Source organism: Saliterribacillus persicus (assembly GCF_003337485.1).
Classification (GTDB): Bacteria; Bacillota; Bacilli; order Bacillales; family Amphibacillaceae; genus Saliterribacillus; species Saliterribacillus persicus.
Genome location: NZ_QPJJ01000004.1, coordinates 172,799 through 230,469, shown reverse-complemented (window position 1 = coordinate 230,469; position 57,671 = coordinate 172,799). Strand labels below are relative to the sequence as shown.

Below are 57,671 nucleotides of genomic sequence, written 5' to 3'. Positions count from 1 at the left end.
CTTTTATTATATACTAAATATGCATCCAAAGTAAATGGGTAAGCATAAAAAGGGCGTACTCACCTAGTAAGATCTACGAAGGTTTCTCTGATAGTTGGAAAAGCGAATGTAAAACCAACCTGTATTAACCTTTCTGGAACTACCCAGCGACTTTTTAATAAAAGCTCGGTTTCTGTTCGAAGTGCAATTGCTCCTGCCTCTAGCATCCATTTATTAGCCGGTAAGCCATAGTTCTTCTTCATCACATCTCTTAATTGGCGCATAAATTCTTGATTTGTAACAGGGTTAGGACTGGAACAATTAAACACACCCTCTAAATTTTTTCTATCATGTACAAAGTCTATACTTCTGCTTAAGTCTTCAATATGAATCCAACTAAACATCTGCTTGCCTGTTCCATGTTTCCCACCCAGTCCAAGTTTTACTAAATTTTTATAAGGCGTCATGACGCCACCGTTTGGTCCAAGTACTATCGCAAGCCTTAATGCAATTTGTCTCGTATTTGGCAAGTTAAAGCTAAAAAAGGCTTTCTCCCACTTTTTCCCTACGTCTACAGAAAATCCAGTTCCAATCTCCCCATCTTTTTCTGTCATTGGACGATCCTCTGCGTGACGATAGATCGTTGCTGTGCTGGAATTAATCCAAAGTTCAGGGGGATTCTGACAAGCCTTTATAGCATCGCCTAATATTTTGGTTGTGCCTGTGCGTGACGTTAATATTTCATGTTTATTTTTTTCATTGTATCTACAATTAACTGATTTACCTGCAAGGTTAATGAGTAGATCTGCATTTTCTAAAGCAGCTATTATTTCTTCTTTATGGTTCCAAGTAATCGAAGGTTCATTGCGAGATATGGTGAGTACATCATATCCCAAGCTTTCATATTTATTGACTAAATAACGTCCAATAAAACCAGAACTACCTGCAATGACAACTTTTCTCAATGGTATACACCTCTTCCTTTTTGTTGTAGTATGACATAATTTGGGGGATTATACGAATATTGTGAAAATATAAGTAAATACTTGCATCTTGTTTGTGAATCATTTATCATGTGGTTAATAGTAATTATTAAATTACAAATTACTTGGTTGAATCAGAATTATGAGGAAAGGGCGAGCAATCATGTCTCAAAAACAAGCAGAACAAGAAGCCTTAAAAAATTACGACTCAACTAAATATAAGACACCAGACGGATATACAGCAGATATTGCTATTTTTACGATAATATCTGAAAAAATAGCTGCGAAAGCACCGCCTAATATGACGCTGAAAATAATGCTCATTAAACGTGCTTTAAAAAGCAGTGAGGGAGAAGCTAATATTGAAGGTGGTAAATGGGCTTTGCCTGGTGGGTTTGTAGATGCAATGCAACATGAAACGGCATATATAGCAGCAGAACGAGAATTAAAAGAAGAAACCAATGTCGAAGGGTTATTTCTTAAACACTTTAGTACGTATGATGCGATTAACCGAGATCCACGGGGTTGGATGATTTCCAATGCTTTTTACGCCATAGTGCCAGAGGATAAATTAAAACAAAGACGAGCAGAAGATGATGCGATGGAAGTGGCATTGTTCGATATTGATGAAGTGTTTAAACTTAAACTTGCTTTTGATCATGAAAAAATTATAAAGGACGCATTAGCAGTTATGAAAAGAGAAATGTTACAAACCACTATAGTTCGGAACTTTTTACCGAAGGAATTTACGTTATCTGAACTACAGGGTGTGCTTTTAACATTAGGAGAAGATTCGAGGATAGCGAATGATTCGTTATTTTTTACGAAAATTCCGAAGTTAGCCTTTGTAGAGAAAGTTGTAGATGAAAATGGTGTATATCAAAAAACGAATCGACATTCTTATCGACCTTCACAACTCTATTATTTTAATGATATCAATGTTGATGCTTCTATTTATTTTTAAAAAATGGGGGATGAATATGAATAAACGTGCATTAATTAATATTGATTATACGATGGATTTCGTTTCGCCAAATGGTGCTTTGACATGTGGTGAACCAGGCCAAAAAATTGAAGACGAGATTGTTGCGATAACAAGAGAATTTATTAATAATAAAGATTTTGTAGTATTTGCAGTAGATATTCACGAGAGAAATGATGTATATCATCCTGAAACCAATCTTTTTCCTCCGCATAACATAAAAGGAACAGAAGGTAGAAAATTATATGGAAGCTTAGAAAAGCTACAACAATCATCTATCTCCCTAGAGCATGTTTATTATATGGATAAAACGCGCTACTCAGCTTTTGCTGGAACAGATTTAGAACTAAAACTTCGTGAAAGAGAAATTAATGAAGTACATCTAGTGGGTGTGTGTACAGATATTTGTGTGTTACATACAGCGATAGATGCCTACAATAAAGGCTTTCAAATTAAAATCTATAAGGATGCTGTCGCTTCCTTCAACGCATTAGGACATGAGTGGGCACTTGGACATTTTGAACACACACTTGGAGCGACGATTGTATAAATTAAAATCAGCTTGGGGGATTTAAACTATGAGTTATGCAGATGATAGCTTGATGTTACATACAGATTTATATCAAATTAATATGGGTGAAACCTATTGGAGAGACGGGATTGATAAGCGAAAGGCTGTCTTTGAAGTCTATTTCCGTCGAATGCCCTTTAATAATGGATATGCAGTTTTTGCTGGATTAGAGCGAGTATTAGAATTTATTAGTAATTTTGGTTTTACTGAAAGTGATCTAGCTTATTTACGCGAAGAAGGCCAATTTGGTGAGGATTATTTGGCATATTTGAAGGAATTACGCTTTACAGGAACTATTAGATCAATGGAAGAAGGCGAATTAGCCTTTGCAAATGAGCCAATGCTTCGCGTGGAAGCTCCTTTGATAGAAGCACAGTTAATTGAAACTCCCTTACTTAATATTGTAAATTACCAAACACTAATCGCAACAAAAGCAGCAAGAATTAAGCAAGTATTAGGTGAAGAGGCTGTAATGGAGTTTGGTACTAGAAGAGCGCATGAACTAGATGCAGCAATTTGGGGTACGAGAGCGGCTTATATTTCTGGTTTTGTGGCGACAAGTAACGTTAGAGCTGGTAAAAAGTTTGGCATTCCTGTTGCAGGAACTCATGCACATGCTATGGTTCAAGCTTATATTGATGAGTACACGGCTTTTAAAAAATATGCGGAAACACACAGGGACTGTGTATTTCTCGTAGATACCTACGATACCCTTCGTTCTGGGGTTCCAAATGCGATCAAAGTTGCCAAGGAATTTGGAGACAAAATTAATTTTAGAGGCATAAGGTTAGATAGTGGAGACTTAGCCTTTTTATCTAAAAAAGCACGAAAAATGTTAGATGATGCTGGGTTTCCTCAAGCAAAAATTATTGCTTCAAATGATTTAGATGAATATACCATTATGAACTTAAAAGCTCAGGGAGCTCAAATTGATATATGGGGAATCGGCACTAAGCTTATCACAGCATATGATCAAGCGGCATTAGGTGGGGTATATAAATTAGTATCTATTGAAAATGAGAACGGAGAAATGACAGATACGATTAAGATATCTGCTAATCCGGAGAAAGTAACGACTCCAGGGCTAAAACGAGTTTACCGTATTATTGATAAGGAAGATGGGCATGCAGAAGGGGATTATATTGCCTTAGCAAATGAAAATCCTGAAGAACAACAACGTTTAAAAATGTTCCATCCGGTGCATACATACATTAGTAAGTTTGTTTCCAATTTTACCGCAAAGGATCTACATGTAGATGTGGTAAAGAACGGAGAAATCGTTTATAAGACTCCGGCATTACAGGATATTCAGGCGTTTTTGCAGAAAAATTTGATCGTCTTATGGGAAGAATACAAACGTACAATGAACCCAGAAGAATACCCAGTAGACCTTAGTCAAGCTTGCTGGGACAACAAAATGAATTTAATTAAAGAAGTAAAGGCAAATGCAAAAAAGCAAATAAATTTAAAAGGAGAGAGGTAAAACATGCGTCCCTTACAACAAGAAATCATTGATACCTTAAAGGTTAGCCCTACTATTGATGTGGAAGAAGAATTTAGACGAAGTGTAGACTTTCTAAAAGCATATTTGAAAAAACATCCTTTTCTAAAAAGCTTAGTATTAGGTATTTCAGGCGGCCAAGATTCTACGCTCAGTGGCTATATATGCCAGACTGCAATTAATGAATTAAATGAAGAAACAGCTTCAAATGATTATGCGTTTATTGGTGTACGCCTTCCATATGGAGAACAAGCAGATGAAGATGATTGTCAAGAGGCGCTAAGCTTTATTCAGCCATCAAAGGTTGTTCGCGTAAATATAAAGTCAGCTGTTGATGCGAGCATCCAAGCGGTAGAGTCTGAGTTAGGTAAAATAAGTGATTTTATAAAAGGTAATACAAAAGCCAGAGAAAGAATGAAAGTGCAGTTTGATCTTGCTGCCTCTACCTCCGGATTAGTTGTTGGAACAGATCATGCAGCTGAAGCTGTGACGGGTTTTTATACAAAGTATGGAGACGGGGCTGCTGATATATTACCGTTATATCGACTAAATAAGCGCCAGGGTAGAGCTATCCTAAAATCTTTAGGGTGTCCTAAGCGTTTATATACAAAATTACCAACTGCGGATTTGGAAGATGATAAACCTCTAATTCCTGATGAAGTAGCACTAGGTGTATCTTATGCAGCAATTGACGATTACTTAGAAGGAAAAGAAATTGCAGAAAAAGATGCAGAAACGATAGAAAGCTGGTATGTCAAAACAAGACATAAGCGAAAAGATCCAGTAAGTGTATTTGATGACTGGTGGAAATAATAATGTAAAAGGAATGAGACTCCACGTTCATTCCTTTTGTAAGGTTTAAACGATTTTTGCTAAGTTTCTTAACTTGTAGCTATAAATTGAGCTTCTCAAAAAAACGATAACCTACCAAAGTCTAAGTGATGTCAAGCTCTCAAACAATGAAGGAAGCATTGATTATTTGACTATATATAGTAATTCATGATACATTTATCTCGAATTCAAAGTAATTAAATTCTTATCTAGGAGATGAGTAGATGAATGGTTTAAAAGGAATGCACCATGTAACTGCTATCACAAGCAGTGCTGAAAAAAACTATCAATTTTTCACATATACATTAGGCATGCGTCTAGTAAAAAAAACAGTTAATCAGGATGATATACAAACCTATCACTTGTTTTTTGCGGACGACAAAGGGAATCCCGGAACAGATATGACTTTTTTTGATTTTCCAGGTATCCCTAAAGGTACACACGGAACAAATGAAATTTATAAAACAGGCTTTCGTGTTCCAAGTGATGAAGCTATCTACTATTGGGAGAAGCGTTTTGATCGTTTAAATGTGAAACATTCTGGAGTAAAAGAGCAATTTGGCAAGAAGGTTATTTCATTTGTTGATTTTGATGAGCAAAACTATCAGCTTGTTTCAGATGAATTAAACGATGGTGTTGCATCGGGGAAAGCGTGGGAGGATGGTCCAATTCCTTTAGAATATGCAATTACTGGGCTTGGACCATTATTTATCCGGATTCAGGATTTTAATTATTTTAAGCAAGTGATGGAAAAAGTTCTGATGTTTATCGAAATTGATAAGCATAGCGGACAACATCTGTTTGAAGTCGGTGAAGGTGGAAATGGTGCGCAAGTAATTGTAGAAGAAAATGTTGTATTACCAGCTGCTCAACAAGGCTTTGGCACCGTACATCATGCTGCTTTTAGAGTTGATGATAAAAAAACATTAGATGCTTGGGACGAGCGATTTAAAGGATTTGGACTTCAAACGTCAGGGTTTGTAGATCGCTTTTTTTTCAAATCCCTTTATACACGCGTAGCTCCACAAATTTTATTTGAACTTGCTACGGATGGCCCTGGATTTATGGGAGATGAACCTTACGAAACATTAGGTGAAAAATTATCTCTGCCACCATTTCTAGAGAACAAACGTGAAGAAATAGAAAGCATGGTCCGCCCTATTGATACGGTGAGAAGTACAAAAAATATCGAAAAAGAATATGAATAAGTAGGAGAGGAGCCAGCAAATGAATTTGCTGGCTCCTTTTTAAAACAGTGAACAAGGTTCAATAAATACAAAAAACCATCAGAGCTATAAAAAAGCTCCGATGGTTTCACTTTATTATACATTATCCTTTTACAGAGCCCATCATACCAGCTACAAAGTAACGTTGCATTAAGAAAAACACTAATGCTGTAGGTAAGGTAGCAATTACGATGGCAGTCATAATGACACCATAATCCGGTGTATATCCGGCACCTAAATTAGAAATCAACAAAGGTATTGTTTGATTCTCAGGTGATTGTAAAACAACTAACGGCCATAAATAGTTATTCCAGCTATTCATAAAAGCAATAATTGCAGCCGCAGCATAAGTTGTCTTCATAGTTGGTACATAAATTCGGAAGAAGATTCCTAATTCACTTAACCCATCAATTCTTCCTGCTTCTACTAATTCTTTAGCAAACATCTTCGTGTTTTGTCTAAAGAAAAAGATGAAAAATGCTGTGATAATAGTTGGTAAAAATGCAGCTGCTAAAGTATCTAGCCCAATTAATGGAGCATCTGCAGATATTCTACCAAATAAACGATACAACGGGATCATAATTGCAGCGAATGGAATCATCATCGATAAGATTAAGATATTGAAGATCATATCCTTGCCTTTTGTTCGATAAATTTCAAATCCATAACCTGCTAATGAACCAATAAGTAGCGTTAGAACAGTTGTGATTATCGCAATAACAAAGGAATTCCACAAGGCAGTTCCAATCCTGGTGCTTTCCAGTAAATTATTTAAATTTTCCATTAAATGCAACCCAGGGATAAGTCTACCTCCTGTTACATCAACAGATTTGTTGGTCATACTTACTAACATCCATAAAAATGGGAAAATAGAGACCAAGGCTGCGGTGCTTAGAAACAAATATGTGAAAATTCTTTTTAATTTTTTCAATCTCGATCACCTGCCACTTTAAATTGGATGAAGGATAAAAGAATAACTAAGATCAAAATAACATAAGACACAGTAGCTGCATAACCAAAGTCTGGTGTATATTCAAACGATAAATTGTAAATGTACATTGATATCGTCATCGTTGCGTTACCAGGTCCTCCACTTGTAATGTTCATTACTTCATCGAATAGTTGAAGTGTACCAATGGTTGATACGATCGAAGTAAATAAGATAATTGGTTTTAACAAAGGAATAGTTATAAAGAAAAATTGTTGTATGGCTGTAGCACCATCAATTTTAGCTGCTTCATACAATGCCTTATCAACATTTTGTAAAGCTGATAGATAGAAAATCATGTTATATCCGGTCCATCTCCAAGTAATTGCAATTACTATCGTGATTTTCGCTAGAAGTGGATCTGACAGCCAATTTAATGGTTCGGCAATGATATTTAAATCTACTAAAAAATCATTAATTAGACCATTATTTCCGAATAGATATTTAAAAATAACCGCATAAGCTACGAGAGAAGTAACCGCTGGTAAAAAGATAGCTGTTCGGAAAAACCCCTTAAACTTCAATGTAGGATCATTTAATAAAACGGAAAATATTAATGCTAAAACAATCATTAATGGTACCTGAATTAACAGGTATATAACCGTATTCGTTAAAGCAGTAATGAATGTCGGATCATTAAATAATCTTACATAGTTATCCAATCCAACAAATTCCAAATTAGCACCCATACCAGATTGCAGGGATAATATTAATGCTTGCGCCATTGGATAGAAATAAAATAACGAAATACCTAACACGGATAAAATGATAAATAACCAGCCAATGTTTTTCTTTTTAAATCGTTGCATAAATGTACTTTGATGCTTTGGATTAGGCTTATCTGTAGTTTGAGTCATTGATCCCCCTCCTCACGGAACTGATTAATGGTAAAGAAAGCCCCAGTAAGGGCGGGCTAAACAATTTACAGTTTAGCCTGCTTCCCTAGGGCTCTTACCTTCTTATTTAAATTGGTTTTCAGCTTGAGCTTGTGCATCTGTCAACATTTCATCTAAATCTTTACCATCTAAATATTGTTGAATTTCAGCTGATAAAATATCTTCAATACCATATGTGTTCATGCCGTAATCTACTTGTGGAATGTCTTCCATCCATTGTGAGAAGTCATAAACTACTTGTTGACCATTGAAAAATTCATTTTCAAATTGATAAGCGTCACCTTCAGATGCAGGCTTGTATGTTCCAATTGCACCAACTTCTGTAACAAGGTCTTGATAGAATTCTACATTTGAACCAAACGTTTCGCCTAAGAATTCAGCTGCAGCTTCTTTTCCATCTATATTAAGCACATAGAATGAGCTACCACCTTGGTTTGATGCGTTTGCAGCACCTTCCATATCTAAGCGTGGTGTTGGAGCTACTCTCCAAAGCCCAGATTGAGACTCTTCTGCTTCAACACTTGGAGCAATCCAGTTACCTACAGGTACTGATGCTGTATCTCCACTGTTAAATGAAGCTAAGAATTGACTCCAGTCTGAGTGTAAGTTTGCTAAATCATTATTCAGTAAAGCTTTATAATTTTCTAAAGCCATCTTTAATGCTTCATTATCTTCTAATTGAATGCTACCATCTTCTGTAGTGTACCATGCACCTGTTGTTTGCATCATAACACGTAGAATACCTAAGTCATTAGGGTCAAGTGAAAGCATTGCTTTTCCTGTTTTTTCTTTTACGTCTGTTGCGATTTCGATATATTCAGTCCAAGTAATGTCAACTAAATCTTCATGTGAATAACCAGCTTCTTCAAGGTAATCTGTACGATAGAAAAGACCAGTTACACCAGTGTCAAATGGTAAACCATATTGTGCGCCATCAAGACTAGTAGGTGCTATTTTATAATCAGCAAAATCTTCTGTATTAAAGTAATCACCAATTGCATAAAATGCATCTGGATAAGATTGCAAGAAACTTTGAGCACGTTGATCCTCAATTAATACGATGTTTGGCATACCCTTCATTGTTCCTGAACTTAAACCAGTATTTAGACGTTGAACGATATCATCCTGAGCATTTTCAATAATTTCTAAATTAAATTCTTCATTATCATAATGTTCTAAAGCTAGGTTTAGGGCTGCAATGTTGAAGTTTACGTCCCAAGCCCATGCAGTAAGTTCTGCTCCTTCGCCTTCAGAAGCCTCACTGCCTTCTGCATCGTCATTACCTTCTGCATTGTCAGAACCTTCGTCGTCTCCTGAACATGCTGTTAGTACTAACGCTGTGAATAGTGCTAACATAAGTAACCATAATTTTTTTGATAGTGTTTTTTTCACTGATAAAACCCCCTATTATTTTTTTCTTAGTGATGAAATCGTTTTCAACACTGTAATGAAATTGTAACAAAAAAAACTACAGATCACTTGGATGATCTTTAGCAAAAAATAAAATTATTTTTAGACAAGAAAAAAGTCTGGTTTTAATGGTACTTTCTTTAGATTGAATCAATTCGCTATATAAAGAAAGTACCATTTAAGTTTGTTCATCGTTAACTGGAAGCTTAATTATAACTCGGGTTCCTTTAGATAATTCACTTGTTATTTCGACGCCATAATTTTTCCCGTATCGCAATTGAATTCTTTCGTGAACGTTTTTCACCCCTATTCCGCTAAATAATTGTCTTTTTTCTTTTGACTTAATGGTATTGTTAGCAATTCTTTCAGAAATCATACCATCGCCATTATCAATAATTTCACATACGAGTTTTTCTTCTTTCTGTGCAATTAATATTTGAATATAACCACTCTTTTTTTTCGTGAATGCGTGAAAAAATGCATTCTCAATAAACGGTTGGATCACTAACTTAGGTAAATAGAGATCTAGACAATCCGGTGAAACTAAATAGTTTACTTTAATTCTTTCGCCATAGCGGGCTTGATTTATTTGAACATAGCTTTTTAAATTTTCAAGTTCTTGTTCTACTGTTATTGTTTCATCCGCATTGCTTATCGAACTTTGAAGTAAAGAGATAAAGGAATCAATTGTGTCAGAAGCTGTTTCTTTCTTTTCTTGCTTAATCATAAATTTAATGGAGGCCAATGTATTGTAAATAAAATGCGGACTTATTTGATGCTGTAATGCTTCTAACTCCGCTTTACGCTGTTTTTCCTGTGTTTTCATTAAAATCTGCACGTAATCCTGTAGTTCATTTAACATATAATTAAAGGCGTTCGCTATTTTTCTAGTTTCATATCCCCCTGTCACTTTTAAGGGTTTATTAAATTGATATCTAGCCATATCTGAAATTTGGTGGACAAGATTACTAATAGAGTTCGTCATTCTTCGCAAAATTAAAAATGCTACAAGCACTGATAAACTAACAATAGCAATGCTTATAAGAATAATTTCATTTGTATCTGTAACATTTTCAGCTACTGTTTCTTGATCAATTAGATTAATCAGATAGATATCAAGACTGGGGATGTATTCAGAAAGAAAGATATAGTCTTGATCAAAAACATTCACCTGTTGATATTCCGCATCTAAATTTTCGAAATCTTCCGCATAGCTTAACAGTTGCGGTGAAGTCTCTCCAATTCGTTCATCTTGGTTGCTAGAAATAATTTTACCAGTAGGTGTTACGAGTAAGACATTGTTACCAACACCAGTATAACTTTCGTAAAATTCTTTAAGGTCAGGTTCAGTTAATGAAAAAAATAAATATCCATAAATATAACCTGTTTTTAATTTCAATGCTTTTGAAGCAATAATCATCGGTACCCCATTGGTTAACTCAGAATCCTCATATTGGTAAACAATTTCATTCGGACTATTTTCGACCCTTTCGATCATAGGATCATTCATCAGTGTATGCCCATTGATTTGCCATTTAATATAATTCATATTAAAAATATCATTACTATTACTCATAATAACCATGTTCGTATCATCAGGGTCTACTTCTGAATAAATTCTATCCATTTCGTCCGTCATATAAAAATAAAACGTAGACTTATCAACAGCATTGTCGTGATCTTCTAAAAGTAATTGTTTGATTGTCCCATTTGTATCAACCTCTAAAGAAGCAGAGACAATGGAATCGGTAAAGGAATTAAACCTCTGCGTGATTTGATCCATGACTTTTGAATTGGTGATACTAAAGGTATCGATAAATAAATTACTCGACATCCGAATACTGCTATAGGTGATGAATAAAGAAACAGCTATTATACTAATAACCATTACTAAGAAGAATTTAATAAATAAATTATTTGCTTGTACAAAACGAATTAGTTTTTTCATAGGTTGTCCTCAATTCATTTTCTGGTTTTCTTTACGATAAGTACGAGGTGACTTTGCAGTAACTTTTCTAAATACTTTAGTAAAATAACTTGCATCGGAATACCCTACTGCTTCGCTAATAGCAGAAATAGACATATCTGATGACTCCAACATTTGCATGGCATTTTTTATGCGAACACGATTCACATACTCACTGAAGCCTTCCTGGTGATGCTTGCTAAAGTAACTGGATAAATATGATGGGTTAAAGTGAAAATGGTCCGCCAATGTTTGTAAGGATAGATGGTTATCATAATGCTCTTCTATATAATCTAAAAGAAGCTGGATTTTTGTTGTTGTTTCTTTGTTAAAGGGTAGTAGCATGGTTTCTACCTTTTCTAAAAAGGCATCAATAATGGCTATTGCTTCTCCCACATCAAAGGCGTCATTGATATCAGAAAACAATGTATATTTCTCTGATTCAAGCTCTTCCATTTCATAGCCCATGTTTCCTAATAGAACGATAATATTAAACATAATATTTTCTAACCAGGATTTAAATTCGAATACCTCTGTATCGTGTTGATTAGATAAAATTCCAATATTCTTATTTACATAAATAAAAGCATCTTGAAATTGCTTCCGTTTAAATAAATAAATCATATGATTTAAATCAAAATCAAAGGTACTTGTTTCTGGTTGTGGCAATTCATCGTATAAGAGATAAGGTTTATTTGGCAAATAGTAATGGTATTGCTGTAATTTTAGATGATCTTCTTCGAATGTTTGCTTTAACTCTTCTATCGATGAAAAAGCCTTGCTTAAAATCCATTTAACCTTGGAGGGAGTTTGTTGTGTTTTATTACTTAACTCTTTCACTATATTTTTCAAAGTGCTTAAATCGCTCTCGGGAAGATTTACTAACAGGACTATACTTGTATCGTGAAGTGGAATCTCTGCATGTGTATTTTCTATGTCCATATTCATTGAATCGGTAATTGTTTGAATGGATGGCGTTGCTGGCGTATTTTCCTTCCAAAAAACTTCAAGCAAAACAAAAGTATTATACGAAAAATGCTGTCTAAGTAAATCCATTTCCCTGATAGACTGATAGCCTTGGACAGCTTTTACTAAAGCATTTTTAATGGTAGCTGTGTTGTCTACTGTGTTGGTCGACTTCTGTTGTTTTTGCGTTATACGCTTTAGAGTCTGTAATAATTCCTCTGGATTTAACTTAGGCTTGAGAATATAATCGGCCACTCCATTTTGGAAGGTTTGTCTCACATAATCAAAATTTTCAAAGCTGCTTAAAACAATAATTTCGGTATCGGGATTTACTTCTTTTACTTGTTTTACTAGTTCTATACCATCCATACCTGGCATAACGATATCGGTAATCAAAATATGAGGATGGTGTTCATGGATTAATTCCATAGCTTCTTCTCCGTTAGAAGCTTCGCCAATTATTTTGTACCCTTCATTTTCCCATTCTATATAATTAATAATTCCTTGCCGAATTAACATTTCGTCATCTACAATTAGAATTTTATAAAAATCTTTCATTGCTATATTAGTCCTCCTCATGCTAGGATTCAGATAAGTTTTCTGCTTTCATAAGCTTTTTAATTTCTATCATAACAAACCATTGAAGCATGTTCGATAAAAAGATTAAAAAAAGATAGTGGGATAGCTTAAGATGAAGGACTATAATAATTTTTTTTTAATAATGTAAATGCAATTTCTTTTGCAACTCTCCATAAAGGAGCGTATAATTCTTTTGAAAACGTAACCAAGAAGGGAAAAGGTGATAGCATGAAATTCAAACCATTAAGTGATAAAATTCCAAAGATGTTGCACGGAGCGGATTATAACCCAGAACAATGGGAAAAGTATCCAGAAGTTTTAGCAGAAGATATTCGATTAATGAAGTTGGCAAAATGTAACGTCATGTCTGTGGGGATATTTTCATGGACAAAATTAGAACCAGAAGAAGGGAAATTCACCTTCGAATGGATGGATCAATTATTAGACACTTTTCATGAAAATGGAATCTATGCTTTTTTAGCAACGCCGACTGGGGCAAGGCCAGCATGGATGTCTGAAAAATATCCAGAGGTATTGCGCGTTGGGGCTGATCGAGTACGGAATTTACATGGCTTAAGACATAATCATTGTTATACTTCACCAGTCTATCGTGAAAAAACAGAGATAATGAATACTAAATTAGCAGAACGATACGCAGACCACCCAGCAGTTATTGGTTGGCATGTATCAAATGAGTATGGTGGAGAATGTCATTGTGATTATTGTCAGGATGCTTTTCGAAATTGGTTGAAAGAGAAATACCAATCCTTAGACGCGTTAAATCATGCTTGGTGGACAACTTTCTGGAGCCATACATATACAAGCTGGTCACAGGTTGAATCCCCAGCACCACAGGGTGAAACAATGGTGCATGGTCTAAATTTAGATTGGAAACGTTTTGTCACAGATCAAACATTGGACTTTTATCGTCATGAATTGAAACCGTTAAAGTCTGTCGAACCAAAGCTTCCAGCAACAGCTAATTTTATGGAAACCTTTGAAGGATTAAATTATGCAAAATTTGCTGATGATATCGATTTTATTTCGTGGGATTCTTATCCGACATGGCATGACCAAGGCGATGAATCTTATCGTGCGGCATATACAGCCATGAATCATGATTGGTTCCGTTCTTTAAAAGACGGGCAACCATTTTTCTTGATGGAAAGTACTCCAAGCTTAACCAATTGGCAGCCGATTAGTAAGCTGAAAAAGCCAGGGATGCATGTGTTGTCTTCTTTACAAGCAGTAGCACATGGTTCAGACTCTGTTCAGTATTTTCAGTGGCGCAAAAGCCGAGGCTCCAGTGAAAAGTTTCACGGTGCTGTAGTTGATCATGTTGGTCATGAAAATACGAGAGTTTTTAAAGAGGTAGGAGAATTAGGAGAAGGTCTTTCCAAATTAGATGAGATAGTAGGTACGACAGTGGACGCTGAAGTCGCCATTATTTTTGATACTGAAAATCGTTGGGCAGTTAAAGATGCGCAAGGACCTAGAAATATTGGTGTGCATTATGAGCGTACGGTAACAGAGCATTATCAGGCTTTTTGGGAGCAAGGAATCGCAGTCGATGTAATTGATTCAGAAAAGGACCTTTCCAAATATAGATTAGTCATAGCACCAATGTTATATATGGTAAGAGACGGCGTTGGAGAAAGCATTGAAAAGTTTGTTGAGAACGGCGGTAATTTTGTAGCAACATATTGGTCAGGCATTGTAAATGAAACAGACCTTTGTTTCATTGATGGGTTCCCGGGGCCACTTCGCAAGACACTTGGTGTGTGGTCAGAAGAAATTGATGGCTTATATGACGGTGAAGTTAATACAATTAAAGCCGTAGGAAATAATTCGTTTGGTCTCCACGGAGAGTTTGAGGCTAAGGAATTGTGTGATCTTATCCATTTAGAAGGAGCAGAAGCACTAGCAACTTACGGCGATGATTTTTATGCAGGCCGACCTGCACTTACGTTAAATCATTTTGGTAAGGGAAAAGCTTATTATATTGCATCAAGAAATGATCATGCATTTAATCAAGCTTTTTTCACAAAATTAGCAGATGAACTTGAATTAAAACGTGCGATTGATGGTCCATTACCGAAGCATGTGAGTGCACAAGTTCGTACAGATGGTAAGACAGACTTTTTGTTCTTGATGAATTTTTCCAATCAAGCTCAAGAAATTAAATTAAATGGAGAATACCAAGATATATTAAGTGGTAATACGGTAAAAGATTCAATTTCATTAGAAGGATTTGCGGTAAGCATTTTTAAAAAGTAAATGCGTATCATCTTAAATGATAGTAGCTTTCGGTTTTAAATCTTATAAATAATAAAAAATGGCGGGTTAAATTGATTTGTAATTTAATCCGCCATTTCTATTGGTATGAAACGAACAAAGATAGGAAGTGATTATACTTACTCAGCATTTACCTGTAAAGGCTTTTTCTTACTGAATATTTTCAATATAAACATAACGATTAAATACATAATCAAGACATTCAATGCAAAAGTAGCAGGATTAATTGCTAAACCAGCATTTCCATTAAAAAAGTTACTGAAGAACCATTCACTCTGAGGTTCTCGCTGATAAATCGTTACAAATTTTAGTGGGAAACCAAAAGCGTACCCTCCGAATCCTTCATTTAAAAAATTGCTTGGTAAAAAAAGCGGTATAAATAGACAGAATAGAAAACTCCAGGTCATATACTTCTTATTTAATTTTTTCAGGAAAATCCCTCCGTTGGATGTAGCCCTCATTACTTGATAAAAACATTTAAATACAAAAAAGAATTTTGAAGAAAAATTTATTATTTCCACTCTATTTTTAATGACGGTCTATATTATTCGGTGTTGCGACCTTCTTCTTGTTAATGAAAGAAGATTGCATATGTGAAGAACCCAACGATGAGTATAATAAGTAATATTCCGGTTCCCTTCCAACCGAGCGCACCTACTAAATCCACAAGCCCTCCGCTACTTGCTCTATTAGTAGCATCACCTAGATTCCCCATAGGATTGCCTCTTAATTCCTTTTACCTTAGTTAAAAAATTTGTTTTTTTGAATAGGAAGTGTAGGGGAAAATAGAAAATAAGAATGTTTAGTACTATCCCCATATCCATGCTTATACTGCCCCCTGAAAATAGGTTTGGAAGTAAAAATTTTGCTCCAGCTTCGTTATAAACAGTTAGAAAGTTAAGTGGAAATCCATATGTGTAAATATAACGAGAGGAATGCTGGACTGCAGGAGCAAAGTCAGGAATTAAGATAACAAATAAAACTACGAATCCAATAGAAAGGGATAGAATGAATTTGTCTATAGAACCCTTTCCCCAACCCATTCTTCTATATAGGAAAAAGACTATAATAAGTGCAGCAATAGCTCCAGTTCCACTAAAATAACTTTCTGCCTTTTCTCCGATAAGGGGGTAATAAATCATATAACTAATGATGCTTAATACCACACTAAGCAAAAGAAATATAAAGGTAAATCGAAATAATTCTAAAACTAATCTCACTTTTTCTCATCCTTCCTAAAACCTTCTTTCAATGATTTCCATCTTTTGTTTCATTTTACCATAATAATGCCATCTATTCTTTTGTTTTTTATTGGTTTAGCAAGTTTTAAGGGGAATATAGCTTCATCACAGAACATAAAAAGGCAATCCAGCTAAGGGTACAAGCATTACTCTTGTAAACCTTAACCGAATTGCTAAATTCAAGGTGTTGTTACTATCTAGTGGGGGAGGCTTTATTTGTCTCATAGAAGCTCTTATCTCTCATGATGATTTTTCTTTTTTTATAAATGACGGTGAGAAAAGAGGAGGTGATAACAAGCATAATTCCGATGATTTGTAAAAAGTTCAATGCATCTCCAAAAATCAATACACCAACAAACACTGCGACAATTGGTTCCATCGCTCCTAAAATCGCTGCTTTACTCGATTCAATGTAGGTTAAGCCTAACGTATATAAGATATAAGCAAGTATGGTCGATATGATGGCAACTCCAAAAATATTTAGCCAAACATCGACAGATTCAAATGCATTCACTTTTTTCCACACGCCGCTTGTCGGGAAAATAAATAAACTTCCCATCAACAAAGCATAACCAGTAATCGTTAAAGAGTTATATTGCCAGCTAACGAATTTACCTATAATACTATATAGCGCACAAAAAAACGCAGACAGTAACCCTAAAACAATACTGATAATTGGAATGGAAAGTCCTCCAATAGGTATTAGCTTGATGGCTAAAGACAATCCTACTAATGTGAGCATAAGTGAAACCGTCTTTCTTTTCGTGATTTGCTCTTTAAAAATAATTCTTGATAAAATCGCTACAAAAACTGGTGAAGTATACAGTAAAACTACTGCGAATGAAAGGGAGGTCTGCTCCATAACGGTAAAATAACACCAATTAAAAATAACAATACTCACAACACCTAAACCGATAAAATGTGGGATGTGTTTTAATTGAATGCGTAAATGTTTTCGGGAGAAGATACTCATAAATAAGAATAATATAAGCGTGGCGCTTGTTAGTCTGACGGTGACAATTTCCCATGCTGTAAAACCATGATCATATAAAGATTCTACAAATAAACCAGTTAATCCCCAGAAGCTGGCACCTAAAATTGTTACGAGGTATGCTGCGTAATTCCTCATACTTTCACCTTCTTTTCTCTCTATTTTTAAAGGCTTCCGTACAATATGATATTGCTAAGTTTCTCTCTATTTATAAAATAATCGAAGTAGGCAAATTATAACATACCAATGTATATAGTAAACCTGTGATTAGTATGGGCTAAACGAGACTGTTCATTATTTTGGGCACAGGATGAAGTATTCCCAAATTAAAACATTCTTCATATTAAACTTGACGTTTATGTGAGGTATTCGATAAAATAAAGTTGTTCCACACAGAAGAATTAAGTTCCGTATTGTGGAACTAATGTAAGGAGGAAACTTATGACCCAAGTTCAGTCAGTGGATCGAACACTTTCTATTTTAGAGATACTAGCAGCAAATTCTGAGGGTTTACGGCTTACGGAATTGTCGAAAGAAATGGATCTTGCAAAAAGTACCGTTCATCGACTATTGAAAACGTTAATCTCAAAGGGTTATGTGCAGCAAAATGAAAAAAATGGAACCTATCAATTAGGTTTACAATGTCTTGTTTTAGCAAGTTCATTATTAAATAATTTAGATATTCGTACGGTAGCTAAAGAGGCTTTACATACTTTAGCGGAAAGTGCTAAGGAAGTTGTCCACTTATGCCTTCATGATAAAAATGAAGTCGTTTACATTGATAAAGTAGAGAGCAATCAAACGCTTCGAATGTATTCGCAAATTGGAAGAAGAGCATATATGCACTGTACGGGAGTAGGGAAAGTCTTGTTATCTGGCTTTACTCAGGATGAAGTGGAGCAAATGGTAGCGAATAAAGGCTTACCAAAGTTTACAGAAACAACGATTACGAATAAAGATGAGCTTTTTCATGAACTAACAATGATTAAAGAAAAAGGCTATGCGATCGATGAGCAGGAGCATGAAAATGGGATTCGTTGCATTGCCGCTCCGATATTTAATCATGATCATCAAGTAGTTGCGGCCATCAGTATTGCGGGACCTACCGAAAGAGTAACAAAGGAAAGAGTAGAAGGACTTCTTGCCGAAGAAATACTAAAGCAGAGTAAGCTTATATCCCAAAGGTTAGGATATGTAAAAAAATAAATAGAAGGGCATGGTGTAAATGAAGATTACAAAGGTTGAGACATTTATTGTTCCGCCGAGATGGTGTTTTGTAAAGGTTGAAACAGATGAAGGAATCACAGGGTGGGGAGAGCCTGTGATTGAAGGAAAAGCAGCGACAGTAGAAGCTGCAGTACTTGAATTAGCGGATAATTTGATTGGAAAGGATCCACTTCGAATTGAAGATCATTGGAATGTGATGTACCGGGCAGGTTTTTATCGCGGAGGTCCTATTTTAATGAGTGCCATTGCTGGATTAGATCAAGCATTGTGGGATATCAAAGGGAAATATTTCGATGCACCAATTTATCAATTGTTAGGTGGTGCTTGCAGAGAATCGATTCGTGTCTATTCCTGGATTGGCGGGGACCGTCCTAGTGATGTAGGAACTGCAGCGAAACAAGTGGTTGATGCAGGATTTACTGCAGTGAAAATGAATGGTACAGAGGAGCTTCAATATGTAGATTCCTATGAAAAGGTTGATCGCGTTGTGGAGCGGATTGCTTCTGTGCGTGAAGCAGTAGGAGATTATATTGGAATTGGCATTGATTTTCATGGGCGAGTTCATAAACCAATGGCAAAAATTTTAGTCAAAGAACTCGAAGCTTTTCGTCCAATGTTTATTGAAGAGCCGGTATTACCAGAAAACAATGAAGCGTTAAGAGAGATCACCAAACATACAGCTATCCCGATTGCAACAGGAGAAAGAATGTACTCTCGTTGGGATTTTAAGCCATTATTTGAATCTGGTTACGCTGATATTATTCAACCTGACTTATCTCATGCAGGTGGAATAACTGAAGTGAAAAAGATCGTTTCTATGGCAGAGGCTTATGATATAGCGGTAGCACCGCATTGTCCATTAGGTCCGATCGCTTTAGCTGCATGTCTCCAGGTGGACGCTACTGCACATAACGCTTTTATTCAGGAGCAAAGCCTTGGTATTCACTACAATAAAGGCAATGATTTATTAGATTATATTACGGATAAATCTGTGTTTGATTATCACGATGGGCATGTTTCCATCCCTCAAGGGCCTGGTTTAGGAATCAATATAAACGAAGAAAAAGTAAAAGAAATGGCGAAAGAAGGGCACCGTTGGAGAAATCCAGTATGGCGTCATAAAGATGGAACTGTTGCAGAATGGTAAAGGAAGCCAAGCTCGATGTCGTGACCATTGGTGAAAGCATGGCGCTATTTACTCCAGATATGCCAGGGAAAATGAGGTATGCTGGGAATTTTTCAAGAAAATTTGCAGGTGCCGAGACAAATGTTGCAATTGGCTTAAATCGATTAGGTTTTAAAGCGGGCTGGATAAGTAAAGTTGGAGCGGATGAATTAGGTGAAGGACTTCTTTCCTTTGTTAGAGGGGAAGGTGTAGACGTTTCCCAAGTGAAAAGGCACGATAAAGCACCCACAGGTATTTATTTTAAAGAATTGCGGCATGATCAAGATGTAAGAGTTTATTACTACAGGGCAGGATCTGCTGCGAGCACGCTAATACCGAATGATATTAACGAGGACTATATCGCTAAAGCGAAATACCTTCATATTACTGGTATCACACCAGCTTTAAGTACGTCTTGCTATGAAACAATTATTCACGCAATCCACCTAGCAAAAAAACATCACGTAAAAGTGATTTTTGATCCGAATATCCGAATGAAGTTGTGGAACGAGGAACAAAAAGCGAAGGAAGTTCTTTTAGAAATAGCAGCAAAATCGGATGTTGTGTTACCAGGAATGAGTGAAGCGAAATTTTTATACGGAGAAAATGGTAGCTCAGAGTATGCGAGAGCATTCTTAGAAAACGGAGCGAAAATAGTTATTTTAAAAGAAGGTAGTAAAGGTGCGCATTATTTCACAAAAAGTGAGAGTGGTTTCGTGCCAAGCTATAAGGTTGACCGAGTCGTTGATCCGATTGGAGCTGGAGATGGTTTTGCAGCAGGTGTGATTGCAGGACTTCTAGAAGGCTTACCACTGGAAAAAGTACTAGCTCGTGCAAATGCAATTGGCGCTTTAGTAACAATGGTAAATGGAGATGTTGAAGGTCTGCCTGAACTTGATGAGATTGATCGATTCATGCAAGTGGATAAAGAGGACGTGGATCGTTAATACAAAAGGAGAGAACCTATAATGGAAACGTTACAAAGGATTTTTCACAATAAATTAGTGGCTATTGTACGCGGCGTTAATCCGCGAGATGTGTTAGATGTAACGAAAGCTTTGTATGAAGGTGGCATTAAAACGTTAGAGATAACCGTTGATACCCCTAATGTCCTGCAAACTATTGAACAAGTAAGGAATGAATTTGACGGGGAGATCATTGTTGGTGCTGGAACAGTGCTAGATAGTGAGACAGCAAGAGCTGCAATAATGGCAGGCTCACAATTTATATTTTCACCAACGGTTAACATCGAGACAATCAAAATGACCAAGAGATACGGTGTAGTAAGTATTCCTGGTGCGATGACTCCAACAGAGATCTTAACGGCTTATGAAAATGGTGGCGATATTATTAAAGTATTCCCGTCGACGATATTAGGACCTGCCTATTTAAAGGATATCAAAGGACCCTTACCTCATATCCCATTAATGCCAACAGGTGGAGTTAACCTTGATACCATTTCCGAGTATTTTCAGGTAGGAGCTGTGGCTGCAGGTCTAGGAAGCTCACTAGTAAAAAAACAGGATTCTTATTCCAAAGAAGACTTAAAAGCTTTAACCCAAAGAGCAAGACAATTTGTTGAAAAAGTATAAAGCAGACGTTGACTTTTGGAGTCTCACAGAGAAATAACGCGGTGATAAAGAGAAGGGAAGTGACTAAATGACAAATGATTTTGAAACGTTGTCTGTATTACATCGAAATCGCGAAAAAGCTAGATCTTATTATATTCCATTTTCCAATCAGGAAGCAGCAAAAACTATGGAAAGAGAAAATTCGGATCAATTTCAATTATTAAATGGATCATGGAAATTTGCTTATTTTAGTTCACCGCAAGAAGTTCCGAATAGGGTGCATCAAAATGACTATGATACGGATGATTGGGAAGCATTATTTGTACCTTCTAATTGGCAAATGCATGGTTATGGCATACCGCATTATACCAATAAACAATATCCTTTTCCCATTGATCCACCCAGGGTTCCAACAGAAAATCCGACAGCAGTCTATAAAAGAGTATTCCATATTCAGTCATCATGGGAAGATAAACAAATTTTTCTAAAGTTTGAAGGGGTGGATAGTGCCTTTCACCTTTGGATCAACGGACAAGTTGTAGGATATAGTCAAGGGAGTCGCATACCAGCTGAATTTGATATTTCAAAGTTCCTCACACTGGGAGAAAATAGCGTTACGGTAAAAGTGTATCAATGGTCAGATGCTAGCTATATTGAAGACCAAGATATGTGGTGGCTCAGCGGAATTTTTAGAGATGTCTATTTATTAGCAAGACCGAAATATCATTTGCGTGACTTTTTTGTTCAAACGGAATTAGATAATAATTATCAGCATGGCAAACTGAAAATAGAGACAGAGATGAACGGGAATACTTCTGAAGACTACAAGCTACAGTATCAGTTATATGCTAAAAATGGAAGGCTTATAAAAGATGAAGCAGTAGCCTTGAATGCTCAAAATCAATCGCAAGAGTTCGAGGTCACAGATCCAAGATTATGGAGTGCTGAAGATCCATATTTATACCAGTTATTTATTACACTTTTAAAAAATGGTGAACCTGTGGAGGTTATCCCTGTAAATATTGGCTTTCGTAAGCTTGAATTAAAGAATGGCCTATTTTTAGTCAATGGAAAAGCGATAAAATTAAAAGGTGTCAATCGGCATGATCATCATCCAGATCTAGGGAAAGCAGTTCCTTATGAATGGATGGTAGAAGATGTTGTGATGATGAAGCGACATAATATAAATGCAGTACGAACGGCACATTATCCGAATGATCCGAGGTTTTATGAGCTATGTAACGAGTACGGGCTCTATGTGATTGATGAAGCGGATTTAGAATGTCATGGCTTTGAATATATTGGACAGCCCCACTTGATTAGTGATGATAAAGAATGGCAGGATGCTTATCTTGATCGGATGATTCGAATGGTAGAACGAGATAAAAATCATCCTTCAATTATTATGTGGTCTTTAGGGAATGAATCTGGTTATGGTCAAAATCATGATGCAATGTATCAATGGGCAAAGAAAAGAGATCCACAACGTTTGGTGCATTACGAAGGCGAATGCCGAAAGATTATGAATGCAAGTGATAAGGACCCTTCAACTGACCCGGTATCTTCTGATGTATTTACAACCATGTACACAGACATCGATATCCTGGAGCGATTAGGCAAAAAGGACTTCTTAAAGACACCTCATATTGTTTGTGAATATGCACATGCGATGGGTAACAGTCCAGGGGCATTAAAGGAATATTGGGAAACCTTCTATCGTTATCCAAGGCTGCAAGGCGGTTTTGTTTGGGAATGGATGGATCATGGAATTAGAAAGACCACAGAGAGTGGCGAATCCTATTTTGCCTATGGTGGAGATTTTGGAGATCAGCCAAATGACTCGAATTTTGTCATGGATGGCTTAGTAATGTCAGACCATACTCCTTCACCTGCCTTAGCAGAATACAAAAAGGTGCTAGAGCCTGTGAAAATTGAGAATATCGATTGGAACAAGCAAACAGTTAGGGTGACTAATCGCTATGATTTTATCACATTAGATCATCTTCAATTGGTGTGGTCGATAGAAGCTGACGGTAAAATAGTGGAAAATGGGACAACTTCTCTTGGCGGGATAAAACCTGGGGAGACGAGGGAATTGACTGTGAACTTTACTTTACCTGAATCGATCATAGCTAATACGTATTATTATTTGAATACAAAAGTATTGTTAGCCTCAGATACGGACTGGGCTAGTGCTGGTTATGAGGTCGCATGGTCTCAATTTGAAGTGTTAGTAGAAGCAACTACCACACCAATCCCGCGGATCGAGCAAGCTCCGATCACAATAGATGATCAACAAACGGCTTTGCATCTAAGAGGGAGTCATTTTGAAGCTGTCTTCAGTAAAATTAGTGGCTTACTTGAAGCATGGCGTTTCCAAGGTAAGGAAGTACTCAAACAGGCTCCACAATTAAATTTTTGGAGAGCATTAATTGATAATGATATATATGAAACAAATCAATGGAAGCCAGTCAGTAATAAACAATACTGGCGTCAATATGGTTTACACTGGTTACAGCATCGGTTAGATAGTATCAAGTACGATCTTTCTTCTGACGGAAAAAAAGTACAGATTAAAACGCAAGTACGAATCGCCCCACCTAAATTAGCATGGTCGATAACAGCTACTTATACGTATGATGTTTTCTCAAGTGGTGATATTGTACTTTCAGTGGATGGAAAATTAGCTGGTGACACACCAGAAACCTTTCCGAAAATCGGTTTGCAAATGCAGGTACCAGATGCATTTAGCGACGTAACTTATCATGGAAATGGTCCTGGAGAAGCATATGTCGATAGCAAGGAAGCGAATCGTAAAGGGATTTGGTCGAATACCGTTGATGGGCTTTTTACCAATTATGCTGTACCACAAGAAAATGGTAATAGACATCACGTAAACTGGATGGCTATCTATGGAAAGACAATAGGTCTTCTTGCTGTGGGAGAGCCAGCATTTGATTTTAGTGCCCACCGATATTTAATGGAGAATATCGACCAAGCTAAACACACCTATGAATTAAGGGAAGAAGACACCGTAACTGTTAATTTAGATTATCGACAGCATGGTCTGGGGTCAGCAAGCTGTGGTCCGGATGTATTAGATAAATATAAATTAAGTGCTGAGGATTTTCAGTTTGCGGTTCGCTTAGTACCCTATGTCAGTAATGTAAATCCATTATCTATAGCCAAAACAGAGCTTAACAAGTAGTGGTTTTAATTATCTTTAGATAACACAAAGATAAAGAACTTTAATGAGTGCTCTAAAGAGACTGGGACAAAACTCAGTATAAAAAACGAAAAATCGCACCACTCCAAATAATGGGAGGGTGCGATTTTTTATTGGTTTATCTATTTTAAACAAGGAAAATGGATACCTTTTTAAAATGCTGTGTTTCTGAATTTTTATTATGGTTGTTATCTTTTCTAACCAACACTATTAAAACAACCAAATGACCTATTATAAGCAATAATAGAATTACCATATCTATATTGTAAATTGAAAATAGTTTATCCCCTGCGAAATATATACTACATAACCTTACAATTAATAAAAGAGAAATACTAATTATAGCTGTAATAGCACTTTTTTTAGACATTAATTTTTCCATACACTAGTAACCTCCTATTAGATATGACAACATAAAAATTAAAAATATATTTCCGGAAAAATAGAGGAAACAAATAATGAAAAACATTCACCTAAAAAGGTTCTGATTATCAAATGACATAACCAAAACCTTTTTTTATTATTTTTGGCTAGATATCTTTCCAGTCTCTTTAATTGTCTTTTCCATCATAATCATATCAAGTGCTCTGATTCCATTCTCGATGATAGGATGTTCGTATTGCAAGAAAAAATCTTTGCGAATTTCTGTGATTCGAAAATCTATCTTTTGATAGAATGCTAGATTGCCAATACTTGAGTTGGCTGTTCCTACTCGAATCGTTTTGAAGTTTCTTAAATAAAATTGATCACAGACTAATTGAATAGCTTTCTTCCCATATCCAAGTCCTCTCTCTTGAGGCTCTAGGGCAATATTTTTAATTTCTATGGTTGAATTAGATGGAAAAGTAACAAGAATCACGCCTATTACATCGTTCTGTTTGCGAATAGCAAATAACTCCCCAGTATATAGATAACGATCAACCATAGCCGGATCTTCGTCTGCTAACAACAAATAGCGTTTATAGTTATCTCTATCTTTTAGCTCTACTTTTTTTAAAGACAATAATGCTTCCATCATCCTTGACTCCTTTTTCCTTTACAAACCTTCCATTTCAGTAAAAGTTGATAGACAATACTCACGTTTATTCTATCAGCCGCTTAAAATTTACGCGAATTTAATATCCACTCCATACTACCTCTATATCCATTTGCTAGATTGTAAGTGTTCGAAGGATTTTTTAATATAGAGGAGGAATGTTCGTTGTTTAAGAAGATGTTAATCAGTTTAGTGTTGGTAGCAAGTCTATTTGGGTTTGTGGTGCCGAATGCATTAGCAGAGGGTCCAACAGATCCAGCGCCAGAGATTAATCCGTCTGGAAATGCGAACGGAATGTCTGTGTTATTTGATAACGTACACGGCCAAACGGCTGGAGCAGCTGACTGGGTAATTGATGGTGCATTTTCTGATTTTGCCGACGCAATAGCAGATGAAGGCTACTATGTAAAAGAGTTAAGAAAAGAAGGAAGAATTACCTTAAGTGATTTGAGTAATTATGAGGTATTTGTTATTCCTGAAGCTAATATTCCTTTTTCTACCCAAGAACAACAAGCATTAGTAGATTATGTGGATCAAGGCGGTAGTATTTTTTTCATCGCAGATCATTATAATGCAGATAGAAACAAAAACAGATGGGACTCTTCAGAGGTTTTTAATGGATATCGCAGAGGAGCATGGAATGATCCAACGCTTGGCATGAGCCAAGAAGAAGCTAATTCCTTTTATATGACGAATGTGAATAGCTCAGACTGGCTGTCTGATAACTTTGGGATCCGTATTCGTTACAATTCACTTGGAAATGTTGCTGGTGATATTATCGTTTCCCCGCAGCAAAGTTTTGATATCACCGAAAATGTTACTGAAATGACAATGCACGCAGGTTCTACACTTGCGATAACCGATCCAGATAAAGCAAAGGGTATCGTATATGTTGAAGAAACGACGCAAGCATGGGCTCATGCAGTAGATCAAGGCGTATATAATGGCGGTGGTGAAGACGAAGGTCCGTATGTAGCAATTTCAAAGCCAAGCTTAGGAAAAGTAGCAGTGATTGGTGATTCTTCACCTGTTGAGGATATTACACCAAAATATAAAAGAGAAGAAAATGGTCAAACCAAAACAACCTATGATGGATTCTATGATCAGGATAATCATCTACTATTAACGAATTTGATTAACTGGTTAGCAGAACAAGAGAGCTATACTTCACTTGATCAGGTTTCTGGTCTGCAACTTGATCAGCCAACTAGTTTATTAGCAATGGAAGATCCTGAGACATCTACAGAGCCGGAACAAGAGCCATGGGCAACCCCAGCTCCAGGATATGATTGGTGGGATAGTTCCACTTTTAGTGCTGGCTCCTATGGATATGAAGATGAAGATGGAGGTAGTGAAGAGCCTCCAACTGAAACAGACGGTACAGAGAATTTCGAAAGTGGTAGTAAAGGAGCATATGCTGCAGGAAATGTTTCTTTAGATTCAGGAGAGTGGCATTTTGATAATGCACTCCTTGGTTCACTTGCTTCTGATAAAAGGATCGACACACAATCTGCACGTATTCGATCGAATGGAAGTATTCGCATGAATTTCGATGTGGAAAGTGCTGAATCAGTTACTGTATCACATGCTAATTTTGGAAGTGATGCTGGTGCTACGTGGTCACTACAGAAATCGACGGATAGTGGCAGTAGCTGGACAAATGTTGCCGGTCCTTTTACAAGTAGTAGTTCCCTTGAAGAAAAAACTATTTCTGTGGGCGAAGCGGGATCTGTTCGCTTTCAAATTGTTGTCAGTGGAACTTCAGGTAAACGAATCAATATCGATAATTTTACGATTGAACAAGCTACAGGTGAACCGTTAGAAGAATTTGATACAGGATCAAAGGGGGCATATGCGGCTGCCGATGTAAATCTCGCATCGGGAAGCTGGTATTTTGATAATGCGCTTCTTGGCAATCTCTCCTCTGATAAAAAAGATGGATCCCAAGCAGCTCGAATTCGTTCTAATGGAGCAATTGAAATGAACTTTGATGTGAACAGCTCAAGCTCTGTTACGTTATCCCATGCAAATTTTGGAGGCGACTCTGGTGCTACGTGGTCACTTCAAAAATCAACAGACGGGGGTAATAATTGGTCGAATGTAGCGGGGCCCTTTACAAGTAATAGTAGCTTAGAGGAGAAAACAATAACCGTTAATGAAACAAACCCTGTTCGGTTTAAAATAGTAGTCAATGGAACCTCTGGGAAAAGGATCAATATCGATAACTTTATTGTAAATCCATAAAAATGTATTAAAGTAAGCATAAATGATCAATGGTTGGTAGTTCGAATTCCTACTAATCATTGATCATTTTTTGTATTTAGAAAGTGTGAAATTCTAAAAGGAAAAAAAGATAACTCCCAACTGTTCCTCACTGCTTTCTGGTTTCTTTTTTTCTCGAGAGGGAATATTACGGTGAAAAGAAATATTAATAATTAGAAGGAAGGATACTTATGGAGATAGCAAATACAACTAATACATCTACCGAAGAAGCTAAAGAAGAATTAAAACCTTGGATTAGGCGCCTAGCAAGAATCGGATATATGGCAAAAGGTATGGTGTTTGTCATGGTTGGTATATTAACCTTTATGGCGGCGATCGGCGTTGGTGGGAATACGTCAGGCACACAAGGGATGTTCAGATCTTTAGCGGGGATGCCATTTGGCGAAATATTAATTTGGCTAATTGCTATTGGACTATTATTATATGAAATGTGGCTTTTAATTAAAGTTATCAAAGACCCTCAGAATAAAGGAAAGGGATTGAAAGGACTTTTTTCAAGAGGAGCTAGCTTAGTCATAGCAATTATTTATGGTGGTTTAATTTATAGTGCATTTAAAATTGCCTTAAACGCAGGTAGTAGTGGTGGGAATACTGAAAAAACAATGACTGCTAAATTATTATCTCAACCTTTTGGGCAATGGCTTATAGCTGCAGTTGGTGTGATAATTATTGTTTATGGAATATTAGAGCTTTACAAAGGAATTACTACAAAGTTCATGAAGAGATTTCATACACAAGATATGAATTCACATGAATATAGAATTGCTAAAAACGCTGGAAGATTAGGACTAGCTTCAAGAGGAGCTGTTTTTGGTATGGTTGGTTTTTTCTTCATTCAAACCGCCTGGACCTCTGATTCTGATCAAGCAAAAGGACTAGATGGTGTTTTATCCGAATTGTCCCAGGAGCCTTATGGTCAAGTATTGCTGGGAATAGCCGCAATAGGTCTATTTTTATATGGAGTTTACCAAATTGCAAGAGGAAGATATCAGCATATGGGATTAGGAAAATACTAATTCTAGTTTTCATGAATCATTTATTACTGAATTGAAAAATATCTGTGAGAATCATAAAAGTTGCAAGGAAATCACGAAAGTTGCAAGCAAATCACGAAAGTTGCAAGGAAATCGCAGAAGTTGCAAGGAAATCGCGGAAGTTGCAAGGAAATCGCGGAAGTTGCAAGGAAATCGCGGAAGTTGCAAGGAAATCGCAGAAGTTGCAAGCAAATCGCGGAAGTTGCAAGGAAATCGCGGAAGTTGCAAGGAAATCGCGGAAGTTGCAAGGAAATCGCGGAAGTTGCAAGGAAATCACGAAAGTTGCAAGGAAATCGCAGAAGTTGCAAGCAAATCACAAAAGTAGAGAACAAATCGCAAAAGTCGAGAGCAAATCACGAAAGTCGAGAATAAATCGCAGAAGTCGAGAATAAATCGCAGAAGTCGAGAATAAATCGCAAAAGTCGAGAGCAAATCGCGAAAGTCGAGAACAAATCGCGAAAGTCGAGAACAAATCGCGAAAGTCGAGAACAAATCGTAAAAGTCGAGAGCAAATCGCGAAAATCGAAAACAAAGCGCAAAACCCAAGACAAATCCAAAAATTCAGCAACACGTCGTGACTTCTTAGCTTAGCTATTAATCTTGATTCAAGTGAAGATACACATTTTAAAATAGTACGAGAATACTAAAATAAAAAGGAATACAAATATAATTTAATTTATAGCTCTCATTAATAAAAAGTAGAAAAGCATGTTAAATCCCTATCTAAATATGGATTTACATGCTTTTTTTATATTAGTTGCTAGACATGCACTACTAAAGTTAGACCAATAATAATTAAAAAACTTAAAACAGCAAGTAAAGCCAAATTTACAACTTATTAACAATCTTTTACATTTTATCCATATCTGCTTAATAATCATTCGTTAGTATAGTAGATAGTTTCAATTGAATACGAAAGAGGGGATCAAGAATGTTAAAGAAATTTATGGTTGGATTAGGTATTTTATTTCTCGTTTTATTCCTAGCTGCTTGTGGCAATTCCGAAGAGGGAGAAGCGGAAGAAACAACAGGTAATGAAGCAGAAGCAACAGAAACAGAAACAGAAGAAACAGAAGAAGCTTCAGAGGAAGAAGAGGAAGCACAAGAAAATAAATCCTTAGACACGCTTTCTATTGGATTTGTTCCTTCAAGAGATCCGGAAGAAATTATTACGGCGACAGAGCCGCTTAAAAATTTACTAACAGAAGAAATGTCTTCGCTTGGTTATGATATCGGAGAAGTAGATATTACGGTTGGAACAAATTATGAAGCAGTAGGTGAAGCTCTATCTGCTGGAACTACAGATGTTGGTCTAATACCAGGTGGAACTTATGTTTTATATGATGATGGAGCAGAAGTGATTTTAACTGCTACTCGTGCTGGTTTGAATAATGATTCTGATGAAGCAAAGGATTGGAATGATAATAAACCAACAGATGCGTCTGATGAACAAGTTACTTACTACCGGGCTTTAATGATTGCAGGGCCTTCTGAAAAAGGACAAGCATTAGCGGAAAAAGTAAATAATGGAGAAGAATTAAGTTTTGAAGATGTAAATAGCGCATCATGGGCAGTGATGTCATCTTCCTCACCAGCAGGTTATATTTATCCAGCACTTTGGTTAGATGATAAGTTTGGTAAAACAATTTCGGATTTAGAAAATGTTGTGCAAGCAGATTCTTATGGTAGTGCCTTTGCACGTCTTGCAGCAGAGCAAGTCGATGTCATGGTTACCTATGCAGATGCTCGCCGTGATAACGCGGAATCTTGGGAAGGTGATTTCGAGCGTGAAGCACCAATCTGGGACGAGACAAATGTTATTGGAGTAACATCAGGAATTTATAATGACACTGTTAGTGTGAGTAAGAATTCTGAAAACATGGATGATGACTTAAAAGCAGCACTTCAACAGGCGTTTATGAATATTGCTGAAACAGAAGAAGGAAAAGAAGTTATCTCGATTTATAACCATGAAGGGTACCAAGAGGCTACTTCTGAGGATTATGACGCAGAACGTGAAGCTCAGGAATTGGTCCAGTCATTAAATTAATATGTAATAAATAGTGAAATAGGTAGGTAAAAGTAGAAAATGAGAACATCATCTATGGTGTTCTCTTTTTGCCTAAACTTAAAAGTTTGTAATGAAGAATGGAGATTTTGACATGATAGAATTTATAAATGTTGAAAAAAGATATGGAAAAGATGTATTGGCATTACAAGATATAAATTTATCTATTGAACAGGGTGAATTCGTTGCCATAATTGGTTTATCTGGTGCAGGCAAATCAACCCTGTTACGATGCATTAATCGGATGCATGACATCACAGGGGGAACCCTGTTGGTGGATAATATCGAAGTAGCACAATTAAAAGGAAAAGGTGTTCGTAAGCTAAGAAGAAGAATTGGCATGATCTTTCAATCTTTTAATCTCGTTACTCGCACGACAGTATTAAAAAATGTCCTCGTTTCCTTTATACCAGACTTACCAGCTTGGCGAAAAATAACAGGGATATTTTCAAAAGAGCATAAGATAAGGGCGCTTACTGCATTAGATCAGGTCGGAATTTTGGACAAGGCTTATGTACGGGTAGATCAATTATCTGGTGGTCAGCAACAGCGAGTGGCTTTAGCAAGAACAATAGCTCAAAATCCAGCTATTATCTTAGCTGATGAGCCAATTGCTTCTCTAGATCCTGTTACGTCAAAGCAAGTAATGGACGATTTTAAAAAAATCAATAAGGATATGCAAATATCCGTAATTATGAATATTCACCATGTTGAGGTGGCTTTGGAATATGCGGATCGAATCATTGGTATTCGCACCGGTGAAATCGTCTATGACGGTCATGCAAGTGAAGTTACTCCAGAAATTCTTGACTACATATACAACGGAAAGTTAGATGAAATTCAGGATGAATTTGAGGAAAAGGAGAAAGAAGCGTATGTATGATAAAATCTTTCCTCCTAAAAAACTAGCCTTAGCAAATGGAAAGTCGATTCTTGAGAAGCGTTCAAGAACGCCTATTATTTTAATAGTTGTCTTCATTGCGACGTGGCTTTCGGTCCATTTCACAAATTTCGAATTGGATATATTAATTCGAAGATGGACAGAATTTTTTGTAATTATTGGAGAGATGATCCCTCCTAAATGGGAGTATCTACCTTATATATGGCGGCCATTGATGGACACGATAAAAATGTCTCTATTAGGATCTATTTTTGGTGCATTCGCAGCGATTCCGTTGGCCTTTTTAGCCGCTTCTAATATGGTGAAAAATAGAGTGATTGTCATACTTTCTAAAGTATTTTTGAGTATTCTAAGAACCTTGCCTACATTAGTTTCAGCCCTTATTGCCACGTTTATCTTTGGGCTTGGCACACTTGCTGGAACCGTGGCAATTTTCCTATTTACACTTGCGTATGTTGGAAAACTTCTCTATGAACAAATAGAGAATGTTGATATGGGAGCTTTTGAAGCAATGGAATCAATTGGTATGACGCGGATTCATGCTTTTCGCCATGCAGTTTTCCCTCAAGTTTTGCCTAATTTTTTATCGACTTCTTTATTTTGTTTTGAAGGAAATGTTCGTTATGCAGCGATTTTAGGCTATGTTGGTGCAGGTGGTATAGGACTTTTACTTAACGAAGGCCTCGGTTGGCGAGATTATGCGAGTGTTGGAATGGTATTATTTATGCTTGCCATTACTGTATTTTTAATAGAGAACGTGAGTGAACATTTCAGAAAAAAGCTAATGTAAAAGGAGAAAAATAAATGGAAATGATTGAAAAGCAGTTAGTGAGTGCACCTCGTAATAATCGCTATATTTTAATCGTGACAGCACTTGTCGCTTTCTTATTTATTTGGTCATTTTCAGCGGTAAATATTGAAAATGTTGAAGAAAGTGGCTGGATAATTGCGACAAATATTCTACAAGGAATTGTCAGTCCAGATTTAGATCTATTATTAAATATCACATCGCAAGGGGTTTTATATTTACTGGTTGAAACGATAGCGATCGCATTTTTAGGCACAATTATTGGAGCGTTATTAGCTATTCCGTTAGCCTTTTTTTCAGCGTCAAATGTTGTACCAAAGCCGGTGGCATTTATTACGCGATTGTTATTAATTTTTATCAGAACCGTTCCTGCTCTTGTGTATGGGCTGATGTTTATTCGAGTAACGGGGCCAGGCCCGTTTGCGGGTGTTTTGACTATCGCTCTTATCTCGATTGGAATGTTAGCAAAGCTTTATGTCGATGCTATAGAAGATTTAGACACGAGCATTCTGGAGTCGATGACATCCATTGGTTGTAACACTTTTGAAAAAATACGCTATGGTATTGTGCCGCAATTATTTGCGATTTTTCTATCGATTATGATTTATCGTTTTGATATGAATTTAAGAGAAGCTTCTATATTAGGCTTGGTAGGAGCAGGTGGGATTGGTGCCCCTCTAATTTTTGCCATGAATGCTTACAGGTGGACAGAGGTTGGTTCAATTTTAATTGGGTTAATGGTGCTGATTTTACTCGTAGAATTATTCTCTAACCATATGCGTACAAAATTAGTGAAAGGCTAAGACTTCTGGGGCTTTTTTATGGTAGTATGGTTAAACAAACTATACACGCGGAGCGATTACTATGAAAAAACGAGATCAGACAGTCTTATTATTAGAAAAATACATTCATCTTTTTCGATGTCCTATTTGTAAGGGTGAGATGGATATAAGAGAAAAATCCATGCTATGCGTGAATCAGCATACCTTTGATGTAGCTAAAAAAGGATACATCAACCTTTATATGCAATCATCTCCTGAGCAATATGACAAAGAATTATTTGAAGCAAGGCATAGGGTTATTGCAGGAGGGCTATATCAGCCACTGCATGAAAAAATTACAACAGTAATCAAATCTCATTCTCAAAATAAACTGCATATTTTAGATGTTGGTTCTGGGGAAGGCTCCCATTTGCATGAAATTTTGAAACGTATCGACCACATAAATCCTCAAGGCTTTGGCATTGATATTTCTAAGGATGGAATCATGACAGCAGCTAAATACTATCCAGAAGCGATATGGAGTGTAGGGGATCTAGCAAAGAATCCTTTTCAGAAAAGCTCCTTTCATGTTTTGTTAAATATACTGTCTCCAGCAAATTATGAGGAATTTGATCGAATTTCTACAAAAGACGCTGTCGTAATTAAAGTCGTTCCACAGCAGAATTATCTAAAAGAAATTCGTGAGATTATTTCTTCAGAGCCTTCCAATTATTCGAATGATGAGACAGTGAATAAGTTTCATGAGCATTATAGTAAGACAGAAATTCATCGTCTTACTTATAAGCAGGAAATTGACAATGATTTGCGGGTACAACTTTGGAGAATGACGCCATTAACGTGGAATACAGATTATGATGAGATAAAGGATAAAATCGATAAATTAATGGAAGTGACAATAGATCTGGATATTCTAATAGGAAGACATGCGGAAGATTAATGATAAGTGGGTGTGCGTCTAATTTGGCGTTCGTCCTTTTCTTTTTCTGAAAAAGCGTGCGACAATTTCACTTAGAAAAAAGACAGCTAAGCCGCTTAATAATAAGGTTAAGGAATCGATTGGTATGCTTTTATTAAATGGATCGAGTATGCTGTTGAGAAGTAAAAATCCTGACCAAAAGATAAATGTACTATAAAAAGCTATATTCACACTAGTTTTATCTGCCTTTGGATTTGCTTTAAAAAACAAACTATACACCTCTTCTTGGGTTTTTTGTAAGATTAATACTATCATTTTTATTTTAAATGGGAGAAGTGTAAAGGTAAAGGGTTAGCTATGTATAAACAATAAAAAAGCAAGCTGATCATAAGGTCGTCATTCTTTTGATCAGCTTGCTTGATATAAGTAAGTTTATTTATCATTGTCACTGTTCTTTTGATTCCCTTTAGCATATTTTCCTTGGCGGCCGTATTCTTTGTTAGTATCGTGCTTACGCTCTTCGCCGCTTTTTCCTTGATTGTTAGCCATGTTGATCCTCCTTTCCTTGTTGTAGTAGAGGTTTACCCGCTTTGCAATCTAATAAACCAATATTTTGAAAAAATGTTAATAATTTATTTTATCCTGTATTGAACCATCTTTTTTATGAATAATGACACTGGTCTGTTTATTTTCAGCGATTTTTCTTGCTCGTTTAATAGCATCTTCCTTTTTGTCAAATACATGAGAAGAACGTCTAGCATCCTGTGTTTTTACGGCCCAACCATCCTCATGAGAAATAACATGCTCTCCTTTTTCAAGCAATTCAGGTCTGCTGTCTTGTGGATTGTCATCACGTGCTTTAAGATCCTCATCACCCATTTGTTTTACTTCATTTTTTTCATTATCGGAGGCATTTTTATACCATTCTTTTGCTTGTTCCGTGGCGATAGGGATAGCTTGTCCTTCTTTGTACCCTTCATCAATCATGGCATTTGCAATATCAATCGCTTTTTTGCGAACGACCGTGTCTAAATTTTTCAAAGAACTTGGGTAATCAGTTGTATCCCAAGGCATTTCTATCACGCTCCTTTGTTTTACACTTTTTCCCGAAAAACGAAATCATAAACAAGGAAAATGTAAAGTTATTACCAATTCAAGCAATTCTAAAAATAATTTTCGTGTGTTTGAGAGAATGTTTATTAATGAAAGAGGTGCTTCATTCGATAATTCACGGTCAATTTCCCTGAGTTGATGAGCAAGATTTGTAGAGATTCATGACCAAATCATATTTCCACTTAAGTATTCAGTGAAACCCCTCTCCATTTAGCTACAATATAAGGTTGCCGAAACAAAGCTTTTCCGTTACAATTTTGTTACAATCAAGCAATCTATTTATCTCACATTCGTCTATAGGATGAATGTTATTATATTTTGCTAAGTTAATATTGAAAGGGGTTTCACTATTGCGAAAACTGCTTTTCATTTATTTAATTCTAATTGGACTTTTTGTTATATATGTTTATAATTATCAGACTGAGTCTGAAACTACTCGGGAATGGTCAGAAAATGAATTAAGAGGTAGCATGGATGAAACCTACGTTATGGTAACTTTTCAAGTAGGTATTGATTATTGGAAGCGAGCTGTTAAAGGGTTTGAAGACGCAGCGGAAGCTTTAAATGTGTCTGTGGAATACCGTGGCGCTACGCAGTATGATGTAGAAGAAGAAATTACAGTCTTAGAACAAGTAATTGCGAAAAACCCAGCTGGGATTGCTGTATCTACCATGGATCCCACAGCATTAAACGATGTCATCGATAAGGCTGTGGAGGCTGGTATTCCTGTTGTTATGTTTGATGCAGATGCACCAGAGAGTAAAGCTTATTCTTTCCTTGGCACAGATAACTACTATGCAGGTGTGCAAGCCGCTCATAAAATGGCAGATTTTTTAAATGAAACAGGTGAAGTAGGTGTGATCACTCAACCACGGCAGCTCAACCACCAAGAAAGAACACAAGGGTTTCAGGATACCATTTTTATGGAGTATCCTGACATGAAGGTTGTTGCAATAAAAGATGGTAGAGGCGATCAGTTATTATCGCGTCAAGCTGCTGACGAAATTATGAGAGAGTATCCAGATATTGCTGGAATTTTTGCAACAGAAGCTAATGGTGGAGTAGGTGTAGGACAAGCTACTATTAACAAAAATCTTGAAGATGAAATTAAAATAATTAGTTTTGACACGGATAAAGGAACATTAGACATGATAGAAAGAGGAGTCATCTCTGCAACACTTGCTCAAGGAACTTGGGAGATGGGATATTGGTCATTGCAACATTTATTTCACTTAAATCATGATATTGTCGAACAAGAGGATGGAAGTAATCCACTTCCTCGTTATGTAGACACAGGTATTTCGATCGTAACCGAAGATAATGTGGAATCTTACTATCCAAAATAAACCGCCTAGAATGGATTGATTATATTGAAGCGTTGGATACAAATTAATAACTTACCAATTCGATATAAGCTGATTTCACATTTTTTAATTATTAGTATCATACCGATTATTGCATTAGGTATCCTTATAAATTGGACTGTTGAAAGAGTATTAGAAGAGCAAGTGAACGATAATACGCTTCAATTAATCAGTAAAGTGAATGAAACGTTTGAATTTTATATTAATAACATGCAAAGTATTACCTATTTAATTGCATTCAATGAAGATGTGCAAAATTTTTTTCAAATTGATCAAGCAGAAGAGACAATGACGCGAAATGACTATGATATTCAACAATTCTTAAGAAACTTTACCACCCTGTCACCAGAAGTAGCGGGCATTCTAGTTGTTAACAACGAAGGAGATTACATAAGTAATGAATTTTACGCTCCTGCCTCTAGAGACTTGACGAGTGAACCTTGGTATCAGGAAGCTATTGAAAACAAAGGGATATTTAAAATTATTGGTCAGCCATCCGATCGAAAGATTTCATCATTGGTTAACTATAAGAATGATGAAGTAGTATCGGTTGTTCGGGCAGTGACAGATCCATATACGCAAGAAGTTAAAGGTGTAATCTTGATTGATTTAAAATTAAGAGTTATTGCAGAAACATTAGTGGATGTTAGACTAGGTAAGTCTGGATATTTGATGGTAGTAGATGATCAGGGAGAGAATATCTATCGACCTGATGATCCACTAGTTGAATCCATTCCGCGTGAGTGGCTTGAAGGTCAAAAGTCTGGAACCTTTTCAAAGGACATTAATGAGGAAAAACTGCAATTTATCTTTCAGGAGTCTCCTTTTTCTAATTGGACAACCATTGGTGTTTTTCCTACTGAGGAAACAGTGTTTGAAATGCGGGAGATTCGATTTTATATCGTGACATTTGTATTCTTCCTAATGTTATTTGGGATCCCTGTTTCTTACTATTTATCCTATTCGTTATCAAAACCAATTACGCAGCTAATGGCCTTTATGAGAAAAGCAGAAAGTGGACAGTTTCATGTCAGATATAAAGAAAAAAGAGATGATGAAATTGGATTGCTTGGTAGAAGCTTTAATAAAATGTTAAGTCAGATCAATGATTTGCTAAGATTAACAGAGCGCCATGAGAGGCAGAAACGAGAAGCGGAATTCAGAAGTCTTCAAGCTAACATTAATCCGCATTTTTTATATAACACTTTAGATACCATTCAATGGATGGCTAGAAAACAAAAAGCAAATGATGTCGCAGAGGTTGTTGAATCATTAGCTAAGTTATTTAGGATCGGTCTCAGTAAAGGCCGAGATCGAATTACGCTAGAGGAAGAATTCGATCATATTGAAAGTTATTTACTTATTCAAAAAACAAGATATAGAGAAAAGTTAGTTTACCATTTAGAAATCGAAGAAAGTTTGAAAAAAAATTACGTTCTAAAATTTATTCTTCAGCCACTTGTGGAAAATGCTATTTACCATGGTATTAAAGAAAGAAGAGGAATCGGTCACATAGATGTTACAGCAACCAAGAAGGAAGATCATTTAATAATAGAAGTGAAAGATGATGGCAAGGGCATGGATCCAAAGCAGTTAGCACATATGCAATTAGCCTTAAACGAAGCTATAGAAAGAACAGAAAATCAAAAAGAAGATGATGATAAAAAAGGGTATGGCATGTTAAATGTTCAAGCAAGAATCATCCTTGCCTTCGGTTCTTCTTATGGTCTCACGTTAGAAAGTAAAGAAGGAGAAGGAACAACGATTCAAATTAAATTACCACTTCTAAAAAATGAAGCGATTGAGGATGGTGAAAAACGTTAATGAGTAAATGGAAAGTACTTATTGCAGATGATGAATTTATTATTCGAGACGGCATTCGTTCCTCAGTTAATTGGGAAAGCTTGAATATGGAGGTTGTTGGAGAAGCAGAAGATGGTGAAGAAGCAGTAGAAATGGCAATAGCACATAACATTGATATTCTTCTGATCGATTTGAATATGCCCATTATGAACGGGATAGCAGCTATGAAGCGTTTAAAAGAAGAGCTACCGTCGTGTAAAATGGTAGTTATCTCAGGTTATGATGAATTCCGATATGCACAAGAAGCAATCAGGCTACAGGTCGAAGATTATATTTTGAAGCCAGTTAATCCTGAAAAGCTTCATCAACTGCTACTGGAGGTTCATGAATCTCTAGAAAAGGAAATAACACAACAAACTTATTTGCGACAAGCAAAATCACAGCTTAAAAAGAACTATAATCAGCTGATGATTCGTTTTTTTATAGACTGGATAGAAGAGCAGCTTGTGCAAGATGAAATTACTGAGCAACTTGCTTTTCTAGATCTTCCTGTTGAAAAACCAGCTCAATATATGATTATTAAATGGCCAGAATATCATCAAAATCAAACATATATGCAGGAAAACGATCGTCAGGTTTATTTATTTGCGATTGAAAATATTGTAAAAGAATTGTTAGAGGGCAAACAAGCTGTTGTCTTTAGAGATCGTATCCATCTATTGAATGTCTGTTTATGGGATACAATACCACAGGAGCTAATTAAAAAAATTGAAGCTTCTATTAAAGAATATTTAGATATCACTGTTTTACAGCACGTAGTTCAAGTGGAAGGTGAAATTACAGACTTACATATAGCTTATGAGAATTGTAAAGAAGAAGTTGATAGTAAGCTCAGAATTTCTCCCATTGTAAAAGAAGCACAAGCGTATGTGCATGAGCACTATCTTGATCCGTCGATAACTCTGGAAAAAGTGGCGGCTGCCCTACATATCTCGACGGTTTATCTTAGCAGAATGATGAAGCAGGAGCTTGGTATTTCTTATGTTGGTTTGTTGACACAAATGCGTATTAATAAAGCGGCAGATTTATTAAAAACCACAGATATGACCATTCGTGATATTTCAGAATTTGTCGGCTACGATTCGCAGCATTATTTTAGTACTACCTTTAAAAAGATAACAGGAGTATCACCAAAGCAATTCAAACATGCAGAATGAACGAAAAGTCATGCGCGTTACGGGTATTTGTCATTATTTTTAGGCAAATGCAGTCCCGATAACGTGTATTTTTTTGTCTAAAAAATTATTCGGATATTTTTGTCATCTCTTTGTAATAATTAATGCATAAACGTTTAACTTGTGAAATATGTTGGTATAACAGGGTTTTAGGTTAGTTTCAGAATTGAAAAAAGACTTTTAACAAGCAGCTTTATTACAGGATTGTTAAAAAAACATAAAAACAGTTTAAATTTATGTAAAGCCTTACATGAATAATGGTGCTAAAGTATGTATTAGAAAGCGATTTCAAAAAAAGAGAGGGGTTACAAAATGAAAAAGTTAGGATTATTAGCACTGTTTTTTAGTCTTATGTTACTATTAGCTGCTTGTGGTGGCGATGAAGAAGCTTCCGGAGGATCAGAAGAAGGTGGAGAAGAGGCAACAGAAAATGATGCTTCTATCGGTATCGCGATGCCGACAAAATCTTCTCAACGTTGGGTAGATGATGGTAATAACATGGTAGATCAATTAGAGGAATTAGGTTATGATACGGACCTTCAATACGCGGAGGACGATGTAGATAAGCAAATCGAACAAATTGAAAATATGATTGTAAAGCAACCAGATGTTTTAGTAGTAGCATCTATTGATGGTACAGCTCTTTCAAATGTACTTCAAAAAGCAGCAGACGCTGATATTGAAGTTATCGCATATGACCGTTTGATTATGGAAACTGAAAATGTAAGTTACTATGCTACATTTGATAACTTCCAGGTTGGTGTATTACAAGCGTCTTATCTTGAAGAAGCATTAAATTTATCTGAAGAAGAAGGACCGTTTAACATTGAATTATTCGGTGGTTCACCAGATGATAATAACGCATATTTCTTCTGGGATGGTGCGATGTCAGTATTACAACCATACATTGATAGTGGAAAATTAGTAGTTCAAAGTGAGCAAACTGAATTCGAACAAGCTGCTACAATGCGTTGGGATGGAAATAATGCAAAATCACGTATGGAAAACATTTTAAGTAAGGCATATTCTGATGGAGAAACAGTAGATGCTGTTCTTTCCCCATATGATGGAATTAGCCGTGGTATTATCCAAGCACTTAAAGGTGTAGGTTATGGTTCTGGAGATCTTGAAATTCCAGTTATGAGTGGTCAAGATGCTGAGCTTGCTTCAATAAAGTCAATTATTGCTGGAGAGCAATCACAAACAGTATTTAAAGATACACGTGATCTAGCTGCAGTAGTAGTAGATATGATCGATGCAATTTTAGCTGGCGAAGAAGCAGAAGTAAATGATACTGAAACGTATGATAATGGTGTGAAAGTTGTTCCTTCTTATCTAGTGGAACCAGTATCAGTTGATATTGACAACTACCAAGAGGTTGTTATCGACAGTGGTTATTACTCAGAAGAAGAATTAGAATAGGTTGAAAAATTTAGTGGTGATTTCGATCACCACTAAATCATTTCTCACATTATAGAAAAGTATATATTTTAACGGATTATAGTATAAGTAAAACTAAGGCTTTCGCCATAAAAACTTGGCGATAAACCTAGTTTTTCTGTATTTATTCTTCTAATTTTTAAAAGAACGATGGAAACTATCAATGATTAAGGTGGTGAGATGATGGCGGATTATATTTTAGAAATGCGTAATATAACCAAAACATTTCCTGGTGTAAAAGCGTTAGATAATGTAAACCTTAAAGTGGAAAAAGGTGAGATCCATTCCCTTGTAGGAGAAAATGGTGCAGGAAAATCAACGTTGATGAAAGTGCTTAGTGGTGTTTACCCGCATGGTTCTTATGATGGAGCAATTTACTTTGATGGAAATGAATGCCATTTTAAAGACATCAAACAAAGTGAGGAGTTAGGCATCGTAATTATTCACCAGGAATTAGCACTAAGTCCTTTCTTATCTATAGCAGAGAATATCTTTTTGGGAAATGAACGAAAGAAATATAATATCATGAAATGGCAGGATACTTTTTCAGAGGCTAAAAAGCTGCTAGAACGAGTTGGTTTAAAAGACTCACCGGAAACACCTGTTATGAATATAGGGGTAGGTAAACAACAGTTAGTTGAGATTGCAAAAGCTCTATCCAAAAATGTAAAACTTTTAATTTTAGATGAACCTACAGCAGCATTAAACGAAACGGATAGTGCTAATCTACTAAAGTTATTAGGTGAATTAAAAAATGAAGGAATTACTTCTATTTTAATTTCTCATAAATTAAACGAAGTATCTAGTATATCCGACTCTATTACGATTCTTAGAGATGGTCAAACGATCGAAACAATTGATACAAAAGAAGAAAAGGCTTCAGAAGATCGGATCATTAAAGGGATGGTTGGTCGAGAATTAAAAAGTCGTTTCCCAGATAGGAACGCAAAAATTGGTGATGTTGTTTTTGAAGTGAAAAACTGGAATGTATATCATCCTCAACAAGATCGTAAAGTAATTGATAATGCGAACTTCAATATTAAGAGTGGAGAAATTGTTGGTATCGCTGGATTAATGGGTGCGGGGCGCACGGAACTTGCGATGAGTATTTTTGGTAAAACCTATGGCAAGAAGATTACCGGTGAATTATACAAAAATGGCAAAAAGATAAAAGCAGATACGGTAAGTGAAGCCATTAAACAAGGGATCGCTTATGTATCAGAAGATAGAAAAACATATGGATTAAATTTAATTGATGATATTAAACGTAATATTACTTTATCTAATTTAAATCGGATTTCCAAAAATTCTATAATCGATGAGAGAAAAGAAGTAAAAGAAGCTCAGTTTCTACGAGAAAAGCTGAATATTAAAACACCATCATTACAGCAATTAGCAGGAAATCTTAGTGGTGGAAATCAACAAAAGATTGTTCTTAGTAAGTGGATTTTCACTGAACCAGATATCTTAATTCTTGACGAACCTACACGAGGAATTGATGTGGGTGCAAAATATGAAATTTACACACAAATAAATGAATTAGCAGCTGAAGGATTGGCTGTCCTAGTTATTTCTTCAGAGTTACCAGAGGTACTAGGTTTAGCTGATCGAATTTATGTAATGAATGAAGGTAAAATAACTGGTGAACTTGAAGGCGAAGATGCTGATCAGGAACATGTAATGCGTTATATGACCGGAACTGGAGGTGCTAAACGTGCAAACGTTAATTAGCTTATTTAAAAATAATATAAGAGAATACGGAATGATTATTGCGTTAGTATTCATTGCAAGCTTATTTTGGGTATTAACGGACGGTATATCTTTGAATTCTCTTAATCTAACAAACTTAATTCTTCAAAATGGTTTTATTTTAGTTTTAGCAGTAGGTATGGTATTAGTTATTATAACGGGTAATATTGATTTATCTGTTGGTTCTGTCGTTGCTTTTGTTGGAGCAATAGCAGGGGTATTAATGATTAACAACAATGTTCCAGTTTGGATAGCTGTTATTTTATCCTTATTTGTAGGGGCGCTAATTGGTGTATGGCAGGGCTTCTGGATTGCATATATTGGTATACCTTCATTTATCGTAACATTGGCAGGGATGTTAATATTCAGAGGTTTAACGTTATATCTACTAGACGGACAGTCTCTTGCTCCATTCCCGGATGCATTCGGAACATTTAGTGGGGCCTTCTTGCCAGATATATTTGGTGGAGAGGGAATTCATATTTTCTCTCTGGTACTTTCGGGAATAATGTCATTAGTACTTGTTTATTTGGAATTTAGTAAAAGAAAAACACAAGTCCAATATAACTTAGAAATACTACCACTTTGGTTGATCGTTGCAAAATTAGCAATTCTATTGTTTGCTATTAACTGGTTTGTATATCAACTAGCGACGAACAAAGGTATTCCAATGGTATTATTGATCGTAATTGGATTAATTATCATTTATACATTTGTAATGAACAATACGGTAATGGGTCGTTATATTTATGCAACAGGTGGTAATAAAAAAGCGGCAGATTTATCAGGTATTAAAACAAAACGAGTAGTGTTTTGGGTATTTGTAAATAATGGTGTTTTAGCTGCACTAGCTGGTTTAATCTTTGCATCTCGATTAAATTCTGCTACACCTGCAGCAGGTAACATGCTTGAACTTGATGCAATCGCTGCGGTATTTATCGGTGGTGCTTCAATGGCTGGTGGTGTTGGTACAGTTATTGGTGCGATTGTCGGGGGTCTTGTTATGGGTGTAATGAATAACGGGATGTCTCTTATCAGTATCGGTATTGACTGGCAGCAATTTATCAAAGGTATGGTTCTATTATTTGCTGTTGGATTTGACGTATTTAATAAAAATAGAGCAGGTAAATAAGACACAAAACATCACAGGAGATTTTCCTGTGATGTTTTTCTTACTACTCTAATTTTTTCTTTTCTATTAATAGTTGTTGAAATTCTTTTTCAAGTTCTGAGGTTGGTTCTAAGCTCATTCTTCCAAGACACTCTGTAATCTTTGTTTCTAGTATTAACTTTTGTTCTTCTGTAGCGCTTGGGAGAGTCTCTTTTACGTCATCCTCCCCGTTATTAACAATTGACAAGGTCTTATTCTCGATTGAAAAAATCCTAGTGGCAATATTTTTAACAAATTGTCTGTCATGCGAGACAAATATAATCGTTCCTTCATATCCCTTCAACAAATCCTCCAAAGCTTCGACCGCTTCTGTGTCCAAAAAGTTTGTCGGTTCATCAAGAATAAGCACATTGCAATCACTTAAGAATATTTTAGCTAAGAGAACTTTAACACGTTCGCCACCACTTAACACCTGAACTTCTTTGTGAACATCTTCGTTGAAAAAATGAAGCCTAGCAAGTACAGTTCTAATTAAACTTTCTTCTTGGTTGGAAGAATCCTTCATATTTTGCAGAATCGTTTTCTCTAGTTTGAGAATGGAAAGGTCTTGGCTAAAGTAACCAAATTTCACCATAGGAGATAGCTTGAATCTTGAATTATCTCGGATCATTTCTTTTAAAAGTGTGGTTTTTCCACATCCGTTTGGTCCAACGATTGCTATCTTTTCTCCACCTTTAATTAAAAAATTAGTTTTATGAAGTAATTTAATACTTCCTATCCATATTTCCTGATCCTCCGCACGAATAATCGGTTTATTCACTTGTTTTTTAATATCAGGTAAATCCATTTTAATTGGAGCGTGTTCAAAAGGCTTTTCAACCTTATCTAATTGTTCAAGTCTAGTTTCAATCGACCTGGCTGTTTGTTGAAGCTTTTTTTGCTTTTTGGCAAAATAAGGTTTAGCGCCTGTAATACTAGCCTCTGATTGACTTACTCCTTTTGGTTTTTTTGTTGCTCTTTCTGCTTTTTCACTTTTCTTTACAATTGCGTCTTCTAGCTGCTGTTTTTTCTTTTGGTATTTTTCATACTCCATCACATGATGCTGGTGTTCGAGATTCTTTTGATATCTATACTGCTGATAATTTCCTTTGTATTCTTTAATGGTTTCATTATCGATTTCCCAAATCTTTGTACAAAGATGATTTAAGATCGTTCGGTCGTGAGAAACAAGGACAAAGGAATTCTCCCAGTGCTTTAATGTTTTTTCCACCCATTCAATGTGTTTGGTGTCTAAATTAGTTGTTGGTTCATCAACGAAAAGGATAGAGCTTTTCTCAGCGAAGGCTTCCTGAATGTACCGTTGTGTTAGTTCGCCACCACTTTTCGTTTTATCTATTTCTTTTAGTTGCGGCAACAGGTGCGTGGTCGTGAATCTTGTAATTTCTCCAGTTTCAGCCTTTATCTTCCCAGCTAGCGTGTGTAATAACGTAGTTTTTCCGGTTCCATTCTTTCCAACCAGTCCAATTCGATCATTATTATCTATTTGTAGATGATCAATTTTTAACAGTAATCGTGCTTCTACATATATTTCAAGTTTATTTGCTTGTAATAGCAATTTTATCCCTCAAATCCTGGAGACGAAAAAAGCCTCCTTATTCTAGACAGAATAGGAGGCAAACGAAATAAACGTGAATGCAGAAAAATAGATAGGTATCCTCTTTTTTTCTTAACATTTTCGATTTAAAGTTCCCAATCCTATTCTGTGAATTCGATAAAAGAACAGACTTATCCCCTTGCAATAAGTGATAATGTTCTGTTTTAATTCGAATACGTCAAAAAATAGGATTAGTACTTCATCGGCTCACATTCACCCTTTCCTTTATAATAACCAAAGCATAATGAAATAAGCGAGAAGAGTCAAGTCTTTTATTGGCCAAATAAAAGCTTATATATATACAGAAGGAAAAAACATTAATAATTTACTAAAAAACCTAAAAAAACCACCATAAAAAAATCACGAAATAGGTGATGATAAAGATAGATTGAATTTTAAATGGATAATACATCCATTGTAACTCGTATGAAAAATACATATAATGATTCAAAACACTTTTCAATCAGATAGGAGAAAAATCATGCATCGCTTTCGAGCAGCCTCCATACGAACTAAAATGTTTGTCATATTTGCCAGCGCTTACATAATCGTGATAAGCCTTGTAGGCTTCATTATGTATGTAAGTAATGTGAACGAAATGAAGGATCAAGCCCAGTCCTTATCTAAGGTGTTGTCGACCCAATTTTCAAGAACTATTGATTTATATTTTAATGATATAGAACGTCTATCCACTGGAATCTTTACGGATAATACAGTCCAAGAGAATTTAGGGAATTATGACCAAACCAACTCCTTGTTTCAGGACATTAATATAAGAAACAACCTATACCCACATCTTTTTAGTCAGGCGTATCCAAGACGAGATATTGAGCGAGTAATTATGTATACCAACTCGGGTACGTCATTTATTTATGATAAGCGGGGAGACATGGAGATTTCGTATGAAAAGGAAACTGCAAAATGGAGTGAAAGCTTATATGATATACCTAAACACGAATTCTTAATTCTTCCTACTACAGAAATAGAGTTGCTTAGTGGAGAAAAAGCACAGGTTGTGTCACTTGTGAGGCATATTTATACCATTCCACAACGTGAAAAAATAGGATCCATGAAAATCGATATTAACGTGAATGTTTTTGATAGATTATTAGAGCTTGAGAATGTAGAAGAATTAGAAGAATACTTAAAAGTGATTGTGCTTGGACCAAATAAATCTGTTATCTATGATCAACAGAGACAATACACTGGTGCTTCTGATATTGGCTTAGACGTGTCAATCTCAAAAGAAGAGGAGCCGTTAGATGGGACATTATCTTGGCAGGACAAGCAATATTTATACGCTAATCGCCATTCCGAGTATACCTCGTGGGATACTGCTGTTTTAATTGATAATGAATTCATCATTTATGAACGAAATCAAATTATTCTATTTATTGCGGTTACAGGTGCCGCCGCAGTAGCCATTATTGCAATTATCTCTTACTTCCTATCACATCAAATTGCTAAACCATTAATGAACATGATTGAACGAATGAAAAGAGTAGAACGCGGTGATCTACATGATCGAATGGAGCTAACTGGAAATAGCGATATGGATTTATTCACGCGCGTTTACAACAACATGCTAGACAGCATTAATAAACTAATTTCTGAGGTATACGAGTCTAGTATCACAGAGAAAAATGCAAAAATAGCGGCACTTCAGTCACAAATCAATCCGCATTTTTTATACAACACGTTAAATACAATGAAATCAATTAGTCGAATTCGGGGCGTAGAGGAAGTTGCAGAGATATCAGAATCGTTAGCTGATTTATTTAAGTATAGTATGAAGGATCTGGATAAATTAGTGCCGTTAAAAGAAGAATTAAAGCATATTGAGAATTATATGAACATTCAACAGCACCGTTTTCAAGACCGATTTGTATTAAAGTCTGAAATAGACACGAATATAGAGCATAGTTTTATTCCAAAATTAATCATTCAACCTCTTATCGAAAACGCAATTAATCACGGGTTGGCAGATGTTAAAAGTGGAGGAATCGTTCATTTAAAGATTAGAAAAAAAGATAATAATCTAATGGTGTATGTCCAGGATAATGGTGCAGGAATGACTAAAGAAAAGCTAGAAGAAATTAACTCCTCTATTAGCAAGAAAAATACGACATTAGATCCCAAAGAAGGAGTTGGTTTAAATAATGTCATCCAACGAATTCGACTGATATATGGACATCGTTATGGAGTGAATATTGAAAGTTATAAAGACGAAGGGACAACAGTTATACTTAATCTGCCGTATAAAGAGGAACAGTTTACACCGAGGGAGGGAACAGAATGAATATATTTGTGGTAGAAGATGAACACTGGGCATTAAAGGAAATGGAAGCTTTATTAAAAGAATACGAACCAGAGCATAAGATTTACGCCTTTGAAAATGGGGAGGATGCGTTTGAACATGTGAAAAAGGTAAAACCAGATCTAATTATTACAGATATTACGATGCCTAGAATGAATGGTCTGGAGTTAATTGAAAAAATAACAGAGATAGACAGGAGTATTAAAACGATTATTTTAACGGTGCACGATACGTTTAATTATGCCAAAACTGGAATTCAGTTAGGTGTGATGGATTATCTGCTTAAACCAGTGAAAAAACAAGCATTGTTCGAGGTAACTGATAAAGCTATTGCAGATATAGAAAAGGATCAAAAATTAAAGCGCGAAAAAGAGAAATGGACGATCAATCAATTATTATTTTCCTCCATGGAAGAAGCATCAGAATCGGCCGAAATTAATCAAAAGGAATATGTCTTTCTCTATTTATTGATCGGTAATTGGCAAACAAACACAGAAAAGGACCACTTTCTATCAGAATTAAATCTTAAAAATATCATGCATAAACTAGGCTTGCCTTTGGATCATTTTTGGGTTGTTCATATTGATTCTCGCCGTAAGGTTATGCTTTTACCAAAGAATGATCATCTTAATATCGAACACGAATTTTTGCCTAAATTATATGAATATTTATGTGCAGAAGGTCAAGTCCACATGTGTTACTTAAATAAAGAGCCACAAATAGAATTAAAGGATGCGTTTGAGTCAGCACATAAGGCGTTAACAAGAGAAAAGTTGTTTGGAAAGTCGACTTTTATAAACGCTAAGAAAGAATCTACTCCTGACAAGGATCTCAGATCGATCTGGGATATCGTTCGCTTTTTGGAATTATCTATTGAAAAAGGAGAGAGTGCAAGGATAAAAAGTTATATTGAGCAGCTTATTCAGCAGTTAAGGAAAATCGTTCCTACTCAGAAACAATTGCAGGATTTTATAGTCGATATGAATTATGCAATTTTGTTTAAATTACGTCAGAAAAAAACAATGGCACTCGAAATCGATCCAATTAATCAAAATATCGATCATCTAAATCATATGGTTACTTTTTCAGAATTAGAGAAGTGGTTACATACTTATTTTTATCAGTTGGCGGAGACTTTTTCTCCGAAGGACGTAGCGCCAAAGCATTTAATTCCGAAAGTGAAACGCTGGGTGGAACAGGACTATGCAAAAAATATAACATTCTTAGAGTTTTCAGATGCCCATCATGTGAGTTTGAGTTATCTTTCTAGAGAGTTTAAAGCACAAACTGGGATGACCTTTGTTGAATATTTGACCGAGGTTAGAATTAAAAAAGCTATTGAATTATTTGAAGCAGGAAAAGAACGCACGGTAGAAGTAGGAGAGCTAGTGGGCTACCATGACCCAAAGCATTTTCGAACGGTATTTAAAAAGGTAACAAACTATACTCCAAAAGAATATAAACAAAAAAGGGTTAAATGGAAAGAGTAAAATATCCCCCCTTTTATAGTTAAATGAGTTGGTTTTATAAAAATAAAAGTCTTTCTATAATAAAGATACAGCAAAAAGGTGCTGAAAAATAAAAGGGGGTTAACAAATGAAGAAGATGAAGATGTCGTTACTTATAGGACTTATGTTGTTATTAGCAGTATTTTTAGTAGCGTGTGGAGGAGATGATTCCGAATCCTCAGAAGGTAGCACGGATACAAATGGAGAAGATAACGGTGAAACAGCTTCTGAAGAAAACCCAGAAACAACGTTGACTTTTTTAGTAGATAATCAAACCGTTACAGATGGTATTGAAGCTGTAGCAGAAGATATTAAAGAAAAGCATAATATCACAACGGAAATCGAGTTGCGTCCGGGTGGTACCGAAGGAGATAACATCGTTAAAACAAGATTAGCGACTGGAGAAATGACAGATATCATGTGGTATAACTCAGGTTCTCTTTTTAAAGCGCTTAATCCAGAGGAATACTTTTTAGACATATCTGGTGAATCTTTCGTAGAAAAATATGATGATGCCTATAAAGAAACCGTATCTGTAGGCGATGCCGTTTATGGTGTTCCTGGTGAAGCGAGTTCAGCAGGTGGCTGGTTATACAATAAAAAAGTATATGAAGAATTAGGATTAGAAGTTCCAAATACATGGGATGAGTTAATGGCAAACAATGAAGCTATTAAAGAAGCTGGAAAGGTTCCAGTTATAGCTTCATATAAAGATACTTGGACTTCTCAATTAGTACTACTTGCGGATTACTATAATGTACACTCTGAGGATCCTGACTTTGCAGAACAATTTACAAATAATGAAGCAAAATTTGCTAGTACTCCAATTGCATTAAGAGGGTTCGAAAAATTACAAGCACTACAAGAAGCTGGACATTACAATGGTGAAGAATCAGCTACAGGTTACGAAGATGCTCTAGAAATGTTAGCAAGTGGGGAAGCAGCACACTATCCAATGTTAACCTTTGCTCTAGCAGCGATCGCTGATACTTATCCAGATAATATAGAAGATATCGGATTTTTCGGGCAACCAGGTGCTGAAGCAGACGACCACGGTGTAACGTTATGGATGCCTGGCAGCATCTACGCTAACAAAGATTCAGAAAATGTAGAAGCTATAAAAACTTGGTTAGAGTATTTTGTTTCTGATGAAGGCCTTGAAACGTATATGGCTGAAATGAAAGCAAATGGTCCATATGTTCTTGAAGGGGTAGAATTGCCAGATGATGCTTATCCTGCAGTGAAAGATATGGCATCGTATCTTGAAGCTGGAAAAGTAGGACCAGCACTTGAATTCTTATCACCACTAAAAGGACCAACATTGGAGCAAATTACAGTTGAAGTTGGTTTAGGAATGGTAACACCTGAAGAGGGAGCAGAAAAGTATGACCGAGATGTTGAGCGACAAGCACAACAATTGGATTTAGAAGGCTGGTAATAGCAAGGTAGAAAGATATGGAAAGGCCCTGTTATGAATTTCATAAAATAACAGGGCCTTTTAAATAAATTTTGTATTGGGGTGACAATCTATGAAAATCAATAAAATGTATAGTTATTCATTACTGATACCAGCTGGACTAATCTATGGTCTATTCTTTTTATACCCTACTATCATGTCATTTTTCTTTGGTTTTACTCGTTGGAATTTAACTGATTGGGAATGGATTGGTCTAGAAAATTACATCATGTTTTTTGAAGAGTCTTCCTTAATGATTGGTTTTAAAAATACGTTCATTTTTGCGTTTTTAACAGCAGGTTTAAAAGTGGTACTTGGATTGATATTTGCTGTTTTGTTAACGGCTAAACTTAGAACAAAACGATTTATTAGGTCCCTTGTATTCTTTCCCGTGTTAGTAAGTACAATTGCAGTGGGTATTGCTTTTAGTGTATTACTACATCCATCCGAAGGGTTAGTTAATACAGTGTTAGGATTAATCGGCCTAAATGGTCCAGATTGGTTAGGGAATCCTAATTTAGCAATCTACTCTGTGGCATTTGTTGATGTTTGGAAAGGCGTAGGGATCGCAACTGTCATCTTTATCGCAGGTATGATGTCTATTCCAGTAGATTATTATGAAGCGCATCAGATGGATGGAGGGAATAAATTTAATGCATTTTGGCATATTACTTTACCCTTATCGCGACCTGCAATAAATGCTGTAATTATTTTAGCCTTAATCGGTGGTCTCAGAACGTTTGACTTGGTTTGGGCCATGACAGGTGGGGGTCCAGGTTTTAGTTCTGATTTAATAGCTTCTATTATTTATAAACAATATCAAGCAGGATTCTACGGATTATCTACTGCGGGTAACGTTTTATTATTTTTGATGGTAGCAGTTATCGTATTTCCAATCTTTAAGTACTTGAATCGGAAAGAGGTGGATCTATGAGCACACAACATGAAATTATGCGAAAAGAAAAACGCAAGAAAAGTAGAATTCGTCTCATAGTTGAAAGTCTAATCGTTATTGTTTTTTCTGCGATATTTTTAGTTCCATTTTATTTTATAATTGTGAATGCGATGAAAACAAGCCCAGAAGCCTCGAAATTATCGATTTCTTGGCCGACAGAATTTAGAATATTAGAAAATATGCAAGAGGTGTTAGCGGCAAGGGATAATATGCTTTTATTAGCATTTTTCAATAGTACTGTGATCACGGTAATTTCAATTCTTATCCTATTGGTTGTAGGGTCAATGGCTGGCTTTGTGCTCCAACGTCGTAAAGGTAAATCCATCAATATAATTGGTTCGACTTTCTTAGCTGGTTTAATGATACCGCCTGCTGTTGTACCAACTATTTGGGTGTTAGAACAGTTTCAATTATTTAAAACTTTTCCAGGTATAATTTTAGTAATGGTAGCCATATCTATTCCATTTTCCATCATTTTATATACTGGTTTTATAGCAACTATTCCCAAAGAACTTGATGAAGCTGCCATCATTGATGGATGTGGGGGATTCCGATTGTTTTTTAGTATTATATTCCCGATGTTAAAGCCGATTCACTCCACCGTTATTATTCTAAATGCCGTTCAAATATTTAATGATTTTGTGCATCCGCTGTATTTCTTTCCGGGAGCGGATAACGCAACGGTTCAGTTAACATTATATAACTTTATGAGTATGTACAGTACGGATTGGAACTTACTATTTGCAAATGTATTGCTAATTACAATACCGCCGTTTATTTTATTCCTAATTTTCAGTGAAAAAATTGTAGCAGGAATGACAGCAGGTTCAGTAAAAGGATAATTTACGAAATGAGGGTGTGACATGTTGGAAGTTCAAGATTTACGTATAGAGTATCAAAAAAACCCAATTGGAATCGACGTTAACCATCCGCGGATTAGTTGGAAGTTAACATCAAATAACCGAAATGTAATGCAAACCTCCTATCGTATTCAGGTTGCACTAGACGACTCATTTGAAAATATTCTCTGGGATTCTCAGAGAGTGACATCTGATCAAAGTAACTTTATTACTTTAAACGAAATCACATTAACATCCAGGACGAGATACTATTATAGAGTAAAAGTTACCGATAATCATGAGAATGATTCAGAATGGTCGAATGTGAATTATTTTGAAATGGGATTACTAGCTAAAGAGGATTGGATAGCAGATTGGATTACTGCACCACAAAAATGGAACGGGAAACCGAGTCCAAAATTAATGAACAAATTTAGTTTAGAAGGCAGCGTGAAGAAAGCTCGAGTTTATGCAACGGCATTAGGGTTATATGAATTACAACTTAATGGAAGCCGTGTAGGTGATGACTATTTTACACCTGGATGGACTAGCTATGATACAAGACTGCAATATCAAACCTATGATGTTACTGATCTACTAATAGAGGGTGAAAATGAACTTCAGGGTTTACTTGGTAATGGATGGTATAAAGGTAACCTTGGATGGGAAGGTAATGATGAAATCTTTGGGAATCGTCTAGCATTGCTTGCTCAAATGCATGTCGAATTCGATGATGGAAAGGAAGTTGTCATTACAACAAATCAAGACTGGGAAGCGGCTGAAAGCCAGATTCGAACCTCAGAGCTTTATCATGGTGAAACCTTTGATGCTAGTATGGAGGTAGAACACACTGAGCCTGTTGAACTTTTAGACCATACAAAGGATATTTTAGTTGCGCAAGAAAATGAGCCTGTAAGAAAAATAGATGTACTTTCGCCGGTAGAAGTAATTCAAACACCACGAGGAGAAACGGTGTTGGATTTCGGTCAAAATATGGTCGGATGGGTTGCTTTTGATATCGAAGGAAAACGAGGACAAGAAGTTGAAATAAAGCATGCAGAAATTTTAGATGCAGATGGAAACTTTTATACAGCGAACCTTCGAACTGCTAAACAAACGAATAAATATATATTAGGTGGTAAAGGAAAAGAAACCTTCGAACCGTATTTTTCCTTTCAAGGCTTTCGTTATGTAGAATTAATAGGCTTTGAGGAAAATCAAATTAACTTAAAAAATTTCCGCGGAGTGGTGCTACATTCCGACATGGAAATAACAGGGGACTTTACGTGTTCAGATCCTATTATTAATCAATTGCAACACAATATATTATGGGGCTTGAAGGGGAATTTTCTCGATGTACCAACAGACTGTCCGCAGCGAGATGAACGTTTAGGTTGGACAGGTGATGCTCAAATGTTTATTCGAACGGCAAGTTATTTGGCGAATGTAGGTCCATTTTTCAAAAAGTGGCTTCGAGACTTAGAAGCAGATCAGGATAATGAAGGTGGCGTACCTTTTGTCGTACCAAATGTATTACATTCAGATATGGAAGAACCACAAGATAAGACAGAGCAAAAACCATATAGTTCTGCTGCTTGGGGGGATGCTGCGGTAATTTGTCCGTGGACCATTTATATTGCATATGGTGATGAGCGAATCTTAGCAGAGCAATACGAGAGCATGAAGGCATGGATCGATTATATTAAGAGTCAAGGGGAGAATCCTTACTTGTGGAACACAGGTTTTCATTTTGGAGACTGGTTAGCACTTGACTCAAAGCCAGATAGCTACATCGGTGCGACCGATCGCCCTTACATTGCGACGGCCTTTTTCGCCTATTCTACGTCACTCGTAAAACGAACGGCAAAAGTATTAGGTAAGATGGAAGATTATCGATACTTTGAAGAATTAGAAGGAAATATTGTACACGCGCTTACTGATGAATTCATTACACCGAATGGCAAGCTAGCTGTTCCAACCCAAACTGGACAAATATTGGCGTTAATGTTTGATTTGTTGGATAGTAATGCGAAGGATAGAGCTGTTTTAAAACTGAAAGAGCTTTTGGAAGAAAGCGACTATCATTTAACGACTGGCTTTGTTGGAACGCCTTATCTAAACCATGTCTTAACGGAAAATGGAATGAACGATGCTGCCTATAAATTGTTATTTCAAAAGGATTATCCGTCATGGCTGTATCAAATTACAAAAGGCGCTACAACGATTTGGGAGCATTGGGATGGTATTAAAGAGGATGGTACATTTTGGAGTACCGATATGAATTCCTTTAACCACTATGCCTATGGTGCTATTGGTGACTGGTTATATCGAAAAGTAGCGGGTATTGAATTAAATGAAGAAAAACCAGGCTTTAAAGACTTTATGATCAAACCTTATATTGGTGAAGGTCTTGACTTTGCTGAAGCTAATTTAGAATCCCCGCATGGAAAAATTAGAAGTGCGTGGAAGAAGGATGAAGCAGGTAACGTTCAGTTAGAAGCTACAATTCCACCTAACACCACAGCAACCATTCATTTACTAGAAGCAAAGACAGATAACGTCAAAGAAAGTGATAAAGCTTTATCTACTATTGATGGAATTGTTTCTGTAAATGCAGATAATAGTGGTGTGCGGATCTCCTTAACTTCAGGAGAGTATGCTTTTACGTACTAAAAATAAACTTACGAACAAATCATATGGCTAGTGCATTTCCTATTTGGAAAGAGCTAGCCTTTTTATCACTTTATAAAGTGGAGATAAGTAATGCTTTCATTAATTTAGTAACCTTTTGGTGTTCATTCCTGAAAGAAGTGCCTAGGTTAAAAATTTGTTGTTTACTACATAAGAGGAGAGGGGTTTTGAAGTTGGAAAATGCAATATCTGAAACCCGAGCATGTTGGATTTGGTATCCGGGGGACTGGGAGGTTTGGCTCCACGAACAGGTTTCATTAAGACGAGAAATGCGTGAGGTTATGTTCCCACCCTTCTGGAGACTTGACTCCCATTACAGCTCTGTTCTTTTCAAATATGAGTATTATTTAGCTGAGGAAACGACCGTGCGAATTACTGCAGAAGGACAATATGCTGTCTACTTAGATGGGAAGGATAATCATCGTTCAAATAAGCATGAAATTACGCTACCAAAAGGGAAGCATACAATTACGATTTCTGTTTATAATGTGAAAAATGTTCCAGCTTTATATATAGAGGGAGAAATCATCTATAGCGATCATAACTGGGAAGTCTCCTGTTACGATAGCAGATGGAAACCTGTAGGAAGTTGGCCAAGTCAGTTTCATTCTCCCCATACACTGCCATCTGAATATAAGCTCGAAACAGAGCTTCAAGTAGCAAAAAATATAGAAAAGACAGAAAAAGGATGGCTGGTGGACTTTGGCAAAGAAACTTTTGGCTATTTGCAATTAAAAGAGCTTAGCGGACAAGGAGAGCTTGTCGTTTATTACGGGGAATCCATGGAAGAAGCGAAAGATACAGAGCACTCTGTTTTAATTGATCGCGTAACAATAGACGAGGAAAAAGGAGTCACCTATACGTTTAAGAAATCACGTGCCTTACGCTATGTTCAACTTATTCCAGCGAATGAAACGATACAATTTCAAATCGTTCATTTATTATATGAATATTTACCCGTTACATACCGAAGCCAATTTAAAAGCTCAGACCAACGACTAAATGATATTTGGTCAACATCTATGGATACGTTCCATTTAAATACAAGGGAATTTTTCTTTGATGGAATCAAACGAGACAGGTGGGTATGGTCTGGTGATGCGTATCAATCATTCCTTATGAACTATTATAGCTTTTTTGATGCAGATGTAGTGAAACGCACTTTAATAGCCTTAAGGGGAAAAGATCCAATAAATACACATATCAATACTATTCTCGATTACAGTTTGTACTGGTTTATAAGTATTTATGACTATTATCAATATACAGGTGACAAAGCTTTTGTAAATTCACAATATGAGAATATGGTTTCGTTAATGGAATTCTGCCTAAGTAGACGTAATTCAGAAGGATTAATGGAAGGAATAGAAGAAGATTGGGTCTTTATAGATTGGGCAGATCTAGATAATAGAGGTGAGATAAGTACCATCCAAATTCTACTTTGTCGAAGCTTAGAAGCAATGTCACTTGTCTCAGCATTGGTTGATGATACGAAAAGAAGTAAAACATATCAGCATGAAGCGGAAAAGTTAAAAAAGAAGATAATGGAGATCTTTTGGGATGAAGAAAAAGGAGCTATTCTCCATCAGCGCTTAGACGGGGAGTTAAGTAATAAAATAACCAAATATCCTAATATGTTTGCACTCATGTTTGGCTACTTAAACGATCAACAAATCGCCAAGGTAAAAGAAAAAGTGCTACTAAATTCAAGCGTTCAAAAAATAAAGACCCCATACATGCGCTTTTTTGAACTCGCAGCATTATGTGAAATAGATGCTCATCCTTTCGTGTTAGAGGAAGTACATGATTATTGGGGTGGCATGCTTGACTTAGGTGCCACAAGCTTTTGGGAGGAGTACAATCCCGCGGAAAGTGGAAGCGAGCATTTACAAATGTATGATATGCCTTATGGGAAAAGCTTATGTCATGCATGGGGTGCCAGTCCAATCTATCTAATAGGGAAGTATTTTTTAGGTGTTCGACCAGTTACACCAGGATTCCAGGATTTTGTTAT

45 protein-coding genes (1 of these 45 cut by a window edge) are annotated in these 57,671 nt (G+C 36.1%); 31 read left to right on the top strand and 14 right to left on the bottom strand.

The annotated features are described in order from the left end of the window. Positions 1 to 59 precede the first annotated feature (59 nt). Positions 60 to 944: a TIGR01777 family oxidoreductase gene (locus tag DFR57_RS06485; RefSeq protein ID WP_114352325.1), complete on the bottom strand. Its 885-nt coding sequence runs from the start codon at positions 942 to 944 to the stop codon at positions 60 to 62. A 181-nt stretch (positions 945 to 1,125) separates the two neighbouring features. On the opposite strand from DFR57_RS06485, the gene DFR57_RS06480 reads away from it, so the two are divergent. The 5 genes from DFR57_RS06480 (at position 1,126) to DFR57_RS06460 (ending at position 6,055) form a co-directional block, all read left to right on the top strand. Next, entirely contained in the window at positions 1,126 to 1,926 is an 801-nt protein-coding gene (locus DFR57_RS06480) for an NUDIX domain-containing protein (RefSeq protein ID WP_114352324.1), read from the top strand. A gap of 16 nt (positions 1,927 to 1,942) precedes the next feature. Next, positions 1,943 to 2,494: a cysteine hydrolase family protein gene (locus tag DFR57_RS06475; RefSeq protein ID WP_114352323.1), complete on the top strand. Its 552-nt coding sequence runs from the start codon at positions 1,943 to 1,945 to the stop codon at positions 2,492 to 2,494. Positions 2,495 to 2,522: 28 nt separating this feature from the next. Continuing rightward, positions 2,523 to 3,998 carry a nicotinate phosphoribosyltransferase gene (locus tag DFR57_RS06470; RefSeq protein ID WP_114352322.1) on the top strand — a complete coding sequence of 492 codons (1,476 nt, stop codon included), beginning with the start codon at positions 2,523 to 2,525 and terminating at the stop codon, positions 3,996 to 3,998. Between the two features lie 3 nt (positions 3,999 to 4,001). Then, positions 4,002 to 4,829 (top strand): ammonia-dependent NAD(+) synthetase, encoded by an 828-nt coding sequence (nadE, locus tag DFR57_RS06465; protein WP_114352321.1) that lies wholly within the window; start codon positions 4,002 to 4,004, stop codon positions 4,827 to 4,829. A gap of 242 nt (positions 4,830 to 5,071) precedes the next feature. Beyond that, positions 5,072 to 6,055: a ring-cleaving dioxygenase gene (locus DFR57_RS06460; protein WP_114352320.1), complete on the top strand. Its 984-nt coding sequence runs from the start codon at positions 5,072 to 5,074 to the stop codon at positions 6,053 to 6,055. Positions 6,056 to 6,176: 121 nt separating this feature from the next. Here DFR57_RS06460 and DFR57_RS06455 read toward each other — a convergent pair whose 3' ends face one another. From DFR57_RS06455 to DFR57_RS06435, 5 genes are all read right to left on the bottom strand, one after another. Then, the gene (locus DFR57_RS06455) at positions 6,177 to 7,004 is read right to left on the bottom strand and encodes a carbohydrate ABC transporter permease (protein ID WP_114352319.1); all 828 of its coding nucleotides are present in this window, start codon (positions 7,002 to 7,004) and stop codon (positions 6,177 to 6,179) included. Then, on the bottom strand, positions 7,001 to 7,870 hold the full coding sequence (locus DFR57_RS06450) for a carbohydrate ABC transporter permease (protein ID WP_425450947.1): 870 nt from the start codon (positions 7,868 to 7,870) through the stop codon (positions 7,001 to 7,003). Before DFR57_RS06450 ends, DFR57_RS06455 begins: the two co-directional genes overlap by 4 nt. 150 nt (positions 7,871 to 8,020) lie before the next feature. Then, positions 8,021 to 9,313, bottom strand: coding sequence for an ABC transporter substrate-binding protein (locus DFR57_RS06445; protein WP_170132929.1), 1,293 nt, complete (start codon positions 9,311 to 9,313; stop codon positions 8,021 to 8,023). A gap of 232 nt (positions 9,314 to 9,545) precedes the next feature. Continuing rightward, the gene (locus tag DFR57_RS06440; RefSeq protein WP_114352316.1) at positions 9,546 to 11,315 is read right to left on the bottom strand and encodes a sensor histidine kinase; all 1,770 of its coding nucleotides are present in this window, start codon (positions 11,313 to 11,315) and stop codon (positions 9,546 to 9,548) included. A 9-nt stretch (positions 11,316 to 11,324) separates the two neighbouring features. Next, entirely contained in the window at positions 11,325 to 12,857 is a 1,533-nt protein-coding gene (locus DFR57_RS06435; RefSeq protein ID WP_170132924.1) for a response regulator transcription factor, read from the bottom strand. A gap of 249 nt (positions 12,858 to 13,106) precedes the next feature. Here DFR57_RS06435 and DFR57_RS06430 point away from each other — a divergent pair, with 249 nt between their 5' ends. Then, positions 13,107 to 15,155 carry a beta-galactosidase gene (locus DFR57_RS06430; protein WP_114352314.1) on the top strand — a complete coding sequence of 683 codons (2,049 nt, stop codon included), beginning with the start codon at positions 13,107 to 13,109 and terminating at the stop codon, positions 15,153 to 15,155. 589 nt (positions 15,156 to 15,744) lie between these two features. Here DFR57_RS06430 and DFR57_RS06420 read toward each other — a convergent pair. The 3 genes from DFR57_RS06420 to DFR57_RS06415 all read right to left on the bottom strand — a co-directional run bounded on the left by DFR57_RS06420 (position 15,745) and on the right by DFR57_RS06415 (position 17,543). Further along, positions 15,745 to 15,888: a DUF6366 family protein gene (locus DFR57_RS06420; RefSeq protein WP_342768829.1), complete on the bottom strand. Its 144-nt coding sequence runs from the start codon at positions 15,886 to 15,888 to the stop codon at positions 15,745 to 15,747. Next, positions 15,872 to 16,393: a hypothetical protein gene (locus DFR57_RS18230; RefSeq protein WP_170132914.1), complete on the bottom strand. Its 522-nt coding sequence runs from the start codon at positions 16,391 to 16,393 to the stop codon at positions 15,872 to 15,874. Before DFR57_RS18230 ends, DFR57_RS06420 begins: the two co-directional genes overlap by 17 nt. A 214-nt stretch (positions 16,394 to 16,607) precedes the next feature. Next, entirely contained in the window at positions 16,608 to 17,543 is a 936-nt protein-coding gene (locus DFR57_RS06415) for a DMT family transporter (protein ID WP_114352313.1), read from the bottom strand. A 303-nt stretch (positions 17,544 to 17,846) separates the two neighbouring features. Between DFR57_RS06415 and DFR57_RS06410 the strand changes: the two genes are divergently transcribed. The 5 genes from DFR57_RS06410 to lacZ all read left to right on the top strand — a co-directional run bounded on the left by DFR57_RS06410 (position 17,847) and on the right by lacZ (position 24,576). Beyond that, a complete protein-coding gene (locus tag DFR57_RS06410) occupies positions 17,847 to 18,611 on the top strand; it encodes an IclR family transcriptional regulator (RefSeq protein WP_114352312.1) in 765 nt (254 codons plus the stop codon). Positions 18,612 to 18,630: 19 nt separating this feature from the next. Beyond that, complete coding sequence (gene dgoD, locus DFR57_RS06405; RefSeq protein WP_114352311.1) at positions 18,631 to 19,779, top strand: galactonate dehydratase; 1,149 nt, start codon at positions 18,631 to 18,633, stop codon at positions 19,777 to 19,779. Then, positions 19,773 to 20,744, top strand: coding sequence for a sugar kinase (locus tag DFR57_RS06400; RefSeq protein ID WP_114352310.1), 972 nt, complete (start codon positions 19,773 to 19,775; stop codon positions 20,742 to 20,744). Before dgoD ends, DFR57_RS06400 begins: the two co-directional genes overlap by 7 nt. 21 nt (positions 20,745 to 20,765) lie before the next feature. Further along, positions 20,766 to 21,389 (top strand): bifunctional 4-hydroxy-2-oxoglutarate aldolase/2-dehydro-3-deoxy-phosphogluconate aldolase, encoded by a 624-nt coding sequence (locus DFR57_RS06395; protein ID WP_114352309.1) that lies wholly within the window; start codon positions 20,766 to 20,768, stop codon positions 21,387 to 21,389. Between the two features lie 67 nt (positions 21,390 to 21,456). Then, positions 21,457 to 24,576, top strand: coding sequence for a beta-galactosidase, LacZ type (gene lacZ, locus DFR57_RS06390; protein WP_114352308.1), 3,120 nt, complete (start codon positions 21,457 to 21,459; stop codon positions 24,574 to 24,576). 145 nt (positions 24,577 to 24,721) lie between these two features. Here the strand turns inward: lacZ and DFR57_RS06385 are convergent, their stop codons facing one another. Both DFR57_RS06385 and DFR57_RS06380 read right to left on the bottom strand, forming a co-directional pair. After that, positions 24,722 to 24,976 carry a hypothetical protein gene (locus DFR57_RS06385; protein ID WP_114352307.1) on the bottom strand — a complete coding sequence of 85 codons (255 nt, stop codon included), beginning with the start codon at positions 24,974 to 24,976 and terminating at the stop codon, positions 24,722 to 24,724. A 138-nt stretch (positions 24,977 to 25,114) separates the two neighbouring features. Beyond that, the gene (locus DFR57_RS06380; RefSeq protein WP_245937407.1) at positions 25,115 to 25,609 is read right to left on the bottom strand and encodes a GNAT family N-acetyltransferase; all 495 of its coding nucleotides are present in this window, start codon (positions 25,607 to 25,609) and stop codon (positions 25,115 to 25,117) included. 198 nt (positions 25,610 to 25,807) lie between these two features. Between DFR57_RS06380 and DFR57_RS18610 the strand changes: the two genes are divergently transcribed. The 7 genes from DFR57_RS18610 (at position 25,808) to DFR57_RS06340 (ending at position 34,443) form a co-directional block, all read left to right on the top strand. Further along, positions 25,808 to 27,874 (top strand): Ig domain protein group 2 domain protein, encoded by a 2,067-nt coding sequence (locus DFR57_RS18610; RefSeq protein WP_342768830.1) that lies wholly within the window; start codon positions 25,808 to 25,810, stop codon positions 27,872 to 27,874. A gap of 209 nt (positions 27,875 to 28,083) precedes the next feature. Continuing rightward, positions 28,084 to 28,929: a DUF1206 domain-containing protein gene (locus tag DFR57_RS06370; protein ID WP_114352305.1), complete on the top strand. Its 846-nt coding sequence runs from the start codon at positions 28,084 to 28,086 to the stop codon at positions 28,927 to 28,929. Positions 28,930 to 29,878: 949 nt separating this feature from the next. Next, the gene (locus DFR57_RS06360; protein WP_211315348.1) at positions 29,879 to 30,997 is read left to right on the top strand and encodes a phosphate/phosphite/phosphonate ABC transporter substrate-binding protein; all 1,119 of its coding nucleotides are present in this window, start codon (positions 29,879 to 29,881) and stop codon (positions 30,995 to 30,997) included. A gap of 112 nt (positions 30,998 to 31,109) precedes the next feature. Then, the gene (gene phnC / locus DFR57_RS06355) at positions 31,110 to 31,898 is read left to right on the top strand and encodes a phosphonate ABC transporter ATP-binding protein (protein ID WP_114352303.1); all 789 of its coding nucleotides are present in this window, start codon (positions 31,110 to 31,112) and stop codon (positions 31,896 to 31,898) included. Then, positions 31,891 to 32,706 (top strand): phosphonate ABC transporter, permease protein PhnE, encoded by an 816-nt coding sequence (gene phnE, locus DFR57_RS06350; RefSeq protein WP_114352302.1) that lies wholly within the window; start codon positions 31,891 to 31,893, stop codon positions 32,704 to 32,706. The genes phnC and phnE (DFR57_RS06350) overlap by 8 nt, the downstream gene beginning before the upstream one ends. 14 nt (positions 32,707 to 32,720) lie before the next feature. Beyond that, entirely contained in the window at positions 32,721 to 33,527 is an 807-nt protein-coding gene (gene phnE, locus DFR57_RS06345) for a phosphonate ABC transporter, permease protein PhnE (protein ID WP_114352301.1), read from the top strand. 61 nt (positions 33,528 to 33,588) lie between these two features. Continuing rightward, complete coding sequence (locus tag DFR57_RS06340) at positions 33,589 to 34,443, top strand: putative RNA methyltransferase (RefSeq protein ID WP_114352300.1); 855 nt, start codon at positions 33,589 to 33,591, stop codon at positions 34,441 to 34,443. A gap of 18 nt (positions 34,444 to 34,461) precedes the next feature. Here DFR57_RS06340 and DFR57_RS06335 read toward each other — a convergent pair whose 3' ends face one another. Both DFR57_RS06335 and DFR57_RS06330 read right to left on the bottom strand, forming a co-directional pair. Further along, on the bottom strand, positions 34,462 to 34,692 hold the full coding sequence (locus DFR57_RS06335) for a hypothetical protein (RefSeq protein ID WP_114352299.1): 231 nt from the start codon (positions 34,690 to 34,692) through the stop codon (positions 34,462 to 34,464). 354 nt (positions 34,693 to 35,046) lie between these two features. Then, positions 35,047 to 35,496, bottom strand: coding sequence for a DUF2188 domain-containing protein (locus DFR57_RS06330; protein ID WP_114352298.1), 450 nt, complete (start codon positions 35,494 to 35,496; stop codon positions 35,047 to 35,049). Between the two features lie 389 nt (positions 35,497 to 35,885). Between DFR57_RS06330 and DFR57_RS06325 the strand changes: the two genes are divergently transcribed. The 6 genes from DFR57_RS06325 (at position 35,886) to mmsB (ending at position 44,258) form a co-directional block, all read left to right on the top strand. Then, positions 35,886 to 36,881, top strand: a complete 996-nt coding sequence (locus DFR57_RS06325) for a substrate-binding domain-containing protein (protein ID WP_211315347.1) — start codon at positions 35,886 to 35,888, stop codon at positions 36,879 to 36,881. A 24-nt stretch (positions 36,882 to 36,905) separates the two neighbouring features. Then, positions 36,906 to 38,723 (top strand): cache domain-containing sensor histidine kinase, encoded by a 1,818-nt coding sequence (locus tag DFR57_RS06320; RefSeq protein WP_114352296.1) that lies wholly within the window; start codon positions 36,906 to 36,908, stop codon positions 38,721 to 38,723. Continuing rightward, positions 38,723 to 39,919 (top strand): response regulator, encoded by a 1,197-nt coding sequence (locus DFR57_RS06315; RefSeq protein ID WP_114352295.1) that lies wholly within the window; start codon positions 38,723 to 38,725, stop codon positions 39,917 to 39,919. Before DFR57_RS06320 ends, DFR57_RS06315 begins: the two co-directional genes overlap by 1 nt. A 330-nt stretch (positions 39,920 to 40,249) precedes the next feature. Then, complete coding sequence (chvE, locus tag DFR57_RS06310) at positions 40,250 to 41,359, top strand: multiple monosaccharide ABC transporter substrate-binding protein (RefSeq protein WP_114352294.1); 1,110 nt, start codon at positions 40,250 to 40,252, stop codon at positions 41,357 to 41,359. 201 nt (positions 41,360 to 41,560) lie between these two features. Further along, the gene (mmsA, locus tag DFR57_RS06305) at positions 41,561 to 43,108 is read left to right on the top strand and encodes a multiple monosaccharide ABC transporter ATP-binding protein (protein WP_114352293.1); all 1,548 of its coding nucleotides are present in this window, start codon (positions 41,561 to 41,563) and stop codon (positions 43,106 to 43,108) included. Further along, entirely contained in the window at positions 43,092 to 44,258 is a 1,167-nt protein-coding gene (mmsB, locus tag DFR57_RS06300; RefSeq protein ID WP_114352292.1) for a multiple monosaccharide ABC transporter permease, read from the top strand. Before mmsA ends, mmsB begins: the two co-directional genes overlap by 17 nt. 43 nt (positions 44,259 to 44,301) lie before the next feature. Here the strand turns inward: mmsB and abc-f are convergent, their stop codons facing one another. Then, the gene (abc-f, locus tag DFR57_RS06295; RefSeq protein WP_114352291.1) at positions 44,302 to 45,858 is read right to left on the bottom strand and encodes a ribosomal protection-like ABC-F family protein; all 1,557 of its coding nucleotides are present in this window, start codon (positions 45,856 to 45,858) and stop codon (positions 44,302 to 44,304) included. A gap of 514 nt (positions 45,859 to 46,372) precedes the next feature. Here abc-f and DFR57_RS06290 point away from each other — a divergent pair. The 7 genes from DFR57_RS06290 to DFR57_RS06260 all read left to right on the top strand — a co-directional run. Beyond that, a complete protein-coding gene (locus tag DFR57_RS06290; protein WP_170132923.1) occupies positions 46,373 to 48,190 on the top strand; it encodes a cache domain-containing sensor histidine kinase in 1,818 nt (605 codons plus the stop codon). Further along, positions 48,187 to 49,698 carry a response regulator transcription factor gene (locus DFR57_RS06285; protein ID WP_114352289.1) on the top strand — a complete coding sequence of 504 codons (1,512 nt, stop codon included), beginning with the start codon at positions 48,187 to 48,189 and terminating at the stop codon, positions 49,696 to 49,698. Before DFR57_RS06290 ends, DFR57_RS06285 begins: the two co-directional genes overlap by 4 nt. 106 nt (positions 49,699 to 49,804) lie before the next feature. Further along, positions 49,805 to 51,154 (top strand): ABC transporter substrate-binding protein, encoded by a 1,350-nt coding sequence (locus DFR57_RS06280; RefSeq protein ID WP_114352288.1) that lies wholly within the window; start codon positions 49,805 to 49,807, stop codon positions 51,152 to 51,154. A gap of 91 nt (positions 51,155 to 51,245) precedes the next feature. Next, positions 51,246 to 52,106: a carbohydrate ABC transporter permease gene (locus DFR57_RS06275; protein WP_114352287.1), complete on the top strand. Its 861-nt coding sequence runs from the start codon at positions 51,246 to 51,248 to the stop codon at positions 52,104 to 52,106. Further along, positions 52,103 to 52,969 carry a carbohydrate ABC transporter permease gene (locus tag DFR57_RS06270; protein ID WP_245937405.1) on the top strand — a complete coding sequence of 289 codons (867 nt, stop codon included), beginning with the start codon at positions 52,103 to 52,105 and terminating at the stop codon, positions 52,967 to 52,969. The genes DFR57_RS06275 and DFR57_RS06270 overlap by 4 nt, the downstream gene beginning before the upstream one ends. 21 nt (positions 52,970 to 52,990) lie before the next feature. Then, positions 52,991 to 55,639 (top strand): alpha-L-rhamnosidase, encoded by a 2,649-nt coding sequence (locus tag DFR57_RS06265; RefSeq protein WP_114352286.1) that lies wholly within the window; start codon positions 52,991 to 52,993, stop codon positions 55,637 to 55,639. Between the two features lie 191 nt (positions 55,640 to 55,830). Continuing rightward, positions 55,831 to 57,671 carry the 5' portion of an alpha-L-rhamnosidase-related protein gene (locus DFR57_RS06260; RefSeq protein ID WP_170132922.1) on the top strand. 199 nt of this gene lie beyond the right edge of the window, so 1,841 of the gene's 2,040 nt are visible here — the first part of the coding sequence; the start codon lies at positions 55,831 to 55,833; its stop codon lies beyond the right edge, outside the window.

Bases quoted from the DNA above. Each gene is read 5' to 3' on its own strand.
- DFR57_RS06430 (WP_114352314.1), top strand. From the start codon at position 13,107: ATGAAATTCAAACCATTAAGTGATAAAATTCCAAAGATGTTGCACGGA.
- phnC (WP_114352303.1), top strand. From the start codon at position 31,110: ATGATAGAATTTATAAATGTTGAAAAAAGATATGGAAAAGATGTATTG.
- DFR57_RS06380 (WP_245937407.1), bottom strand. From the start codon at position 25,609: ATGGAAGCATTATTGTCTTTAAAAAAAGTAGAGCTAAAAGATAGAGAT.
- chvE (WP_114352294.1), top strand. From the start codon at position 40,250: ATGAAAAAGTTAGGATTATTAGCACTGTTTTTTAGTCTTATGTTACTA.
- lacZ (WP_114352308.1), top strand. From the start codon at position 21,457: ATGACAAATGATTTTGAAACGTTGTCTGTATTACATCGAAATCGCGAA.
- DFR57_RS06370 (WP_114352305.1), top strand. From the start codon at position 28,084: ATGGAGATAGCAAATACAACTAATACATCTACCGAAGAAGCTAAAGAA.
- DFR57_RS06385 (WP_114352307.1), bottom strand. From the start codon at position 24,976: ATGGAAAAATTAATGTCTAAAAAAAGTGCTATTACAGCTATAATTAGT.
- DFR57_RS06400 (WP_114352310.1), top strand. From the start codon at position 19,773: ATGGTAAAGGAAGCCAAGCTCGATGTCGTGACCATTGGTGAAAGCATG.
- nadE (WP_114352321.1), top strand. From the start codon at position 4,002: ATGCGTCCCTTACAACAAGAAATCATTGATACCTTAAAGGTTAGCCCT.
- DFR57_RS06285 (WP_114352289.1), top strand. From the start codon at position 48,187: ATGAATATATTTGTGGTAGAAGATGAACACTGGGCATTAAAGGAAATG.
- DFR57_RS06435 (WP_170132924.1), bottom strand. From the start codon at position 12,857: ATGAAAGATTTTTATAAAATTCTAATTGTAGATGACGAAATGTTAATT.
- DFR57_RS06395 (WP_114352309.1), top strand. From the start codon at position 20,766: ATGGAAACGTTACAAAGGATTTTTCACAATAAATTAGTGGCTATTGTA.
- DFR57_RS06445 (WP_170132929.1), bottom strand. From the start codon at position 9,313: ATGTTAGCACTATTCACAGCGTTAGTACTAACAGCATGTTCAGGAGAC.
- DFR57_RS06360 (WP_211315348.1), top strand. From the start codon at position 29,879: ATGTTAAAGAAATTTATGGTTGGATTAGGTATTTTATTTCTCGTTTTA.
- DFR57_RS06315 (WP_114352295.1), top strand. From the start codon at position 38,723: ATGAGTAAATGGAAAGTACTTATTGCAGATGATGAATTTATTATTCGA.
- DFR57_RS06460 (WP_114352320.1), top strand. From the start codon at position 5,072: ATGAATGGTTTAAAAGGAATGCACCATGTAACTGCTATCACAAGCAGT.
- DFR57_RS06330 (WP_114352298.1), bottom strand. From the start codon at position 35,496: ATGCCTTGGGATACAACTGATTACCCAAGTTCTTTGAAAAATTTAGAC.
- DFR57_RS06290 (WP_170132923.1), top strand. From the start codon at position 46,373: ATGCATCGCTTTCGAGCAGCCTCCATACGAACTAAAATGTTTGTCATA.
- DFR57_RS06410 (WP_114352312.1), top strand. From the start codon at position 17,847: ATGACCCAAGTTCAGTCAGTGGATCGAACACTTTCTATTTTAGAGATA.
- DFR57_RS06275 (WP_114352287.1), top strand. From the start codon at position 51,246: ATGAAAATCAATAAAATGTATAGTTATTCATTACTGATACCAGCTGGA.
- DFR57_RS06265 (WP_114352286.1), top strand. From the start codon at position 52,991: ATGTTGGAAGTTCAAGATTTACGTATAGAGTATCAAAAAAACCCAATT.
- dgoD (WP_114352311.1), top strand. From the start codon at position 18,631: ATGAAGATTACAAAGGTTGAGACATTTATTGTTCCGCCGAGATGGTGT.
- DFR57_RS06415 (WP_114352313.1), bottom strand. From the start codon at position 17,543: ATGAGGAATTACGCAGCATACCTCGTAACAATTTTAGGTGCCAGCTTC.
- DFR57_RS18610 (WP_342768830.1), top strand. From the start codon at position 25,808: ATGTTAATCAGTTTAGTGTTGGTAGCAAGTCTATTTGGGTTTGTGGTG.
- phnE (WP_114352301.1), top strand. From the start codon at position 32,721: ATGGAAATGATTGAAAAGCAGTTAGTGAGTGCACCTCGTAATAATCGC.
- phnE (WP_114352302.1), top strand. From the start codon at position 31,891: ATGTATGATAAAATCTTTCCTCCTAAAAAACTAGCCTTAGCAAATGGA.
- DFR57_RS06450 (WP_425450947.1), bottom strand. From the start codon at position 7,870: ATGCAACGATTTAAAAAGAAAAACATTGGCTGGTTATTTATCATTTTA.
- DFR57_RS06340 (WP_114352300.1), top strand. From the start codon at position 33,589: ATGAAAAAACGAGATCAGACAGTCTTATTATTAGAAAAATACATTCAT.
- DFR57_RS06440 (WP_114352316.1), bottom strand. From the start codon at position 11,315: ATGAAAAAACTAATTCGTTTTGTACAAGCAAATAATTTATTTATTAAA.
- DFR57_RS06420 (WP_342768829.1), bottom strand. From the start codon at position 15,888: ATGGGGAATCTAGGTGATGCTACTAATAGAGCAAGTAGCGGAGGGCTT.
- DFR57_RS06270 (WP_245937405.1), top strand. From the start codon at position 52,103: ATGAGCACACAACATGAAATTATGCGAAAAGAAAAACGCAAGAAAAGT.
- mmsA (WP_114352293.1), top strand. From the start codon at position 41,561: ATGGCGGATTATATTTTAGAAATGCGTAATATAACCAAAACATTTCCT.
- DFR57_RS06280 (WP_114352288.1), top strand. From the start codon at position 49,805: ATGAAGAAGATGAAGATGTCGTTACTTATAGGACTTATGTTGTTATTA.
- DFR57_RS06475 (WP_114352323.1), top strand. From the start codon at position 1,943: ATGAATAAACGTGCATTAATTAATATTGATTATACGATGGATTTCGTT.
- DFR57_RS06480 (WP_114352324.1), top strand. From the start codon at position 1,126: ATGTCTCAAAAACAAGCAGAACAAGAAGCCTTAAAAAATTACGACTCA.
- DFR57_RS06470 (WP_114352322.1), top strand. From the start codon at position 2,523: ATGAGTTATGCAGATGATAGCTTGATGTTACATACAGATTTATATCAA.